General features: G+C 61.1%; 40 protein-coding genes and 1 pseudogene (1 of these 41 running past the window's edge). 21 read left to right on the plus strand and 20 right to left on the minus strand.

The genetic code is table 11. The features are described from left to right. Together AB0O97_RS11820 and AB0O97_RS11825 are read left to right on the plus strand one after the other, a co-directional pair. A protein-coding gene (locus tag AB0O97_RS11820) for an LLM class flavin-dependent oxidoreductase (protein WP_363882733.1) crosses the window boundary here: on the plus strand, positions 1-638 show its 3' portion. 397 nt of this gene lie to the left of the window's left edge; 638 of the gene's 1,035 nt are visible here — the last part of the coding sequence; its start codon lies off the left edge, out of view; it ends in the stop codon at positions 636-638. Positions 639-727: 89 nt separating this feature from the next. Continuing rightward, the gene (locus AB0O97_RS11825) at positions 728-1,315 is read left to right on the plus strand and encodes a YdeI/OmpD-associated family protein (protein WP_363882736.1); all 588 of its coding nucleotides are present in this window, start codon (positions 728-730) and stop codon (positions 1,313-1,315) included. On the opposite strand, the gene AB0O97_RS11830 is transcribed toward AB0O97_RS11825, so the two are convergent. Continuing rightward, positions 1,312-2,283: a hotdog domain-containing protein gene (locus AB0O97_RS11830; protein WP_363882739.1), complete on the minus strand. Its 972-nt coding sequence runs from the start codon at positions 2,281-2,283 to the stop codon at positions 1,312-1,314. The genes AB0O97_RS11825 and AB0O97_RS11830 overlap by 4 nt on opposite strands. Positions 2,284-2,613: 330 nt before the next feature. On the opposite strand from AB0O97_RS11830, the gene AB0O97_RS11835 reads away from it, so the two are divergent. Further along, positions 2,614-3,009 (plus strand): hypothetical protein, encoded by a 396-nt coding sequence (locus AB0O97_RS11835; protein WP_363840274.1) that lies wholly within the window; start codon positions 2,614-2,616, stop codon positions 3,007-3,009. Here the strand turns inward: AB0O97_RS11835 and AB0O97_RS11840 are convergent. The 4 genes from AB0O97_RS11840 to AB0O97_RS11855 all read right to left on the minus strand — a co-directional run bounded on the left by AB0O97_RS11840 (position 3,006) and on the right by AB0O97_RS11855 (position 6,265). Then, entirely contained in the window at positions 3,006-4,397 is a 1,392-nt protein-coding gene (locus AB0O97_RS11840; protein WP_363882742.1) for an MFS transporter, read from the minus strand. The genes AB0O97_RS11835 and AB0O97_RS11840 overlap by 4 nt on opposite strands. Beyond that, positions 4,390-4,815 (minus strand): MarR family transcriptional regulator, encoded by a 426-nt coding sequence (locus tag AB0O97_RS11845; protein ID WP_363840269.1) that lies wholly within the window; start codon positions 4,813-4,815, stop codon positions 4,390-4,392. The genes AB0O97_RS11840 and AB0O97_RS11845 overlap by 8 nt, the downstream gene beginning before the upstream one ends. 730 nt (positions 4,816-5,545) lie before the next feature. Further along, on the minus strand, positions 5,546-5,680 hold the full coding sequence (locus tag AB0O97_RS11850) for a hypothetical protein (RefSeq protein WP_363840266.1): 135 nt from the start codon (positions 5,678-5,680) through the stop codon (positions 5,546-5,548). Between the two features lie 126 nt (positions 5,681-5,806). Further along, the gene (locus AB0O97_RS11855) at positions 5,807-6,265 is read right to left on the minus strand and encodes a MarR family transcriptional regulator (RefSeq protein WP_363882745.1); all 459 of its coding nucleotides are present in this window, start codon (positions 6,263-6,265) and stop codon (positions 5,807-5,809) included. Between the two features lie 84 nt (positions 6,266-6,349). Between AB0O97_RS11855 and AB0O97_RS11860 the strand changes: the two genes are divergently transcribed. The 4 genes from AB0O97_RS11860 (at position 6,350) to AB0O97_RS11875 (ending at position 9,584) form a co-directional block, all read left to right on the plus strand. Further along, positions 6,350-7,552 (plus strand): hypothetical protein, encoded by a 1,203-nt coding sequence (locus AB0O97_RS11860; protein ID WP_363882748.1) that lies wholly within the window; start codon positions 6,350-6,352, stop codon positions 7,550-7,552. A gap of 386 nt (positions 7,553-7,938) precedes the next feature. Then, entirely contained in the window at positions 7,939-8,142 is a 204-nt protein-coding gene (locus tag AB0O97_RS11865; protein WP_363840254.1) for a hypothetical protein, read from the plus strand. Between the two features lie 783 nt (positions 8,143-8,925). Further along, positions 8,926-9,279, plus strand: coding sequence for a type II toxin-antitoxin system RelE/ParE family toxin (locus AB0O97_RS11870; protein WP_363882750.1), 354 nt, complete (start codon positions 8,926-8,928; stop codon positions 9,277-9,279). After that, complete coding sequence (locus AB0O97_RS11875) at positions 9,279-9,584, plus strand: helix-turn-helix domain-containing protein (protein WP_262453206.1); 306 nt, start codon at positions 9,279-9,281, stop codon at positions 9,582-9,584. Before AB0O97_RS11870 ends, AB0O97_RS11875 begins: the two co-directional genes overlap by 1 nt. A gap of 1,070 nt (positions 9,585-10,654) precedes the next feature. On the opposite strand, the gene AB0O97_RS11880 is transcribed toward AB0O97_RS11875, so the two are convergent. From AB0O97_RS11880 to AB0O97_RS11900, 5 genes are all read right to left on the minus strand, one after another. Next, a complete protein-coding gene (locus tag AB0O97_RS11880; RefSeq protein WP_363882753.1) occupies positions 10,655-11,458 on the minus strand; it encodes an IclR family transcriptional regulator C-terminal domain-containing protein in 804 nt (267 codons plus the stop codon). Continuing rightward, positions 11,455-12,117, minus strand: a complete 663-nt coding sequence (locus tag AB0O97_RS11885) for a 3-oxoacid CoA-transferase subunit B (protein ID WP_262453212.1) — start codon at positions 12,115-12,117, stop codon at positions 11,455-11,457. The genes AB0O97_RS11880 and AB0O97_RS11885 overlap by 4 nt, the downstream gene beginning before the upstream one ends. Then, a complete protein-coding gene (locus AB0O97_RS11890) occupies positions 12,117-12,812 on the minus strand; it encodes a 3-oxoacid CoA-transferase subunit A (protein WP_363882756.1) in 696 nt (231 codons plus the stop codon). Before AB0O97_RS11890 ends, AB0O97_RS11885 begins: the two co-directional genes overlap by 1 nt. Before the next feature lie 8 nt (positions 12,813-12,820). Then, positions 12,821-14,029 carry a thiolase family protein gene (locus AB0O97_RS11895; protein ID WP_363882759.1) on the minus strand — a complete coding sequence of 403 codons (1,209 nt, stop codon included), beginning with the start codon at positions 14,027-14,029 and terminating at the stop codon, positions 12,821-12,823. A gap of 97 nt (positions 14,030-14,126) precedes the next feature. Next, on the minus strand, positions 14,127-15,017 hold the full coding sequence (locus AB0O97_RS11900; protein ID WP_363882762.1) for an alpha/beta hydrolase: 891 nt from the start codon (positions 15,015-15,017) through the stop codon (positions 14,127-14,129). A 329-nt stretch (positions 15,018-15,346) separates the two neighbouring features. On the opposite strand from AB0O97_RS11900, the gene AB0O97_RS11905 reads away from it, so the two are divergent. The 5 genes from AB0O97_RS11905 (at position 15,347) to AB0O97_RS11925 (ending at position 19,526) form a co-directional block, all read left to right on the plus strand. Beyond that, positions 15,347-16,240, plus strand: coding sequence for a LysR substrate-binding domain-containing protein (locus tag AB0O97_RS11905; protein WP_363882764.1), 894 nt, complete (start codon positions 15,347-15,349; stop codon positions 16,238-16,240). Continuing rightward, positions 16,237-17,337, plus strand: coding sequence for an enolase C-terminal domain-like protein (locus tag AB0O97_RS11910; RefSeq protein ID WP_363882767.1), 1,101 nt, complete (start codon positions 16,237-16,239; stop codon positions 17,335-17,337). The genes AB0O97_RS11905 and AB0O97_RS11910 overlap by 4 nt, the downstream gene beginning before the upstream one ends. A gap of 33 nt (positions 17,338-17,370) precedes the next feature. Then, on the plus strand, positions 17,371-17,649 hold the full coding sequence (gene catC, locus AB0O97_RS11915) for a muconolactone Delta-isomerase (RefSeq protein WP_363882769.1): 279 nt from the start codon (positions 17,371-17,373) through the stop codon (positions 17,647-17,649). 315 nt (positions 17,650-17,964) lie between these two features. Next, a complete protein-coding gene (gene catA, locus AB0O97_RS11920) occupies positions 17,965-18,819 on the plus strand; it encodes a catechol 1,2-dioxygenase (RefSeq protein WP_363882772.1) in 855 nt (284 codons plus the stop codon). A 122-nt stretch (positions 18,820-18,941) separates the two neighbouring features. Next, positions 18,942-19,526: a flavin reductase family protein gene (locus tag AB0O97_RS11925; protein WP_363882775.1), complete on the plus strand. Its 585-nt coding sequence runs from the start codon at positions 18,942-18,944 to the stop codon at positions 19,524-19,526. Positions 19,527-19,607: 81 nt separating this feature from the next. Here AB0O97_RS11925 and AB0O97_RS11930 read toward each other — a convergent pair whose 3' ends face one another. The 3 genes from AB0O97_RS11930 to AB0O97_RS11940 form a co-directional block, all read right to left on the minus strand. Next, on the minus strand, positions 19,608-20,216 hold the full coding sequence (locus AB0O97_RS11930) for a flavin reductase family protein (protein WP_363882778.1): 609 nt from the start codon (positions 20,214-20,216) through the stop codon (positions 19,608-19,610). A gap of 216 nt (positions 20,217-20,432) precedes the next feature. Continuing rightward, positions 20,433-21,512 (minus strand): NADH:flavin oxidoreductase, encoded by a 1,080-nt coding sequence (locus AB0O97_RS11935; RefSeq protein ID WP_363882781.1) that lies wholly within the window; start codon positions 21,510-21,512, stop codon positions 20,433-20,435. Positions 21,513-21,835: 323 nt separating this feature from the next. Continuing rightward, positions 21,836-22,744, minus strand: a complete 909-nt coding sequence (locus tag AB0O97_RS11940) for a helix-turn-helix transcriptional regulator (protein ID WP_363882784.1) — start codon at positions 22,742-22,744, stop codon at positions 21,836-21,838. A 148-nt stretch (positions 22,745-22,892) separates the two neighbouring features. Here AB0O97_RS11940 and AB0O97_RS11945 point away from each other — a divergent pair, with 148 nt between their 5' ends. The 4 genes from AB0O97_RS11945 to AB0O97_RS11960 all read left to right on the plus strand — a co-directional run bounded on the left by AB0O97_RS11945 (position 22,893) and on the right by AB0O97_RS11960 (position 25,870). Further along, a complete protein-coding gene (locus tag AB0O97_RS11945; RefSeq protein WP_363882787.1) occupies positions 22,893-23,732 on the plus strand; it encodes an SDR family NAD(P)-dependent oxidoreductase in 840 nt (279 codons plus the stop codon). Positions 23,733-24,018: 286 nt separating this feature from the next. Further along, a complete protein-coding gene (locus tag AB0O97_RS11950; protein ID WP_363882789.1) occupies positions 24,019-24,786 on the plus strand; it encodes an SDR family NAD(P)-dependent oxidoreductase in 768 nt (255 codons plus the stop codon). Positions 24,787-24,869: 83 nt separating this feature from the next. Beyond that, a complete protein-coding gene (locus tag AB0O97_RS11955; RefSeq protein WP_262453216.1) occupies positions 24,870-25,250 on the plus strand; it encodes a DUF2255 family protein in 381 nt (126 codons plus the stop codon). Positions 25,251-25,591: 341 nt separating this feature from the next. Next, entirely contained in the window at positions 25,592-25,870 is a 279-nt protein-coding gene (locus tag AB0O97_RS11960) for a ribbon-helix-helix protein, CopG family (RefSeq protein WP_262453217.1), read from the plus strand. Between the two features lie 823 nt (positions 25,871-26,693). On the opposite strand, the gene AB0O97_RS11965 is transcribed toward AB0O97_RS11960, so the two are convergent. From AB0O97_RS11965 to AB0O97_RS11975, 3 genes are all read right to left on the minus strand, one after another. Continuing rightward, positions 26,694-27,845 (minus strand): glycerol dehydrogenase, encoded by a 1,152-nt coding sequence (locus AB0O97_RS11965; protein WP_363882793.1) that lies wholly within the window; start codon positions 27,843-27,845, stop codon positions 26,694-26,696. A gap of 347 nt (positions 27,846-28,192) precedes the next feature. Then, positions 28,193-28,981, minus strand: a complete 789-nt coding sequence (locus tag AB0O97_RS11970; protein ID WP_363882796.1) for an SDR family NAD(P)-dependent oxidoreductase — start codon at positions 28,979-28,981, stop codon at positions 28,193-28,195. A gap of 176 nt (positions 28,982-29,157) precedes the next feature. Next, positions 29,158-29,796 (minus strand): MBL fold metallo-hydrolase, encoded by a 639-nt coding sequence (locus AB0O97_RS11975; RefSeq protein ID WP_262453221.1) that lies wholly within the window; start codon positions 29,794-29,796, stop codon positions 29,158-29,160. 191 nt (positions 29,797-29,987) lie between these two features. On the opposite strand from AB0O97_RS11975, the gene AB0O97_RS11980 reads away from it, so the two are divergent. Next, positions 29,988-30,566, plus strand: a complete 579-nt coding sequence (locus AB0O97_RS11980) for a hypothetical protein (RefSeq protein ID WP_363840235.1) — start codon at positions 29,988-29,990, stop codon at positions 30,564-30,566. Continuing rightward, positions 30,563-32,149, plus strand: a complete 1,587-nt coding sequence (locus tag AB0O97_RS11985) for a GMC family oxidoreductase (protein WP_363840233.1) — start codon at positions 30,563-30,565, stop codon at positions 32,147-32,149. The genes AB0O97_RS11980 and AB0O97_RS11985 overlap by 4 nt, the downstream gene beginning before the upstream one ends. A 47-nt stretch (positions 32,150-32,196) precedes the next feature. On the opposite strand, the gene AB0O97_RS11990 is transcribed toward AB0O97_RS11985, so the two are convergent. Further along, positions 32,197-32,985 carry an IclR family transcriptional regulator gene (locus tag AB0O97_RS11990; RefSeq protein ID WP_262453223.1) on the minus strand — a complete coding sequence of 263 codons (789 nt, stop codon included), beginning with the start codon at positions 32,983-32,985 and terminating at the stop codon, positions 32,197-32,199. A 132-nt stretch (positions 32,986-33,117) separates the two neighbouring features. Further along, positions 33,118-33,438 carry a putative quinol monooxygenase gene (locus AB0O97_RS11995; RefSeq protein ID WP_262453224.1) on the minus strand — a complete coding sequence of 107 codons (321 nt, stop codon included), beginning with the start codon at positions 33,436-33,438 and terminating at the stop codon, positions 33,118-33,120. 203 nt (positions 33,439-33,641) lie between these two features. On the opposite strand from AB0O97_RS11995, the gene AB0O97_RS12000 reads away from it, so the two are divergent. Next, entirely contained in the window at positions 33,642-36,461 is a 2,820-nt protein-coding gene (locus AB0O97_RS12000; protein WP_262453225.1) for an FAD-binding and (Fe-S)-binding domain-containing protein, read from the plus strand. 302 nt (positions 36,462-36,763) lie between these two features. On the opposite strand, the gene AB0O97_RS12005 is transcribed toward AB0O97_RS12000, so the two are convergent. Further along, complete coding sequence (locus AB0O97_RS12005) at positions 36,764-36,940, minus strand: hypothetical protein (protein ID WP_363882800.1); 177 nt, start codon at positions 36,938-36,940, stop codon at positions 36,764-36,766. A gap of 790 nt (positions 36,941-37,730) precedes the next feature. Here AB0O97_RS12005 and AB0O97_RS12010 point away from each other — a divergent pair. Both AB0O97_RS12010 and AB0O97_RS12015 read left to right on the plus strand, forming a co-directional pair. Next, positions 37,731-37,973 carry a hypothetical protein gene (locus tag AB0O97_RS12010; protein ID WP_363882803.1) on the plus strand — a complete coding sequence of 81 codons (243 nt, stop codon included), beginning with the start codon at positions 37,731-37,733 and terminating at the stop codon, positions 37,971-37,973. After that, a pseudogene (locus tag AB0O97_RS12015) lies at positions 37,939-39,012 on the plus strand (ISL3 family transposase); the annotation flags it as partial. The gene AB0O97_RS12010 and the pseudogene AB0O97_RS12015, both read left to right, overlap by 35 nt. A gap of 203 nt (positions 39,013-39,215) precedes the next feature. Here AB0O97_RS12015 and AB0O97_RS12020 read toward each other — a convergent pair. Continuing rightward, complete coding sequence (locus tag AB0O97_RS12020) at positions 39,216-40,508, minus strand: hypothetical protein (RefSeq protein ID WP_363882806.1); 1,293 nt, start codon at positions 40,506-40,508, stop codon at positions 39,216-39,218. Between the last annotated feature and the right edge of the window lie 1,799 nt (positions 40,509-42,307).

The following is a 42,307-nucleotide window of genomic DNA, read 5'->3' on the forward strand; positions in this document are numbered from 1 at the left end:
GGTATGACGAATATTTTGAGGACCGGCTCGATCTGCTGCTGCGCATTCGCGAGGAAAACCCCATCACATGGAATGGCACCACGCGTGCGCCGCTGACGGACGCCGGCGTCTGGCCGCGGCCGGTGCAGGCTCAACTGCCCATCTGGGCTGCTGTCGGCGGTACGCCCTCTTCTGTCGAGCGAGCTGGCCGGCTGGGCATGCCGTTGTATCTGGCAATCTTGGGTGCCCCTGAACGATTTGGGGCGCTGGCGCAGTTGTATCGACGTGCGGCACAAGAGGCTGGCAGGGAGCCGGGGCAGATCGGTGTCACCTCGCACTTCTACGTTGAGGAAACGTCCCAAGGCGCCAAGGACACGTTCTTCCCGCACTATTCCTCCTACATTGAGCAAAACATGCCACGCGCTGGCAGGATGGACCGGGCCAGTTTTGACGCTTGGTCCGGATCTCGCGGCGCACTCTTCGCGGGAAGTCCGACCGAAATTGTGGACAAGATCCTGTGGGAGCATGAGGTCTTAGGTCACACACGTTTCCTCGCTCAGGTGGGATTGGGTGGTTTGTCGCAAACTGCAACCCTGCGTTCCATTGAACTCTTGGCCACCGAAGTCCTGCCCGCCGTGCGAGCCGCGCTGAAACAATAAGGTTCTGGCCCGTCATAACCGCACCATGGCGCCTACGCTGGTGAGGCAGTCAATAGCGGAAGACACAAACGGTGGTGGAGGAGTGAGCCATGGACGTGCTCGAATTCCGTGACGGCCGCGCATGGCATTCCTGGTTGCAAACCCAGCACGCGCAACACAGTGAAGCGTGGTTGCGCATAGCCAAGCGTCATGCAGCACTGGAGCTCATCTCTATTGTTGACGCGGGCGACGTGGGACTTTGCTTTGGCTGGATTGATGGCCAGCGAAAGTCCTACGACGAGCTGTCCTTTGTGCAGCGTTACTCGCCCCGGCGGGCGGGCAGTCCGTGGTCGCAGGGCAACGTGGCTCGGGTTGAATCGCTCCTGGCGGCTGGCCGCATGCCCCCGGCGGGCTTGGCGGAAATGGAGCAGGCCACAGCAGATGGCCGGTGGAGCGGGGCCTATGCCCCGCAGCGAACTGCTCAGCCGCCCGCCCAATTGCTCGCGAACCTGGCCCTGAACCCAACTGCGCTCTCCGCTTTCGAGGAGCTGCCACGCTCGGAGCGGTACCTGCTGATGCTGCCGCTGCTGCAGGCCTATACGCCCAAGAGTAAGGAGCGCGCCCTTGCCCGCATCATGTCCACTCTCTCGCCCCTGATATGTGAAGTCCGACGGCGTTCGCCTCACCTGCGCGGCTAGGTCCCCGCTGGCAAAAGGTGATTCGGGAGCCTGTTTCCGGGCACCCGGCCACGGATTTCAAGGAGGTCCTTGGCGTGGGCGTGCAGCCGTTTGTCCTCCTCAGACACGGGGACCCACGGCGGCACCGGAACCGAATTCCCCGCGTGATCACGAGTCACCATGACGGTCAGGCAGGAGGTGGTCAGGTTCATCTCACGGTCCTTAGGATCCCCGGAGCGGACGTGGACGGCGATGTGCATGCCCTTGTTTCCCGTGTAAACCAGCCGGGCCTCGACCTCCACCACGTGGCCGATCAGCAAAGGCCGGTAGAAGCGAATGCCGCCGGAAAACACGGCCACGGTGTCCGTGCCGCAATACCGGCTTGAGCACAGGTAGGCGGCCTCATCGATCCACTTCATGACGATTCCGCCGTGAACCTTGCCGCCCCAGTTCACATCCGTGGGGGCTGCGAGGAAGCGTAGGACCACGCGTTCGGCCGTTCCCGCGTCGGTGTATTCCTGGACCTTCATGGATTCCACAATTTCTTCCCGGACGCTAACGCGGTCCAGGGCGTCATCGCGGTGATGGATATCCTGGGCTGTGACCGGCTCAAACGGTGTCACGGGGATGGGCTTGCCGTCCTCGCCCACGGCCACAAAGATGACGATGCACTGGCTGCGCATGGTGGGGGTTCCGCCACGTGGATCGCCTGAGGAGACCACGGTTTTGATGTGCATTGAGGAACGTCCGGTGTACACAACGGTGGCCTCAACTTCCACCATGTCGCCGCTGTTGACGGGATCCGCAAAGTGGATATTACCCACATAAGCTGTCACACAGTAGGACTTGGCCCAGCCCACAGCGGTGGCGTAGGCAGCCTTATCAACCCACTCCAGGACGGTGCCGGCGTCCACGGATCCGCTGTGGCCAACGTCGGTGGGGGCAGCAAGGAAACGAAGGGTAACGGAATTTGCGGGGGACTCATTCATAGGACGACTCTATTGAACGGTTCAAGTGGTCTCGAGATGGCCTGTCTCATAGGCTTGTTCGCTCGTCATAATGCCGTGCTGTCGGAACCATCTCGATAGAGCCTAGGCCACCGGCCTCGGCCGAGATGAGCGTTGCTTTTTGCGAGCAAGAGGCGTCATGCCTGCCGTAGTCTTCGAAGAGTCCAAGACATTTCCGGCCCTCCGGGATGTGGAAAAACCTGTTCCAGACCCCCATCACTTCGGTGCCTGGAGCACGGTATTTTCCAGCTACCCGGCTTCGCCTCAAACTAGTGTTAACACGGGGCGGCTTGGCCTTGTTATGCTCGGCGAGTGATTATCCGAGCGATCGATCTCGTGGATGTCTTCGTGTACCTGGTGGTGCTCGGGGCTTTCACCCAGCTGTTCCCGCAGGTCATTTCCGAATCATTCCTGCTGGCGCTCCTGACAGCAATCCTGCTCAAGGTCGTCCTCGATTTAGTGTTGTGGGTCAAGAAGAACATCGTTGGGCGGATCAAGACCACTAAGAGTGCAAGTGTTCGAGTCATTAATGTTGCGGCCCTGCTGTTGGTGCTCCCGGGTAGCAAGTTTGTGGTTCTGGAACTGGTTGCCTTGGTTTTCGGTGATGCCGTTCAGCTTGGGGGCTTCTTCCAAGTGACCGCTCTGATCATCGTCCTCATGCTTGCCCGTGGCGGGATGAGACGTTTGTGCCCTAGCGCTGTTGCCTAGCCTGTGACAGGCCGGGAACGCGCTATCAAGTTGCGAGCCAAAAGGGCAACGAATACTGCTAAACAGAGGATTGCGCCGATCGCCAGCGTCGCAGTAATACCCGTGTGAGTGGGGTGTAGATCAGGGGCCATATTCGCTGCGAGTACCGCCCCGGCCACCGCGGTGCCAAAGGAACTTCCCACTGTGCGCAGTACTTGATTGAAACTTACAGAGCTGCCAAGCTCTTCAGCGGCCACGCTGCGGGCGATCAACGCCGGCATGGCGGCATAGCTGGCGCCCATGCCCAGGCCCAAGACCAACATCCCAATGAGGATCTGCCACAGTTCAGTGTGGGCAAACCAGAGCAGCATTCCGGCGACCGTCATGGCAGCTGTGCCGATGGGTAACAGCGTCGCCAGATGAATTCGATGTGAGAAGCGACGTACCAATCGGTTCGCGCTAAAGCTTCCCACCGAGAGCGGGAACATGACGAAGCCAGCCCAGAAAACCGGCATCGCAAGGCCATAACCGGTAATGGCGGGGGCTTGTGCGATGAGGCTTGAAATTGACAGGCCAATGTACATTGCCGCGCCCAGCCCCACTGCGGTGCAGTTAGCCAGCATCACCTCGCCGTTTTTTAGCACGTGGAGGTTGATCAACGGATAGTCACTGCGTAGTTCAAGTCGAGCCCACGCGGTCAGGGTGATTGCCGCGAGAATGAATGCGCCAAGGGTCCACGGAGAAACCCATCCCCAATTGGGGCCTTCACCAATACCCAGCAGAAGGGCGCCCAAACCTAAACCGAGGAGGGCTGCTCCGGTGAAATCGAAGGGAGTACTTGTGGCTTGAGTATCAGTCCCTTCTGGCATAACGCGGTGGACAACGATGATGGCCGTGACCACAAACAAAGCGGCAAACCAGAACGCGATCCTAAAGTCGAAGAGTCCAGCGATGATGCCGGTCAGGGGATAGCCGATTCCGATTCCAGTGGATACCGTCACCGACAAACTAGAGATGGCAGCCTGCGCTGACTTGGCCGGAACGTAGCGCCGGGCCAGCGCAATGGTCACCGGAACGATCCCGTAGGTCAGGCCTTGCAGTGCCCGCCCGATTAGAAAGATGGTGAAGTTTGCTGCCGTCGCCGCGATGAGGGATCCGATGAGGATGATGAGCAAGGACACCAGCAGCAGCCGCTTCTTGTGTGGACCGTCGCTGAGCCGGCCCATGACCGGCGTCGCAATGGCGCCAACCAAGAGATTGACAGTCAGCATCCACTGCGCCGTGCTGACTGAGACATCCATCTCGCGGGAGATGGTGGGCACCAGCAACATGCCCAGCGAACTCACGATCGCCGTCGAAAGTGCAGCGTAGATGAGAGCCGGAACTAGGCGGGAACGCGCGTTAGTCAACGGCCGGCTCCGCGCCAAGCTTCTTCAAGATCGGGATCACTGTTTCGAGCGTCTTCTGCTCCTCGAGCGTCAACTTTTCGGTGATGGCTTGGCCCAGCCAGCCCTCACCCGCCAACGTTTCTTTGCCCAGCCGCTGAGATCCCGCCTCCGTGATTTCGATCCAGGCTCGACGGCGGTCCTCCTCATCTGGGACCCGCACCACAAATGCCAAGCGTTCAAGCTCCCGCGCGGCAAGTGAAATCCCTTGGGGACTGACGCGTATGGCTGTGGCTAATTCCGAGGTTGTCGCTCGCCCATGCAGCGCCAGATGCCGCAGTACCCCAATCTTTCCTGCGGAGATGGTGCGTTCGCTGGTGAGGCGTCGCAGCAGTGGGTGGAGTGCTTCGAAGAAGGCTCGTGTCATGAGTGGGTCGGTCATGAGACGATCCTACAAGCTACTTGATCAAGTTGCTTGTCGAATTCCTGGAATGTGTCGAATCAGTCATGATCGACGTCGGTCGTTTCGCGTTGCGCTTCACTGGGGTGGTTGGTGAGATTTCCAGTGGCTTTATGGCCTTTAGTGCGGTGCGAATCCTTGCAGGGGTTAATGAGAAGACTTCAAGTCGTTTCAAAAGTGCCCATCCCTGCACTGGCTCAACATGCTTCATTGGGCCCGAGCCGGTTTCTCCGCCCGGCGGGAAGAATGCGGGTATGGAGAAGATTCGATAGGCTCCGCTGAGCCATCAGTACTGGGTGATCCGTGCCGAAGCCAGTCCAAAGCGTCAGGGGTGAGGAAATAGATATGTCGACGGAGAGCCCGATAGTTTTCACCGGCGATGCGGTCTGTCTCTTCCGCTACGAGAGCAAACCCCGCATCCGGGCCTTGAGCGACGCTCTGTGCGAGGCCGCAACCCAGAGCGAGCCACAGGTATGGCGCGGATGGTGAGTTGTCCGACGTCGTGTTTGGGTATATCGGGTAGATCAGCAAAGGGAATCGTCTGGCATTAGGGTGATCGGGCCACCAGTTCCTTTATGATCTCGTTGGTGCCACCGAAGGTCTGCAGGTACCGGTCCGGTGCCTTGTTTTGCCAATTGGCGCGCCACAACTTTGCGATCGAAGCTGTCCGCGACGCATTCCGCGAGCACAACCCTAGTGTTTTGAAAGGCCATCAGGTTCGGCCGAGGGCATCTCGATCGTTGGCGGACACCGTCGTCTCGGGGACCTGCGTATTCACGAAGTCACGTTCGCGGGAGTCCTGTTCGTGCGTGCCGTTGAGCATGGGCGACTTCGAGCTATTGATCACCTATGAATCGCAATCACGCTTTGTCGGGTATGGACACTTTGGGGCGCTGGCCCGTGGATGGTTTCCTCGTTAGCGCTGCCGGAGTGGTTTCATCTGGGCATGAATCGACACCGGAGGTGGCCTCGGCTACGACTTGTTGGGCTCGGGGTCTGAGAGCGCTTTGAGCTCCAGTAGGGTCTGGCGTAGTTCGCGGTAGCGGTCGGTGCCCAGGATTGTGGCCCAGTGCTCTTCAGTTTCGGCGATGAGCTGCCGCGACAGATCCGCCGCAGCAACACCGGATGCGGTCAACGTGACAATCTTTGAGCGATTATCTGCTGGATTGCGATCCAGGACCACGTATCCCTCTCGTTGTAGATGCGCTATGAACTGGCCAATTCCGGGCTTGGTGATATCAGCTCGCCGGGCAAGCTCGCTGAGCTTGAGCCCCTCCGCAGGGATCAGTGCCATCACGCGGTAGTGGGAAGGCCTCAGGCCAGGCAGCGACGCGGCGTTGAGAGCAGTTCGGAAATTCTCGAAGGCGCCAATCAACAGCGCTGGCATGGAGGGCTGCATGTCAATTTGGGACTTGCCGTTGACATTTTTCATAAATTAACTTTACCATTATTGGTACAGTTAGTTAACCATTGACTTGTCGTGGGGGAGCATCTCGATTCTTCCCAGGGGAGCGCCATGAACAACGCCGCGCTAGTGAATCTCGACATCTTGGGCCCAGCCGCTCCCACAGGGTCGGAGCTGGGCCGAATCGCCGGCGCGGCTCTGCATCTGCCTCCGGTGGAAATAGGTTTCGCCAACGCTGCGCCGATCCAAGTTCCGCTCTTCAATATGACCACTGGTGGCTTGTGGCGCGTCACCGGAACTGCCCGAATGGGTGGTTCAGAGGTACCCGGCAAATCAGTCCCGTTCAGCGTTGTCGTGAAGTCAATCCAGTCGCCGGCGTTGTGGTCTGGGATATGGCAGGTGCCTGATCACTTCAGGGAGAGTTTGGTGCGCAATTATCCGTGGCGCACCGAAGCACAGGTGTACGCCTCCGATCTAGCGAATAACATGCCCGACGGCGGACGTCTTCCCGAGGTGTTTGCCATCAACGAGCTCGATGATCAACGCGTTGCCATCTGGCTGGAGGATGTCACCCAAAGTCCTGATGATGGGTGGACGGACGATGTGTTTTGCCAGGCAGCCGCACTGCTGGGAAGGCTGGCAGGAAGCGGAGCTGTTCGTCAGAGTGGACCGGCGCTCTCGATAGAAAAGGATGCCGAACGTCTCCGGTACTTCCTCGATTCAGTGGGGTCCTTGATCTACATTCCGAGCCTTCGTGGCGATGAATTGTGGCAGGTGCCTGCTGTTGCCGAGGGTGCCAGCGCCGAACTCATTGCTGGGCTCCGCTCGCTGACGGATCGGGCCCACCAGCTGGTCGATGAGATTCTTGAGCTTCCTACATTTCCGGCGCACGGAGATGCGAGTCCACAGAACCTTCTCATCGAAACGAGGGAGGCGAGCGTAGGCGAGCCAGGAGCGTCGCCGCGATTCGTCGTCATTGACTGGGGAGCCTATGGAGCGGCATGCGCTGGTTTTGACCTCGGTCAGCTGTTGTCGGGCTTAGTTAACAATGGGCTGATGAGCGGCGAGGAACTCTACCGATTGGAGCCTCTCTGCTTTCACGCTTACTGCGACGGGCTGGCCGAGTCCGGAGCGGATGTGCGGGAATCAGCGGTGTTGCGAGGTCATGCGATGACTATGGCGCTTTTTACGGGGTTGTCTGCAGTACCTTCCCAGCGCTTGGGGGAGCCCGATTCGGAGGAACTGCGGGTATTCATGGCCGGCAGAATTGTGATGGCTCGCTTTGTCCTAGATCTGCTGGCATCAACTGACTAGCCAGAGGCCTCAAGCGTCGCTGTGGATGTCACCGGTGTGGTTTCTCTGTCGCCCTTGCTGGACTGGCTTGGAGCCTAGCGAGTCTTCTTTGGATGAAATGTAGAGCTGGGTTCGCGCTCAAGCGCCATGCGGGGAAGGTCCTCAAGGGCCAGCGCTACCTGCATTGGATGCAGCCCAAGTGGGTGGCTCATAACATTCATGCCCTCCTGTGAGCTGGAGCTGAATCGCGAACTAGTCAGCTAACAGGAGCGGCTATGTTACGCATTTGGTAGAGGATTTTTGAGTGCTCCGTCACATTGAGGGCCTTCGAGGGTGGAAGCTGACATAGCCTGAAGAGGCTGCCTCAATGACGAGGTGGCCGGAACAGTCAAAGAAAGCAATGGCGCATGAACTTTGAATTGAACACCTTAACCCTGAAAATTTGGGACCAGTCAACCATCGACCACACCTTGGAAGCGGCTATTGCCCACGTTTCCTCCAAGGCAAACGCACCGAGAGACATGGTTAGGGTCACTCGAAGTGGACCTAATGTATTCACAGTGAACGTGACCGGCGGAATGCCCGGCGACTCGCTGACAAATCTCAGTTAGGGTCTGTGCCCCTGACCCACGGAAGCGCTGACCCACGAAAGTGCCGCCTCAACACCTTGTTGGGGCGGCACTTCTGGGTGTATGCCCAGCCTGGGCATTTGCTTAGAGGTGAAAGTCCTCTGAAGGAGAAGGTGGTTTAACTAGTCGATGGTAACTGCGTCACCGTGAGGTGGGGTGGGAAGGAAACCGGAGGCAAATCCCTGCACCGAGGGACACGAACCGCATAGTAGGCATGCTGGTTGGGATAGGCCAGCGCAAGATGGTGAAGCCCGTTCCACCGAAACGGCCAGTGTGTAAATGCGGCGGCAGGGGGAAAGTAAATGTTCTTATCTGGGGAGGTCTGTCCCAGTGCGCCACCTGTTTGATGGGTGGATCGGTGCGGCTCTAAGGGTCGTCACTGATGGGGCAGAAGTCAGCCGAGGCCATAGTACCTACCGGAATTTTGTTGGTGGTGGGGAAGGGCTGAACGCTGGGAATTGATGTTCTGAAGCGGTATTTCTCGTGTTCAGACTCCATAAGGCCGTGAAGTGTGCTTTTTGGTGACTCTTTGTTGGGGGAGCGGAGCACTATCCGTCCGAATTTCGGGGCCATTCGCCTCCGACTGGCCGACCTTGTCGGCCCAAATTGGAATAAGTTTCGTGCGCCAAACTGCGAACAAGTAGAAGGTTGATGCGCGGAATGAGTTGCAACCCCTTACTTGGCTCCAGGCCTACTAATTTGTCGGCAGATCAGATTCGATATAACCCTTGAGTTGTATCACCTATGTGTTGTATTGTGGTGGTGATGTGGAACGTCGACGCGGGTTTGGTTGAGGCATGGCTGTTCGGTCTGGATGAGGACTCTTATGCGCAAGTGGTTGCTGCCCTGGAGTTGTTGGCCGAGCGCGGGCCGCAGCTTGGCCGGCCCTTGGTGGACACCGTTGTTCGGTCGCGGCACAAGAACATGAAGGAACTGCGGCCAGGGTCCAGTGGGCGGTCGGAGCTGCGGGTGTTGTTTGCCTTTGATCCGCGGCGTCAGGCGATTTTGCTGGTGGCGAGGGACAAGGCTGGAAACTGGTCTAAGTGGTACACGAAAAATATTCCGATAGCTGATGACTTGTTCGATGATCATTTGAAGACTTTGAAAGGAGAGTCGTGATGGCTATGTCCATTGAGGAGATGCTGGCGAAGCGTCCGGTCGGCCGGGCGGTCGTGGAGGGGCATAAGCAGCGGATGCTTGATGAGGTTCGTGCTTACCGTCTGCGTGAACTGCGTGAGGCGTCCGAGCTGACTCAGGTACAGCTGGCTGGTCGTCTGAACGTTACCCAGAACCGGGTTTCGCGGATCGAACACGGTGACATTGACCGCGCCCAAGTCGACACGCTACGCAAATATGTTGAAGCGATCGGAGGCACGTTGCGCATCGAGGTCGAGCTCGGGGACGAACGCATCCAAATCGCCTAAATGATTGAAAACGCAGGTGAGGAATCGCCATCACCTGCGCATACAGAGCCCCAAGCAGTCTTGCCGTGCCGAACTCCTGACTGAAACCGTGGCAAGAACCGCATCGTTTGTCGCCCACCGGACAAGTTACCGGACAGGCTAAACAGGACACAAAATATGGCGCCAATTCAAAGCTGCTGGTCAGGGCGAGTCTGACCGGTGAGAAAACGGCTTACGGGTTCGGCGTCTGGCCGACTGCAAGGTACTCGCCGCGTTGGAATGGACCTGCCGCAGCCGGCCGTTGGGATGGTGGTTTAGGGCAATTCTGCCGAATTACGAGAGCTTGAAGATCGGATCCGCCACGCCGGGCTGTTTACGGTCTTGAGGGAATTTCTTTGGTAACCGGCGGTCGCCAGTTCCGTGAGCAGGGCGATCGGAGGGCCAATTATTGGCAGTCAGGGTCGCAGGTCGTTCGTGCCTGGATGAGCCCCGGATTTCCACCACTTTTATGCGCGCGGATTGAAAGTCGTGACCTCAGGTGGATTCGAAATAGACCCCGAAAATTTCAGAAATGTGATCAACTTTTCGTTCAATAACGTGAATAGAACGTGATCTGGCGCCTCGGCGCACCCGGACAAGAAGAGTAAACCCGCAGTTCAGAGGCCTTTTTGTGTTCCGGGCGGGAATTGAGGCCATGGCCAAGAAAATCGCGGCGCAGAGCCCTCGAGCTAATTGAGGAGGCGCCTGCAAATAATGTGTAAAGAAGGTTCATCCCGCAGCATCATTGGGCAGCGAACCGACTCTCTTCCTCCGGGAATGCTTTGAGCGGTACTGTCTGGCCTGCATTGGTCTCGAAATGATGCACAGACTGTAAAAAGACGAAGCGGCCGTGTCCACAAGGGACTACGGCGGCTTTCCAAACCACCGATCGGCATCTTGCCGGGGGACTAAGCCTCCACAGTGCAGTCGGCCAGATGAATCCTGAACACGATCTTGGTCAACACGTGGCGATCACGGAATGACTGTCCAACGCCCGCCAACCTGGTGGCCGGTCAGCGCCGCGCAGGCGTGACGGCTGCACGGCGCGTCGGCTATCGTCCGGCGGCGAGATCGGCGGAGATCAGGGCGGCCGTGTGCAGCAGCTGCTCGCGCACAGTGTCCAGAAACGCCTCCGGATCGTCCTGCCCATCCACGGCTTGAGCCTGCAGGGAAACGTTGACTGCGGCTGTGACCTCACCGCCGGCGCCGCGTACCGGGGCGGCCATGGACATCAGGCCCACCTCCAGTTCCTGGTCCAGCAGGCACCACCCTTGGTCCCGTACGCCGGCCAGCACCTGCCGCAGTTCCGGCTCCGACCCCACGGCTTTAGGCGTCATGGGCGTGACCGGGTGGACGGCAAAGTACTCGTCAAGCTGGGCTGGTGGCAGTCCGGCCAGCAGCACACGCCCCATCGAGGTTGCGTGGGCCGGGAACCTGGTGCCCACGGTGATACCGACACTCATGATGCGCCGGGCCGCGACCCTCGCCACATAACTGATGTCGCCGCCGTCGAGCACGGCTGCCGACGTCGATTCCCCCAGCAAGGCGGAGAGCGCCTGCAGGTGGGGCTGCGCCAGCTGGGGGAGTGAGAGCGCGGACAGGTAGGAATACCCCAATTGCAGTACGGACGGGGTCAGGGAGAAGGCCCGGCCGTCCGTGCGGACGTAGCCCAGCTCCACCAGTGTGTGCAGGAAGCGGCGGGAGGTGGCCCGGCTCAAATCCGTGCGTTGGGCCACCTCGGTCAGGGTCATGGCCGGATGGTCCGCGTCAAAGGCCCGGATGACTGACAGTCCGCGGGCCAGCGACTGTACATACTGGTCACTGGCGACGGGCTGGGCGGACTGTTCCTCGATCATCCGAGGATGGCCGCTTCGAGGGGCACGGCAATGCGTTCCTGCAGTTCCGCCACCGTGGTGCCGAAGGTTTCGCGCACGCGCACGCCGTCGGCGGTGATGAGGAAGACGGCGTCGTTGGTGTAGATGCGGGTGACGCAGCCGACACCGGTGAGCGGGTAGGTGCATGCCTCGACGAGTTTTGAGGTGCCGTCCTTGGCGAACAGGCTCATCATGACGTAGACCTCCTTGGCGCCGGTGGCCAGGTCCATGGCACCGCCGACTGCGGGAATCGCGTCGGGTGCCCCGGTGTGCCAGTTCGCGAGGTCGCCGGTCGCCGAAACCTGGAAGGCGCCCAGAACACAGACATCAAGATGGCCCCCGCGCATCATGGCGAAGGAATCGGCGTGGTGGAAGTAGGACGCGCCGGGCAGTTCCGTGACGGGGATCTTGCCCGCGTTGATCAGGTCATCGTCGATGTCGTCCCCGTGAGCTTCCGGGCCCATGCCGAGCATGCCGTTTTCGGTGTGCAGCGTGACGGCTTGTTCCGGGCGCAGGAAGTTCGAGACCAGGGTGGGCTGGCCAATGCCAAGGTTGACGAAGGAGCCGGCCTTGATGTCGGCGGCTACCAGCGCGGCCAGTTCCTCCCGGCCAAGCCGGGTGCTGTTTTCTTGCGTGCTCATTACTTGACCCCATGTTCTGCCGGTGCCGGCGTGGTGGCGTTGATCGCTACGATCGTGTTGACATAGATGCCGGGTGTGATCACGTTTTCCGGATCGAGTTCGCCTGTCTCGACAATGTTGCCGACCTGGACGATGCTTTCCTTGGCCCCGGTGGCCATGATGGGGCCGAAGTTGCGTGCGGTCTTGCGGTACACCAGGTTCCCGGCCCGGTCCGCCGTCAGCGCCTTGATGAGCGCGTAGTCGGCGTGGATGGGGGTTTCGAACACGTGGCCGCGGCCGTCGATCATCCGGGTTTCCCGGCCCTTCGCGAGCATCGTGCCGTAGCCGGTGGGCGTAAAGAACCCGCCGATCCCGGCCCCCGCGGCCCTGATTCGCTCGGCAAGGTTGCCTTGCGGGACCAGCTCCAGTTCAATCTCGCCTGCCCGGTACGCGGCGTCGAAGTGCCAGGAGTCGGACTGCCGCGGGAAGGAGCAGATGATCTTGCGGACCCGGCGTTCCTTGATGAGCAGGGCCAGGCCCGCGTCGGCCTGCCCGGCATTGTTGTTGACAACTGTCAGGCCCGTGGCGCCGCCGTCGAGCAGGGCATTGATCAGTTCCATGGGCTGCCCGGCGTTGCCGAAGCCGCCGATCAGCACGGTGGAGTTGTCCCGGATGCCGGCGACGGCCTCGGCCGCGGAGCTTGCAATGATGGGCATTTTCTTCCTTACTTGTTCGAGGTGACGTTTTCGAGCACAACGGCCAGGCCCTGCCCCACGCCGATGCAGATTGCGGCCACGCCCCACCGTTCGCCGCTGGTCTGCAGGCTGCGGGCCAGGGTGCCCAGCAGTCGGGTGCCGGAGGCGCCCAGCGGGTGGCCCATGGCGATGGCGCCGCCGTGCTGGTTCACGATTCCCGGGTCGATGTCCCAAGCATCGATGCAGGCCAGTGACTGAGCGGCGAATGCCTCATTAAGTTCGACGGCACCCACCTGGTCCCAGCCGATTCCCGCCTTTGCCAGCGCCCGGTTCGCGGCCTCGACGGGTCCGTAGCCGAAGAACTGCGGGTCCACCCCGGCCGCACCGCGCCCGGCGATCCTGGCCAGCGGGTCCATCCCCAGGATCCCGGCCGCGGCCTCGGATCCCAGCCATGCCGCGGACGCGCCGTCGGACAGCGGTGAGGCATTCGCTGCTGTTACGGTGCCGCCTGCCACGCCGTCGGCCTCCTTTCGGAATACCGTCTTGAGCCCGGCCAGCTTCGCCGCCGTCGACCCGGCTCTGATGCCCTCATCCCGCAGCAGTTCCGTGCCGGGCACCACGGAGGTGAGGTTGTCGTAGAAGCCGCTGTTCCAGGCTGCATCGGCCAGCCGGTGCGAGTTTGCGGCAAATTCGTCCTGGCGTTCGCGGGTGATGCCGTATTTTTCGCGCAGCTGCTCGGTGGCTTCGCCCAGGTTCACTGTCCATTCTTTGGGCATGGCGGGGTTGACGAGCCGCCAGCCCAGTGTGGTCGAGGAGAGGGCCAGATCCCCTGCCGGGTACGCCCGTTCCGTCTTTGGCAGCACCCACGGTGCCCGGCTCATCGATTCCGCCCCGCCCACCAGCACCAGGTCGGCATCGCCGACGTTGATCTGGCGTGAGGCGATGATCGCTGCGTCAATGGAGGAGCCGCACAACCGGTTCACCGTGGTACCGGGAATGGAGGTGGGCAGGCCCGCGAGCAGCGTTGCCATGCGCGCCAGGTTCCGGTTTTCCTCGCCGGCACCATTGGCATTGCCGAAGACCACCTCGTCGATCCGCTCCACGTCGAGTTTCGGTGCGCGGGCTACGGATTCGCGCACCACATGGGCGGCCAGGTCGTCCGGGCGGACGCCCGCCAGGCCGGAGCCAAACTTGCCAAAGGGGGTGCGGACAGCGTCGTACAGGTACGCATGGTTCACGGGAGTTCGTCCTTCTGTTCGGTGGAGTGTGGCTCGGTGACGGCGTAGGAATCACCGCAGTGGATGGAGGTCTTGCCGTCCCGAGCGGGTGTCGGGGTCAGGGCTGGGTCTGATGGATCAGGCCCAGGAGCAGGCGGGCAACCTCGGCCGGTGCCTCCGCTGGTGTCAGGTGGGCAACGTGCGGGAGGGTGGCGAGTTTCGCCACCGAATCTGCGGAAGCGGTGTCTTTGTCGGCGCGTTGGACGGCCCCTGCGTTTACTGCATCCACCATCTCCTGCATCAGTTCCGGGCTTGCCACCGAGTCCTCTGAACCGGCCACGGCCAGCAACGGGACGCGGATTTGTCCGAGTTCGTTTCTGACGTCAAAGCCGGCCAGCGCACCGCAGCAGTGGGCGTAACTGAACTGGTCGGTGTCGCGCAGGGTGTTCAGCAGCCGGCTGGACAGCTCGGGCTCCCGGTCCAGGAAACCTTCAGCAAACCAGCGCTGGGCAGAACCCTGGATCATGACGGCGGTGCCCTGCGTCCGGACGGTTTCCGCCCTCTCGGTCCAGGCCGCCGGCGTGCCCAGCTTTGGACCCGAACACTGCACGGAGAGGCTCAGGAGACGGTCCCCATGGTCGATTCCCAATTGGAGTCCGACGGCGCCGCCCAGGGACACGCCCGCGTAGTGGAAGCTGACTCCGGGGGCCATGGAATCCACGAGCCCGACGACGGACTCCGCCAGTTCGGCCACCGTGAACGGATCTTGGGCTGCGGGGGAGACGCCATGGCCGGGCAGGTCCCAGGCCACCACGTCGATGTCTGCCCCGTCCACCGTGGCACCAAGGAGCTTCCCCACTTCTTCCCACAATACGGAGGAGGTTCCGAGGGAGCAGCCCACAACCAGTAGGGGGCGGCTGCCCAGCGGGCGCTGTGGCGAGAGCCGCACGGCCTTGATGACGGGCGCCCGCGTGGTAACGGCGGCCCCGTTTACTGTCATGTCATTCATGGCCTGCTCCTTTGGAATTTGACGTCCAGGGCTTAGAAGGGTTCCTGCCGGTGGACGTTTGGGTGACGTAAGTGACGGTACAGCAGAAGTTCACTCTTTGTACATTAGTTCGCATCGCGAACAAGTGAGTGCGCAGGCTCCTCGTTCAGCGACCACCGGAGGCCCGAGGCGTAAAGCAGCGCCATGAGCCTGATCGAGGGGCGCGTAAGTCTGGGACTTATATCTATAAGGTCTGAATCCGGCTGAAGTATGTATTTCCCATAAGTAATCTTTGCGTCCTAATCTGGCAGGGGAACATATCTGTTCCCGCTAAACGGAGGGTGGACGTCGTGGAAGTGCGCCAGATGCGGTACTTCATTGCGGTGGCTGAGGAAAAGCACTTCGGCCGTGCGGCTCAACGCCTGCACATGGCCCAGCCCCCGCTCTCCCAACAGATCAAGGGACTCGAAGAGCAACTGGGCACCCAGTTGTTGGTTCGCACCACCCGCAAGGTTGATCTCACCGCAGCCGGAGAGTTGCTGCTGGCCCGGGCCCGGCTGCTGCTGGCTGAGATTGAAAAGCTCGAACAAGACGTCAAGCTTGTGGGGCAGGGTGCCAGTGGCGTGCTGCGGATCGGAGTTTCCGGAACCGCAACGTACAGGTTGATGCCCATGATCGTTCAGGCCGCACGGGTGCACATGCCTGGATTGCGCCTGAGCGTTCAGGGGGAGATGCTCACTCCCGAAATGGAAATCGCCTTGGAAGAACAACGTGTGGATGTTGCCGTGTTGCGCCCACCCATCCGTTCAAACCAACTGAGCCTGAAATTCCTGGAAAAAGACGAACTGGTTGTCGCACTGCCCGAGGACCATGAGCTGGCCTCGCGCGGGTTGCTCGACCTCTCGGACCTCGCCGAGGAACCCTTTATTACCTACCCGGAGACGTCCGCTGTCAATACGATCTCCACAGAGGCCTGCCGCCAGGCGGGTTTCAGCCCCCACGTTGTTCAGGAAACCCAGGAAACCTCGACCCTGCTGTCATTTGTTGCGGCAGGGATGGGTGTGGCACTGGTCCCCACCGCCCGGCGCATGTTCGCCCTGCAGGGCATCGTCTTCCGCCAGCTGCGCAACGCGCCGGCGGTCGATCTTGCCGTCGCCTGGAAAACAGATACCGAAACCGCCCTGCTGAAAAAGTTCTTGGACCTCTTTGAGGGTCCAGCCCCCACGGAAGGAAACCCGGCGTGAAGATCCAACGCATCGAAGCGAGCCCCTATTCGATTCCCTATACCCACCCGCTTAAATTCGCCAGCGGCCAGGTCACGGACGCCGAACACGTTCTGGTGCGCATCCACACCGACGACGGTCTTATCGGTGAGGCCGACGCACCACCGAGGCCCTACACCTATGGCGAAACCCAGACGTCGATCATCACCATCGTCGAGAACATCTTTGCGCCGCAAATGATCGGACTCGACCCCTTTGACCGCGGCAAGATCCACCAAATCATGGCCCGTACCATTCACAATCAAGTGGCCAAGGGTGCGTTGGACATCGCGCTGTGGGATTTGATGGGCAAATCGCTTGGCACCCCGGTGCACAAGTTGCTGGGCGGCTACACCGATTCGATGCGGGTCTCACACATGCTCGGCTTCCGGCCGGCCCAGGAATTACTCGACGAAGCACTGCGTTTTGGCGAAGAATACGGGATCACCACCTTCAAACTGAAGGTGGGTCGCCGCCCGCTGGCTCTGGATATCGAGGCCTGCCACGTATTGCGCGCCGGACTGGGCGACGATGTGGAAATCTATCTGGATGCCAACCGCGGCTGGAGCGCCAACGAAGCTATGGAGGTATTGCGCCGCACCGAAGGCCTGGGGCTGACAGCGCTGGAAGAGCCCTGCGATGCGAAGGAAGCCATGAGCCGCCGTCGCCTCGTGGAGAAATCCCCGATCCCCATCGTGGGCGATGAATCGGTGCCCACCGCGGGAGATGTTTCGCGCGAACTGCTCTCCGGCGGCTCGAACGCGATCTGCATCAAGACCGCCCGCAGCGGATTCACCGAGGCCACCGAGATCCTGGGCTTGTGCACCGGACTGGGGGTGGATGTCACCATGGGAAACCAGATCGACACCCAGATCGGATCATTGGCCACCGTCACCTTTGGTGCCGCCCACGAGGCCACCACCCGCCGCGCCGGCGAGCTGTCCAACTTCTTGGACATGGCCGATGACCTTTTGGCTGAACCCATCCGCATCAAGGGTGGCCGCATTTCGGTGCGCAACGTGCCCGGCGTCGGCGCAGCCATCGATGCGGACAAGCTCGCCCGCTACCGCCAGAACTAAAATTCCTCATAAGAAGCACCCACAGGAGATGCAATGATATTCCTCGCCCGCATGGACGTAACCTTCCCGGACCACCTGACGCAGGAGCAGATCGCAGATTTCACGGCTCGCGAGAAGGAGTACTCCGGTGCCCTGCAGCGCAGTGGCAAGATGGCCGGCATCTGGCGCATCGTCGGCGAATACGCCAACCACTCGCTGTTTGACGTTGAGTCCAATGACGAACTGCACCAGATTCTCAGTGGCTTCCCGATGTACGCCTACATGAAGATCAAGGTCACCGCGTTGGCCAAGCACCCGAACTCGATCCGTTAGGCGGATCGGCGGCATGATCGCCGCCAGAACACAACGGCAGTGGGCTGCGTCAAGACGACGCGGCCCACTGCCGTTGTGTTCCCACTAAGGACCGTGAAGTTCCCGTCCGATCTTCCATTGCAGGGCGCAGTGTCCACTTCTTGCCAACTAATATGCTTTGCATATGAATCGAGTCGAAAAAAGTATTTCCCTCTTCTCAATAAGCGGCATACATTGAATGCAAGCAAAGTCGCTGTGACAGCTATCACTGCACCATGTGATCCCGAACCAGCGCATCAACACCCCCCTCCAGTAGGAGAAAAGAAGGAGTAACTCGTGAGCACCGAAACCACCGCCACCGCAGCCGCCTCAGGTAACGCAGCCACCGATCGTTTCCGCCAGTCCGGCAAAACCTCCACTGTTGTGGCCGACGTCGAGCGCGTCAACCTGCTGGCCAGCAAGTTGATCAAGGCTGCCAATGACATCGTTCTCGAAGAGCGCGTGAGCTACGACGAGTTCAACGCCCTGAAGGCATGGCTGATCAAGGTCGGCTCGGACGGTGAATGGCCGTTGTTCCTGGACGTGTGGCTCGAGCACTCCGTTGAGGAAGTCGCCACCGACCACCGCGAGGGCAACAAGGGTTCCATCGAGGGCCCGTACTACATCCCGGAGGCCCCGAAGCAGAACTCCCCGGCCAAGATCTCCATGCGCGACGACGAGAAGGGCACCCCGCTGCTCTTCCAGGGCCAGGTCCGTTCCACCGATGGCTCGGCACTGTCCAACGCCACGATCGAACTGTGGCACGCCGACGAAGAGGGCTTCTACTCGCAGTTCGCCCCGAACATCCCGGACTGGAACCTGCGCGGCACCTTCATCGCCGACGCGGAAGGGAACTTCCAGATCAGCACCATGCAGCCCGCGCCGTATCAGATCCCCACCGACGGTGCCTGCGGTCAGATGATCGCCGCCGCAGGCTGGCACGCCTGGCGTCCGGCCCACCTGCACCTGAAGGTCTCGGCACCGGGCCACGAACTACTCACCGCCCAGCTGTACTTCCCGGGCGACGAGCACAACAACGACGACATCGCCACCGCGGTGAAGCCGGAACTGCTGCTCGACATCCAGCCCGCAACCGACGGTTCCGGTGTGCAGACCACCTACGACTTCGTGCTTGACCCCGAAGCCAAGTAGGTTCCTCACACACCTCATCACGGCGGGGATCCTGGAATGCATCCGGGGCCCCGCCGTTGTCGTCCCAAACCGTGGGAGGTGCTCCCGCCCGGGCGCACCTCCCACGTGAAAGAGATTCAGTGATGACGCAAGAAACCACAGTCAACGCCGTCGACGCCGGTGAGCTGCGAAACGCCTTCGGCCAGTTCGGGACCGGGGTCACCGTGGTGACCACCCGCGGAGCGGACGGCACCCCTCACGGAGCCACGGTGAACGCCTTCACTGCCGTGTCACTGGACCCGCCATTGGCTCAGGTCACCCTCCCGCGCAGCTCCAAGGCCGCTAGGCTCCTGGAAAGCGCACCCTTCGCCATCAACATCCTCTCCGTGGACCAGCTGGACACCGCCATGCTCTTCGCGGGCCGGCGCATGAACCGCGAGCCCGACTGGATCCCGGACGGAAATGTCCCCGTGCTGTTGGGCAACGCCGCGACCCTCGAGTGCAAACCTTGGAACCTTTACGACGGCGGTGACCACATCATCGTGGTCGGCGAGGTGACTGCCCTGAAGGTCAACAAGGTGGAGCCGCTGCTGTTTCTTGGCGGCAAATTCCGCCACGTCGGGGACCACATTGAGGACAGGCCTTGGGTGCAGTCCGGAGAAGGGCTGGCAGTCGGCTGGTTCGCCGGGGTTGATTCCTTTACGAAGTTCGGTTCGACCCGGACGTGAACCAGGCCTTCGTAGATCACTCTCAGCTGCACCAGCGCGTCAAGTTTGCAGCAGTGTGGCCTGCCCTGCTCACATGATGTTCTAGCGTGGCCTCACGAGATCAAAACGGCCCTCTGCAAGGATCTCGAAGTAGGCAGTTGGCCCGCCGGCACGCAGGACAGGTTGGGCGAGAATCGTCTGATAGATCCCCTCGGGGATCATGGCTTCATCGATGTGTACGGCGACGACTTCCCCTATCGTGAGCACGCCGGTAGACGTGTGCCCGTCTGCACCCCGCAATGGAAGAATGTCACTGACCCGGCACTCGAAACTCACGGGCGAGGCTGCAACACGTGGTGCACTGATATCAACGGAATCGGCGGCTTCCAAGCCGGATGCGGCGAATTCATCGACGTCGGCCGTCGTCGAGGTCATGTTCATCTGCTCTGCAAGGGATCGTGTGACAAGGTTCCAGGTGAACTCACCGCTGAGCTCAGCGTTGCGCGCTGTGTGCTTGTTGACGGTACTCGAGAAGCCAATGAGGGGCGGCTTGTAGGAGAACGCGTTGAAGAAGCTGTAGGGCGCGAGATTGCGAACGCCAGCAGGGGAAAGAGTGCCAATCCAACCGATGGGACGCGGGCCGACAATTGCATTGAACGGATCATGCGGCAGCCGGTGGCCCTCAGCTGGGCGGTAGAAGTGCGACGTCATCTGTTTAGTCAATCATCATTTGAGGCCATGGGCAGGCGTTCCCCAACCGTCTGTACTCCGGTGGCTAAATCCTCTAGTGCTGTCCTGGAGACCACACTGAGTCCCGGGCGCGCCTTTTGAGGTGGGCTCAACCCGAAATTGATGCCTAGAGCATTCGTGCGATCAGCGCGAGATTGCTTCAGCCTTTCCCGCGGTGCAACGGAAGCGTTGGATGACTCAGCCTTCCACCAGGTGCGGCCAGTTTGTTTCGAAATAGCTCACGAACGGCTCTCCGAGCTTTTCCACGCGTAGATGCTCCCGTGTCACGGGGAAGGCTGGTGCGTGGTAGCCAGGGTCGGCAATTGCCTGATGAGCGAAGGCATGGTCAGCGATGGCTGCCTTGCCGATGTAGGCGAGGTCGGCCCCCTGATCGAGTACCCGCTGCACTGCCTCGGCGCTTGCTATGTGCCCAGCAACGCCGAGGACTGTTCTATGGCGTGGCAGGTTGAGGAAGTGTTCGAGGAGTGTTTGGCTGCCTTCGGGGGCGTTGGCGGGAAGCTTCTCTACGTCCCACAACGACAGGTCGAGGATGTCAATGTCCCCACTGGCGAAGAGCTCGCCGACAAGCTGGACCATGTCTTCCAAGACCAAGCCATAACGTTCGACGGATAGTCGGAGCCCGACGTGAAAGTCGGGGCCGGTGCGTTCCCGAATCGCGTGTACGACTTCTTTCACGAAGCGGGCTCGTCCGGTGGGGTTGCTCCCATACCCGTCCGTTCGGAGGTTGTTCGAGGCGTCGAGAAATTGGCCGACAAGGTAGCCGTGGCCGCCATGCACTTCGATGCCGTCGATGCCAGCTTTCTCGGCTCGTGCGGCGGCCTCGGCGAAGTCCTCGATTGCTCGTTGCACCTCACCGGTCGTCATGCCCCTGACCCCCGTCTGCGCATCGTCCCATGGACCCACGACGTCTTGGCTGGACAGCGCCTTCTCCGCACGCACGCCTCCATGGTGGAGCTGAACCGAGGATCGAGCACCAACAGCGGTGACAGCGGCGGCCAGGCGTTCCAGCCCCGGCAGGTGTGCGTCGGAGGAGATGCCGAGTTGGCCGTGCCAGACCTGTCCGGCAGGGTTCACATAAGCGGCTGCGGTCTGCAACAGGCCGAAGCCTCCTTCAGCACGGGCGAGCAGCCAGGCGAGCTCGTTGTCCGACAATGTCCCGTCCGGTTCACTCTGCTGATTGGTCATCGGCGCAAGGACCAGGCGATTGGGCAGAGGGCGCCCATGGCGCAGATTCAACGGATCGGAAAGTTTCTTCATGGGACTCCTATGGAATACGGAATTACTCGGTCGGCTAACGGAACTGGCATCATCGTAGTCAATACCGATGCTGTGCAAAAAGCATCCACGCTCCGCACTTCATGTCTCGCAACATGTGTGGAATCAAGACAGCTGAGCGGGACACGCTAAGAACCTGATCGTGAATTGCGGCGCCAAGTGTCTGCCTTTTCACGGCACTAGGCGTCATCTGGAAACGTTGAATCGATTCTGACCGGATTGCAGTGGCTTTTTGATATTCCGGCAAGGGTGGGAATGCACGCCAGCATTTGGTATTGGGTCCTGGCGGCTGGCGGCGTTCCAGACTATTTGTCCGGGCTGTGGTTGGCGCTTGTTGTTGATTCCGCGGAATTCGTCTCAATGCTGTGTGAAGCGGACCAGTTTGCCAGCAGTTGCAGCCCGTCGTGGGACGCGGAGCTTGGTTCGGCAGAAAACACCAGCATCTGCAGCCCTGGCTCGGTGGTGAGATCCAGTCCCAGGAACGTCAGGTCAAGGTCTCCGACGATGGGATGGTGGATTCTTTTTATACCGCTCCGGTGTTCACGCACGTCGTGCGCTCCCCACAGTTTGCGGAAGAGGTCGCTGCGGGTCGAGAGTTCTCCAACGAGGTCGCTGAGTTGGCGATCGTACGGTGAGCGGCCCGCTTCAACACGCAGGAGCGCAACGATCTCGCGTGTATTGGATTCCCATTCCCGGTAGAAGTCCTGCGCCCGTGGATCAAGAAATATGAACCGTGCGGCGTTGATCGGCGCTGCCGCATCGTCAAATATCGGGGAGAAAAGCGCCCGGCCCAGGCGATTGGTGGCCACCGCGTCAAGGCGTCCGTTTTGCACGTACACCGGGACACCGGACATGGCATCGATGGTCTGCTGCACGCCCGGGGTGAGCTGCGTCCTGCGTGGGTGACGCCGGCGTTGCGGGCGGGTTCCTGCGTTGGCCGAGCGGATCAGCTCCTGCAGATGCGAGTGTTCGGCAGCATCCAATTGCAGGGCCCGGCTGATTCCGTCGATCACGGACTCCGAGACGCCCTTGGCGTTGCCGCGTTCCAGGCGTTTGTAGTACTCCGAACTCATACCCGCCAGCAAGGCGACCTCTTCCCGTCGCAGCCCGGGCACGCGGCGGCGTCCGCCGAAATCGGGGAGTCCCGCCTGCTGCAAATTGAGCTTGGCCCGACGTGAGGTGAGGAACTGGCTGAGGTCGTCCTGGTTGTCCATATTTTCGAAGATACAGCACATCGCACGTTGTAGCAGGGCCCTGCCAGGGAACCCATAGACAGGGTCTGGCTCACCTGGTTTCCGGCCTGTTGACTTGGAACATCAGCCGCACATTCGGGCGGGTTTCAACGATAGAAGAGGCATCATCATGAGTAACGTTTGGTTCATCACCGGAGCAGCCCGCGGCATGGGCGTCGATCTGGCCAAGGCCGCATTGCAGGCGGGTCATCGCGTGGTGGGCACTGCCCGCGACGCCTTCAAGGTCACCGCGGCCCTGGGCAAACATGAAAACCTTCTGGCTCTCTCGCTGGACGTCACCGATGAAGCAGCCTCGGTCGCCGCCGCCCAGGCAGCCGTCGAACGCTTTGGAAGCATCGACGTGCTGGTGAACAACGCTGGCAACTTCTACGCTGGCTACTTCGAGGAAATCAGCGATCGCCAGATGCGCCTGCAGATGGAAACCAACTTCTTCGGTCCGCTGAATGTCACCCGCGCCATTCTGCCGGTCATGCGCGCCCAGCGCAGCGGACACATTTTCACCATCACCTCGGCAGCCGGGCTCATTGGCCAGGAATTCTGTGCCGCCTACGCCGCTTCGAAATTCGCCCTTGAAGGCTGGATGGAGTCCCTGCGCTACGATCTTGAGCCCTTCGGCATCCACACCACGACGGTGGAACCCGGCTTCTTCCGCACCGAGCTACTGGTCGAGGGTGCGTCCTCGATCTGGCCGGAACTCTCCATTGAGGACTACAAGGACCGCACCACCGCGACCATCGCCGCATGGAAGTGGATGAATGGGAAACAGGGCGGGGATCCCGCCAAGCTTGGTGCGGCTCTTGTCACCTTGGCCGCGCTTGATACCCCGCCGCTACGTTTTGTTGCCGGGGCGGATGTCGTCACGGGCGTCGAGGAAAAGGCTGCGTTGCTGCTGGCCCAGGTCGATGCCCATCGCGACCTCTCATCGGCCATGGGCATCGAAAACGCCTAGGGCGGGATGAAAAAGAGCGCAGTCCCTCATCACCCTCGCCGCCACCGCGGCCGGGATCGCCCTCACCGTTTGCTCCGCACCTGCCGCCGAGGCTGCCACTGACGGGTCGCCGATCACCCCGATCAAAAAGGGGAGAGGTCACCTCAGATCTGGAAGTATCCAACGACCTCCCGGGCAAGGTGGAAATGACCGTCGAGCACTAGTAACACCTGCCCGTTCGGTCCAGAGTGGCAAGCCGCCAGCGGCCGAACCTGCACCATACCAAGAACCAAAGGACATCCCACACGTGAATTCTCCACTTTCCGGAACCATTGCCGTCATCACCGGCGCCAGTAGTGGTATCGGTGCTGCCACCGCCCGCAGCCTCGCCCAACAAGGCGCAATCGTTGTCGTGATAGCCCGCAGAAAGGGCCGGCTCGACTCCCTGGTTTTGGACATTGAAACCTCCGGTGGCAAGGCCTTCGCCATCGAAGCTGACATTACCGACCGCGCACAGGCCGAGCAATCGATAGCGACCGTTGTTAACCGCTTTGGAAGGATCGACATCCTGATCAACAATGCGGGCCTGATGCTGATAAGCCCGATCTTGGACGCGGACATTGACGCGTGGGAGCGGATGATCGCCATCAACCAGAAAGCCCTGCTCTACATGACACACGCGGCGCTGCCGCACCTCTTAGCCGCCGCACAGGACGGACCGCGCGAGGTCGCCGACATCGTCAACATCTCCTCCCAAGCCGGCAGGATTGCCACCAAGAACTTCGGCGTCTACAACATGACCAAGTTCGGGGTCAACGGCTTCAGCGAGTCACTGCGCCAGGAAGTCACCAAGAAGAACGTGCGCATTGGTGTGCTCGAACCAGGTGCAGTCGCCACGGAACTCATCTCCCACAACACGGAGGAGATCCGCGAGAGTCTCAACGCCACGAACGTGGACGCAATCCATGAACCCCTGCAACCGGAAGACATTGCCGACAGCGTTGTCTTCATGGTGACCCGCCACCGCCGTGCATCCATCGCCGAACTCTGGGCTATGCCCACGTCCCAGGCATAGTCTCCACGGCAGGTACCGAATCCCCGAAATGGGATGCCACCACGGCACCCCTTCGCACCCCACAAAGAAGGAACGACATCATCATGACTGCATGGTCCACCGAACAGCTCAACACCATCGAGGCACACGAAGGCCTGTATGTTTCCCCGTACCGTGAAGACGGCACTACCTACGGAACCCCCACCGAAACCTGGGCGCTCGTTGTCGACGGCAAGGTCTATGTACGAGCCGCCAACGGAACAGAATCGCGCTGGTACCAGGCCGCCATCAGCCAGAAGGCCGGGCGCGTCCGCGTCGACGGCGTCTACTATGACGTCCTCTTCGAGGATGCCGGCACCGACGACGAAACCCTGATCGATGCCGCCTACGAGGAGAAATACAGCAACGCCGCGGACGCCTTCGCGATTCCCATCATGCAGGGAGAGGCCCCCAAGGCCGCTTCGGTCCGCATCTCCCTGCGCTAACCGCCGCCGACGAGCCACACCCGTGTCCGTTTGATGTCCTCTTTATCTAACCGTCAACGGTCACGAACTGGCTAGTCGTTGTATGCCGTGTGATGCTGAGAGCAGTCTTGGTGTTGGGACTGTCGCGTCAGCGGCCAACTGCCAGTGGTTCGCGCTTGCGTCGAAGTTCTTTTACGCGTGCAAACGAAGTCAGGGAAGGTGTCTCAGGATCAAACCTGCTTTGGTGAATAGACAAGTCTTACAGTGACGGATCCCGGATACATCGAGACTGGGCATACTCTGGACCGCTGACTGGCTGGGTACTCTGGCTACCACAGGAGATTCGTATTACGATAGTAGTCATGGAACGAAAAATACATGGGCAACCAGTCGCAGAGGCCGAGATCGACCAGTGGGTCAATGAAGCCGAGGTAGGCTACGACGTCGAAGACCTCAAGACCCGCATGGGACGCCCCGCCAGAGGTGCTACAGCTTCGCAGGTCGTGCCCGTGCGCTTGACAACCGAGGAGCTTGCTGCGGTCATGGAGCGGGCTGAGCGCGAGCACATGAACCGCTCCGAGGCGTTCCGTGCTGCGCTGTCGAGCTGGGCACACACGGATAACACGGTTGCCAGTTCATGATTGTTCGCGGCTCCGCGTACAAGCACGAAATCAGTGATGAGGACGGGATAGAAGCGGCCTCGTGGCCGCTCGTGGAGGTCCCGCTGGACCATGAAGATCCTCTCGGCGCTTCCTCCGTCTGGGGTTTGATACCCGAAGTAGGCTGTTGGAACTCGTGGTGCTGGTCTGGGACGACGAGACCGAAGAACTCATCCACGCGATGAAGTGCAGACAAAAGTACCTCTCGCTGCTCGACTGACCGAGACAGCTCCGAGTGTGCCAGCTCGCGGTCCAGCTTCTTATCAGGAACCCCTCATAGGGGAACCTCTGGCGAGATCCCGCCGCAATATACCTTGTCAATTTGAGAGTCGATCAGGCCTGGACAGCCCATATCAAGGTGCGTAGGATCCGCCTTATGCCAGAGAATAAACCTGTTGGGCGTGGACGATGCTTCAGTGAAATACGTTGGTTAACCGAAGCAGGCAAGCCAATTCCAAGACCTCGTCCTGGATTTATGTTGGTCGTCGGCTTGCTGTGGCTAGTCTTGGGCTTGTCTTGGTTGATTTTTCCCATCATCGGATTCTCGGCAGGAAATCCGGACTGTTGGCGCCTCATTGTTGGGCTCGGGCAGCTTGCCTTGGCGTCGGCTTCATTATCGGTTGGGCTCGCGGTAGAAACCGAAAGCCTGACCCCAACCCATATTCATGACGGAGTGAGTCCGGGCGTATTTCCTCAAATAAGGGTTTGTTGAAAACCTGCGGTTGGTAGTGAACGGGGTCAACCAACCCGCCGTTGCACGTCACCAATTACGCAGAGCTATTTAGCTGGAGAAGCCATCCGCCCGTCAGTGGGCGGCCACGTATGGCTTCGGCGCAGGGAGGCCGGCTTCGTCGCGGACCCGGCGAGAGAAGCGCTCGATTGATTTAAGTGCGGAGACAACATCTGATGAACGGACCTCGAAGGGCATGGCATGAATGGTCTCACCCGGCACTGTCGCAGCATTGGCGACTAATTCGAGCTCGCGGGTGTCTTCCGCCGTCAAGCCAATTTCCGTGAGGGTTGTGGGCAGCCCCACCCTCGTTGTGAACTCGATGAAATCCCGGATGTCGCTGGTCGGTGCACCCTCAAGGACGAGCTGGGTGAGCGATCCGATATTGACTTTCTGCCCGTGGGCCAGTCCATGTGTTTGCGGTGCCGCCGTCAGCCCATTGTGGATGGCGTGCGCCGCGGCCAGGCCCCCGGATTCGAATCCCAAGCCGGAGAGTAGAGTGTTGGCCTCGATAACCTTTTCGACTGCCGGGGTGACAAGGTTGTCGCGTACTGCATCGAGAGCCGGCAGCGCGTTATCCCAGAGGACATCCCAACTGAGTCGGGCCAAGGTCGTGCCTGTGAGGGTGGGCAGGCCCCCTGCCATTGTCAGTGAGTTGGACGCCGCGGTTGCACGCGCCTCAAGCCACGTGGCCAGTGCGTCGCCCACTCCCGCCGCGAGAAATGCAGCCGGAGCGTTGGCAATGATCTGTGAATCGACGAGGACAAGGTCCGGGTTGCGGGGAAAGAAGCGGTACTCCTCGAACGCCCCATCATCCGTGTAGATGACAGACAGCGCCGATGTCGGCGCATCTGTGGAAGCGACAGTGGGTACCGTTACCCACCGAATGCCCGCAAGAAACCCCGATGCTTTGACCGCATCAATCGTGCTTCCGCCGCCGACGGCGACCACGACGTCCGCTTTCGCGCCCGTGATAACTTCGACGAGGCGGTTGATTTCTTTCGCTGATGGGAGTCCACCGAAGGGTTCCCTTGTGACGGACAACCCCGCCGCTTTCAGCGACGATGTCACCTCATGTCCCACGAAACCCCAGACAATGTCATCGGCAACGATCAAAGGTGTGTTTCCGATGGGCGCAAGGAATTCGCCAATCCGGGCAATGGCTCCCGGGCCTTGAACGTAGCGACCTGGGCTGATGACCGAGCGGATGGGACTTTTTGTAGACATGAGAAACTCCTTGACGTCATTGTCGATGTGGCTGAACATCCGCCCAGATCAACATATTTATGAGGCTATGGGTGTCCAAGCATTTTCACTATGTGACTGGCCTTGGCGCTAATTGTTGCCCGGCATTCGGATGCGTAGGCATGTTGAACAAATGACGAGCAGAGGTGCCGATTCCCTATCCAAAACCATCCCGATGCCATAAGTGGCTCAAGAACTTCGATGCCCTGCACAATCTGCGGCATGAAGTCGGAAGCCAGATACTGCCCGGCTTGAGTGTTTTGGGCGGTAGAGCATGCGTCCGCGGCGCCTGACCGTACCATGGCACCACGGACGCGCCCCTTGCAAGATCAAGAGAAGTTGATGCCCCCGTCGATAAGGACTGTCTGGCCAGTCATGTGGTCCGAATCCGGGCCGGAGAGGAATGAAACCAGCTTGGCCACATCCTCCGGTTCCGAGACCCGGCCGGCCAGGATGTTGTCCACCTGTGCCTGCAGTGCGCTGCCTCGCGGGGCACCGTCCCGTTCTGTGAGCTTTTCGTCGATAAGGTCCCACATGGCCGTGCCCACGACGCCCGGCGCGTAGGCGTTGACCGTGATCTTGTGCTTGGCGAACTCCATGGCGGCAGCCTGAGTCAGTCCTCTGACCGCCCACTTGGTCGCGGAGTAAGATGCCAACACCGGGAACGGCCTGAAAGCGACAATGGATGCTGCGGCAATGATCTTGCCGCCAGTGCCCTGCGCGATGAAGCGCCGGGCTGCCGACTGGTAAGAGTAGTAGACGCCCTTGATGTTCACATCGATCATTCGGTCCAACGCTTCAGGCTCTACGTCGAGGATCTCGTCGACCTGGGCGATGCCTGCGTTGGCGATAAACACGCTCAAGTCACCCAGGGCGTCAGTCCCCTCCTGGATCATGCGTTCGATGTCCGCGGGGTTGGCGACGTCGCCGGTGACGCCGACAGCGCGGCGGCCGCGCTGTTCGACGGCGGCAACTACCGCATCGATGTTCTCCTGGGCACTCGGGACGTCGGCGACGATGATGTCCTGGCCGTCTTCGGCCAGCCGTTCGGCGATGGCCCGACCGATACCCCGTCCGGCTCCGGTGATCAAGGCGAGGCGTGAAGTGGATGCTGCCATGGTACTTCCTCCTGAATGTGGCCGCTCGCTCAAGGACGGCTGGGAGTCATGTAGCTCGATACGGCCAGCCTGTGCCTTGGGTCACACCTTTGTGAAGTCCCTTTATCGCGGAGTGATAAAGGAGGTGAAGTCTTCGCGCCCTGTCATCCGCCTCACTGAGGTTGGAGGGCGGGAACCTACCAGCCGCGTTCCAGCCACTGCCTCAGCTGCGGCCGCTCGGCACCCAGGGTGGTGCCTGTGCCATGGCCCGGATGCACCACGGTGTCATCCGGCAGCCGGTCGAAGACCCGGCCAGTGACATCGGCGATCAGCGTGGCGAAGCGTTCGGGGTCCCCGAAGGTGTTGCCGACGCCGCCGGGGAACAGAGAGTCGCCGGTGAATATATGGTCGGGTCCCGACCGGTCCCGGTAGAGTAGGGCCACGGAGCCGGGAGTGTGGCCGCGGAGCTTGATGACCTCTAGCTCCAGACCGTCCCCGATTTCCAGTCGACCGGCCTCCAGCGGCAGATCTGTAGGGACTTCAATATCTGGCACGTCCGCCGTCCCGGCTGCTGTACGGGCCCCGGTGTTCTTCACCAGCTGAGCCAGCGCCCTGACATGGTCCCAATGCGAGTGGGTGGTCACGATCCACTCCAGCCGGGTCGGCGCGGGAGAGTCGGCCTCCGAAGCGGCGATCATCTCCCGGATTGCCTCCGGGTCATCGGCGGCATCGATGAGCACCTGCGTCCCGGTGCGCTTGGACGTCAGCAGGTAGACGTTGTTGTTCATGTCACTGACGGAGCAGTTGCGGATAGTAATCTCTTCTAAATCAATCATGCGATCAGGCTATGTGGACCCGCGTGGGCCATGGCACGGGCATTCTCACCAGTCGATAACAGCCGTTGGCCCGTGTGTGATGCGTGGCACACACTGTAGGTATGGCTTCCCGACCGTCAGGTGGCAGCACCACCCAGTGCCGGCCCGGGAGCCTTGACCCAGCCTGACCCTAAACAACCGAGGTGACAACGATGGTGTTTCCCGCAAAATACTCGGAACTCAACGCCCTGGAGCTCTCCGGCGAGGCGCGGCGAATCCTGACCCGGATCATCCGGGTCTCATTCCCGCACCCGCAGTTCCCGAACGGCCCCTACGAACGGATGACCGAGAAGATCATCGAGGCTTCCGAGGAATCACGCTGGTTCCGGATGGCCCTCATCCAGGGCTTGGCGACCCTGGACACGCTCACGGACGAGCACTTCCTGGATCTGCCCGAAGACCGGGCCATCACGGTGCTCAAGCGCATCGCCGACCTGGAGTTCTTTGCCTTCATTCGGCGGACGGTGGTGCTCAACCTCTATGACGACCCGGAGGTCCACACTGCGCTGGGTTACGAGGGCGAGTCGTACTCGAAGGGCGGCTACGTCAACCGCGGGTTCAACGACCTCGCCTGGCTGCCTGATCCGCGGATCGAGGAGTGTACCGAGCCCGTACCCGAGATCGGCCCGCTGCCGTACCAGGTGGCAACCTGCACCCCCACAGAAGGCTTTGAACCCGTAGGGAATCTGTTCAAGGACACCGGAATGATCGAGGAAGGCCGCACACGATGAGCACCGAAGAAATCTCAGCACGTTTTGAGTACGACGACGACTCCGTGGTGGTGATCGTCGGCTCCGGTGCCGGCGGAGGCACCCTGGCCCACGAGCTGGTCAGCAAGGGAATCAAGGTGGTCCTGCTCGAGGCAGGGCCGGACCTGAAGAACGAGGACTACCACCAGGACGAGTGGGCGGCCTTCAACCAGATGGCGTGGCTGGATCCGCGCACCACGTCAGGATCATGGCGCATCGCCCGTGATTTCCCGAATCTGCCGGCGTGGATCGTCAAGGCCGTCGGCGGCACCACCACCCACTGGTCCGGGGCCACCCCGCGGTTCAAGGCCCACGAATTCAAGGCGCGCACCACCTACGGGCGCATCGATGGAGCCAACCTGCTGGACTGGCCCATCACCTTGGCCGACCTCGAACCGTACTACGACCGCGCCGAGCAGAAGATGGGTAGCACCCACCGGCACGGCCGCCCGCCGCTGCCGGCCAACAACAACTACAAGGTCCTGGCCAATGGTGCCAAACGCCTGGGCTACCGGCACTTCTCCACCGGCCCTTACGCCACGAACGCCGAACCCTATGACGGCAGACCCGGCTCGATCCAGGACGGGTTCAACTTCCAGGGCGACAAGAACAAGTCCAAGTGGTCCACTTTGGTCTCGGAGATCCCCAAATCGCTGCGCACAGGGCTGCTGGACCTGCGTCCGGACTCCCACGCCGTGCAGGTCACGCACACCCCCGGTGGGCGTGCCGATGGCGTCATCTACATCGACGCCGACGGTAATGTCCAACGCCAGAAGGCACGCATCGTGGCGGTTGCGGGCAACTCCATCGAGACGCCGCGCCTGCTGATGCTCTCATCCTCTCCGCTGTTCCCTGACGGGCTGGCCAACTCCTCGGGGCAATTGGGGCGGAACTACATGCGCCACACAACCGGCTCGGTGTACGCCAAGTTCGACCAGCCGGTGAACATGTACCGGGGCGAGACGATGGCTGGCTTGATCGCCGACGAAGCACGCCACGACGTCGAGCGCGGATTCTCCGGGGGCTACTACCTCGAGATGATCTCGCTCGGGCCGGCGTTTCTGGCCAGTTTCGTGGAACCCGGAGCCTGGGGCCCGGATTTCACCGCATTGTTGGACAATTACGTCAATACCGCCGGGCTGTGGATCACCGGCGAGGACATGCCGCAGGAGTCGAACCGGATCACGTTGAACACCACCGTGACCGACCGGCTGGGGCTGCCGGTGCCCAACGTGCACTTCGATGACCACCCCAACGACGTCAACATGCGCAACCACGGCTACCAGCAGGCGTCCCTGCTCTACGAGGCAGTCGGGGCGACGTCGATCCACCGCACCCCGCCGTACCCTTCCACCCATAACTTGGGCACTGCACGGATGAGCGAGCGGCCCGAGGATGGGGTCGTCAACGCGTTCGGGCAGACACACGACGTGCCCAACCTGTTCATCTCCGATGGCTCGCAGTTCACCACCAGTGCGGCGGCGAACCCGACGCTGACGATCGTGGCCCTGGCGATCCGCCAGGCCGAATACATCGTCGACCAGATGGCAGCTTCGGCCCTCTAAAACGAAGCTGCCACCAAGCAACTGGCTGGCACCCCTCTGCCCGGCGCCTATCGCCCAAGCAGTGGGGTGCCGCGCAGTGCGCGGCTGACGCGGGACGCCACGTCGCGCAGCAGCACGGAGACTTCCCCGGAGCGCACGAGGAAGTCAGACGGATCCATGGACACCGCCACCGATCCGACCGTCTGCCCGGCGGCCGTCGTCACAGGGGCCGCCATGCACGAGGCTCCACGGATGAATTCCTCGCGTTCGACGGCGATGCCTGAGGTACGCACCCCGTCCAGCTCCGCGTCGAATATTGCCGGATCTGTGATCGTGGCTGCCGTCATACTGGGCATCCCATGGCGCTGCAGGTAGGTCCGGCAGCGCTCGGCGTCCATTCCCGCCAGCAGCACCTTGCCGAACGCAGTGGCATGCGCGGCATCATTGAACCCGAAGCCCATGGGGGTGATTCTTGGCCGGGTCGGGGATTCCACCACATGCGCCACGACGATGTCCTCACCGCGGTGGACCGCATAATAGGCGGCAGCATCGGCGCGCACATGCAGTTCACGCACCAGCCGCGCCACCGACGGTGGCGTGCCAACCTGCCGACGCAGTGATTGGTCCAGGGCGTGGAGCTTATAGCCCAGCCCAAACCGGCTCTCGTCCTTGAGATGGATCAAATGCTCGGAGGCAACCAGAGTTTTCAGCAGCCGGTAAACGGTGGGCAGCGGCATCGCCAGCTCGGCTGCAATCTCCTTGGCCGACATTCCCCGGTGGTGGGAGGCAACCACATCCAACAGTGCGAAGGCCTTCTGGACCGAAGCCAGACCGGTCAGTGAATCGTTTTGTCCCATGCACCCAATCTTGTCCCCAGCGCAGGGGATTACCAAGTTAAGACGGCCGGCGTCCACCCCAAGGGGCAGCGCCGGCCGTCACCGCCGGCGGTCCATGCACGGGACCGGAATTCCCAGCCTCGTGGCGGTTCGTTAGTTGATTTCCAGTTCCCCCATGCGGTCCCAGGCATCGCCGTCGATCTGGCGGCTGACGATCCGTGGGGTGTCGACCAACGCTGGGGCCATGTCCAGCATGGCCTGCTTGAAGTGGCCGCTGTTCACATGGTCACCCGCGGCGTCGTCCTGGAAGGCCTCGACGAGGACGTACTCGTGAGGATTGTCCAAGCTGCGTGACCAGTCAAACCACAGGTTCCCGGGCTCGGCACGGGTGGCTTCGGTGTACGAGTGGGTAAGGTCGGGCCAACGGTCCGACCAGTCGGGCTTGACATTGAACTTGACGACGATGAATATCACGGTGCGTTCCTTCCGGTGGTGGTACGCCTCACCGTCCTGGACTAGGCCTGGACAAGGCGTGCTGTCCGCCAAGTCTTGCCGGTACCCGGACCGCCAGCCAATGGGTGTTCTCGGTGGGCGAGAATGACGACAGACGCCGTCCGGCAGGCGGATCTAGAGTGGGAAAGACTTCACCCACCTCCGCAGCGAAAGACGGTTGCACCATGCTGAGCACCCTCCGGGCGGCCGTAGCCGACCCCGCCCAAGTCAAGACCCGAGCCATCGACCTGCACGCCAACGCCCACGACGCCTCCCATTTCCTGCTTGTCCCGCAGGCGGTCGTCGTCGCCAGGGACGCAGCCGAGGTTGGTGGGCTTATGCGGGCCAGCACCGCCCAAGGCATCCCGCTGACGTTCCGCTCAGGCGGGACCAGCCTCAGCGGGCAGGCCGTCACGGACGGCGTCCTGGTCGACGTGCGCAGGAATTTTCGCGGCATGGAGGTGCTCGATGACGGGGTACGCGTCCGGGTAAAGCCGGGCGCCACCGTGCGCTCCGTGAACTCCCGACTGGCCCGTTACGGCCGCCGTCTCGGCCCCGACCCTGCCTCCGAGGCAGCCTGCACCATCGGCGGCGTGGTGGCCAACAATTCCTCCGGAATGAACTGCGGGATCACAGAGAACACGTACCGGACGCTGGAATCCATCACTTTGGTACTGCCCTCCGGGACCGTGATCGACACCGCAGACCACGACGCCGATGCGCGGCTTCGCGCGCTGGAGCCGGGACTGCACGCCGGCCTGGACCGGTTGGCCCGCCAGGTCCTCGACAACCCGGCCTCCGCGGCCAGGGTGCGCCACCAGTTCTCGATGAAGAACACCATGGGCTACGGCCTGAACTCGCTGCTGGACTTTGACACACCTGTGGAGATGCTTGCCCACCTAGCAATCGGCAGCGAGGGGACGCTCGGGTTCATCGCTGAGGCCGTCTTCCGCACCGTCCCGAAGCTCACCCACACAGCCACCGGTCTGTTGGTCTTCCCCGATTTGGACGCAGCCAACGACGCCCTGCCCGGCCTCGTCGAGACCGGTGCGGCGACTGTGGAACTGCTCGATGCCACCTCGCTGCGCGTCGGCCAGTCACTCATGGGAACGCCGCAGGCCGTCGCAGGACTGGACGTGCGCGAGCATGCGGCACTGCTGGTCGAATACGCCGCAGGGCAGGCCGACGAACTGGCCGAACTCCAACATCGGGGCGCTGCCGCCGTGGCCGGATTTCCACTCGAATCTCCCGCCGGGTTTTCTACTGACGCCGCCACCCGGGCCTCACTGTGGCACCTTCGCAAGGGCCTCTACGCCTCGGTTGCCGGGGCAAGGCCGCAGGGGACGACGGCGCTATTGGAGGACATCGTCGTCCCTGTTCCGGCGCTGGGGCGCACCTGCCGCGAACTGATAGGCCTGTTCAATCGCCATGGCTACCAGGACAGCGTCATCTTCGGCCACGCCAAGGACGGCAACATCCACTTCATGCTCACCGACGGATTCACCAGCAACACCGAACTTGAACGCTACAGCGCGTTTACCGAGGACATGGTCGACTTGGTGCTCGGCGAGAACGGCTCCCTCAAGGCCGAACACGGGACAGGCCGCGTCATGGCCCCCTATGTCCGTCGGCAATACGGCGACGAACTCTACGACGTGATGCGCCAGATCAAGCTCCTGTGCGACCCCGCAGGTGTTCTGAACCCAGGAGTCCTGCTTAACAACGACCCCCAGGCTCACCTTCGCCACATCAAGACGGATCCGCCGGTCGCCGAAGAGGTCGACAGGTGCGTCTCCTGCGGGTATTGCGAACCTGTCTGCCCCAGCAAGGACATCACACTGACCCCGCGCCAGCGCATCGTCACCCTGCGCGCCATCGAAACGGCGCGCTTTGCGGGAGACTCGGAGCTCGTCGCTGAGTTGGAACGTGACTATGACTACGAATCCGTCCAGACCTGCGCCGTCGATGGCATGTGCCAGACGGCCTGCCCCGTCGGCATCAACACCGGCAATCTGGTGAAGCAGCTACGCCAGGACAAGGCCGGCCCCGTTGCAGGCGCCGGGTGGAAGCTGGCCAGCCAGCATTGGGGGACGATCACACGGGGCGCTGGCCTGGCGCTGACCGCCGCCGCCAAGGTCCCCGCCGGCGCCATCCGACCTGCCAACCAGATCGCCCGGGCCGTTCTCGGCGAAGACACCGTGCCACTGTACTCGGGCGAATTGCCCGGCGGCGGATCTGCCCGGCGACGCCCCGCCCCGACCGGACCACCGGCGGCAGTATACTTCCCCGCCTGCGTCGGGGCCATGTTCGGACCGGCCACGACCGCAAACGATAGCGGGGCTGGTCCGGGCGTGCAGGCCAGTTTCGAACGGTTGGCCCAACGGGCCGGCATCGACCTGCTGGTCCCGCCCTCCATCGACGGCTTGTGCTGCGGGACCCCGTGGTCTTCCAAGGGCATGGCCAAAGGGCAGAGATCCATGCAGACCCGCACCCAAGCTGTACTCTGGGAGGCCACACGCGGCGGTGAGTTGCCGATCATCTGCGATGCGTCCTCGTGCACCGAAGGCCTGCAACACGCTGTGGAGACTCACGAGCCAGGTCCGGGGAAGCGGAAACTACGAATTATCGACGCCGTCGAATTCACCGCTGAAACGATCCTGCCCTTGCTGCCGGAGCGGACCAAACTGGCATCGCTGGCCCTGCACCCCACGTGCTCCTCGACGCGCATGGGGCTGAACGCGTCTCTCACTGCGGTGGCCGCAGCCGTCGCCAATCGCGTCGAGGTCCCAGACAGTTGGGGGTGCTGTGCTTTCGCCGGGGACCGCGGCATGCTCCACCCCGAGCTCACTGCCTCCGCCACCGAACAACAGGCGGCCGAGGTCAACACCCTAGGTGCCGCCGCCCACGCCTCCTGCAACCGCACATGCGAACTGGGCATGACTCGCGCCACCGGGCATGACTACCGGCACATACTCGAACTACTCGACGAGCAGACCACCCCCTGAATCCGTGTTGATATGGCTCCACGCCTGACAGCGAAGCCTTATTTTCCGGTGTCCTCGCTGTTTGTCTGGCTGATTGCTCAGTATCATTTCCGGCTGAGGCAGTTGGCCACAACCGCTGCGGCCAGAGGCCAAGCACGCTGTGTAGCTGTGCGCAGCGATTTGTAGGAAATCTGACCATCGACAAGGGAGGGATCATGGGAGACCTGCACGGAATGGCGCACGAGTGCTTCGTAACTCTTGGCGACGTGTGCTAGATCGGCGCGTGTGGCCTTGGGATCGACTTGGGTGATGGCGGCTACTGCTTAGCGTGCAGGCTGGCTGAATGCTCGTTGCGGTCCGCCAGTGTTTCCGTCAACAGGGGAGCTGGCTTCGGCGCGGTCGTTGCGTGTCGTGGTGTCCACGACGATTTGATTGGCGCGGTCGATCATGCGCAGCCACATGGGATCCGGTTCGTCGTTGCCCGCGTCGATGAAGATCAATCGTTAGTATTTGGGGTGGCTTGTGAATTCGCTAAAAGTCCGACGCCGAGGATGGCGGTGTCCAGCGACGATCGTTCGGAAGACACTGCCCGAGGTGCGGATGTAGCCTTGGAATGGGACGATCGAAGGCCCTAGTGTTGCCCCCAACTGCCCGGCCGCGTACGGTAGAGTGAGAACCGCGGAATCTAGGCCTTTTTGTGACTGAATGTTGAAAAAGATGAGCGTCACGGACTGAAAAAGATGACCAGACACTCAGGAAAAGTTCGCTGAATTAGATGAGTAAAACGTGACTTGGGCGTTTTTTGGCCTTAAGCGACCCTGACCCGCGGAATGAAACCGCAGGTCAGAGCCACAGTTGGGTGCCCCGGGCGGGAATTGAACCCACGACCAAGAGAAACTAGCCGCCTGGATTCTGATAGGTTCGGTTGCTTGCCAAAATTCGCGTGTTTCCGATATTTTTGCTGTTTTCGCAGGTCGTGGCATGTCGTGCTTTGCCATGGTTCTTAGCTGAAAAGGGGGAGTAAAAGGGGAGTGCGCGCTGTGCGCTCCGTGTGCTTTTTTGGTTTGAGCGTCCAAGACCGCAAAAACAGGCTTGTCAGCGATTGGCCACGAATCGGTGTCTTTCGTCAAATATTCTCACAATTTTACGCCTCGTCCGTGGGCCTCCGGTGCGCAGGCAAGAACCTGCCTCAATCCGCGGCGGACTCAACTAGTACTACAATCGCGGTTATTTTTGGTCGCGTCGGCGGTATAAACGGACTTCGGCCCGGAATCCTGTTAATCATGTTGGGTGAGCGATGATATTTGGGTGGCAGAGATACAGGAATGGGTTCAGGGCCTCGAGGAAATCCGGGGATTGATCGGGGGCGAGTTCGCCCGTACCGAGCCGAGGAATAATGCCGTCAGTTACATTCGTGGGTTGATCTTGGATGAGGAGCGGAAGAACTCTTGGACCTTGAGGATCCTGCATGATGTGCCCGGATCCGTGGAGGTGCGGGGTGCTGTGGCGGCAACGGACCTGGCGATGCCCTGATCCGGCGTGTCCCAAGGGCATGTTCGAGGAGCAGGTTCCCGACCTCGTTGCCGGTCGGGGCTCGATCACCATCCGCGCCGTGACGTAGGCGATCGGGCAGTTGCGCCGCGAGCACGCCACGATTGCCGGTCTGGCCCGCCGTCTCGGGACCTCGTGGAAGACGCTGTGGCGGGCCATCAAGCCGGAGTTGCAGCGTCTCGCAGCGGACGAGAGACGCTTCGAGGGCGTTCACTCGCTCGGGGTCGACGAGAACATTTGGCACCACGTCGACCCGCGACGGCGCAGCCCGAAGGAGCTGACCGGGATGGTCGATCTGAGTCGGGACGGGCGTGGCAGGGTCCGGGCCAGGTTGCTGGACCTGGTTCCGGGACGCTCGAAGAAGGCCTACCAGGACTGGCTCTCCGCCCGAGGTGACGCGTTCCGGCAGAATGTCCAGGTCGCCGCCCTGGATCCGTTCGCCGGCTACAAGAGCGCGATCGATGACCAGCTCGAGGACGCCGTAGCGGTCCTGGACGCCTTCCACGTGGTCAAACTCAGAACCCAGATTGTCGATGAGGTCCGCCGCCGCGTCCAACAACAGACTCTGGGACGGCGCGGCCGCAAAGGCGATCCGCTCTACGGGATCCAGACCATCCTTCGGGCCGGAGCGGAGGACCTCACCGACAAGCAGCTGGAACGTCTCGCCACCGCCATCGAGAAGGACGAAGCCCACCAAGAGGTCTACATCGCTTGGCGCTGCGCCCAGGATCTGAGGGCAGCCTACCGCACCGCCGATCTGGCCCACGGAAAGCAGCGAGCCGAGAAAGTCCTGGCCTCGTTCCACACCTGCCCGATCCCCGAAGTAGCCCGCCTGGTCCGAATCCTGCGCCGCTGGCGCAACGCGTTCCTGGCCTACTTCAGCACGCAACGCTCATCCAATGGCGGTACCGAAGCCATCAACGGGATCATCGAGTTCCACCGCCGCCTGGCCCGGGGCTACCGCAACCGAGACAACTACCGACTCCGAATGCTCCTGGCCGCCGGAGGACTCATACCCTGATCCCCACCAGATGTCCGAAGGGCCCCTTTACTTGCTCCTGCGGTGCTTCGACCCCTCCGCCCCGGCTCCGGTGATTGATGCAGCCAAGCGACTTCAATCACGCACATAGCAACGAGGGAGCCCGGGCTGAACCGAACCTGTTCGTGGTCAGTGCATTCGTCGTCGGCCGGCAGAATCATCTGCCGGCTTTCCCGCGTCAGTTCCTAGCTCGGTGTTCTATTGAGTCGCCGTTGCGCCGACTTAGCCGCGCGACGTACGCTCCATTTCGCGTCACGAAGGAGACGCTGAACCACTGCTGGGGGGACATCGGTGCGTTTTGCGGCGAGTGCCCGTATGCGAGGAACGGAATCTTCGGAGAGCTTTTCGACCGTTTTTGGTGTAGCACTCGGGTTCGCCACGACCGCTAGCCGAACGGCCATTTCTGTGTCTTGAGCCAAGGCATGCAGTGTGGTTGGAGATGTTTCGGCAGTGCTCGCGAGCTTGTGTTGCACTTGGGTGGGCGGAGTCAGAAGGCTGCGTGCCAGGAGCCGGACTTTTGCGTCCTTGTCCCCTGCCAACAATGCCCAGACAAGTTCTGAGGACCGACGATTGCACGCTACGAGCTGTCGCACTTCAGAGCTACCATCTGATGCCAGGTGTTCCAACGTCTCGACCGGGGTGTTGCGGTTCATAGCTACGATGGAGCGCACCAGATCGTCCTTGTCACGCGCGAGACGGGCCAGCACCCCATGTGAAGTCGGTCTGCGAGATGAGGCAGCAGCAACATATTGACGGACTTCGTCATCCGGGTGCTTTGCCAGACGCGCCAGAGTTTGTGTCGAGCAGTTTGGGTGCTGCGCAACCAGTGCTGCCGCTCTCGGACTCGACACCGGTGCCGAGGACAACCAGTCCAGAAGCGTTTCACTTGCGTTCGGATGCTGGGCGAGCAGTTCACCGTGTCCTGTGGAGGGATCCAGCGCAATTGATTCAAGGACGGACGGTGGAGAAGCCACGTTGCAGATGAGGCCGAGCCTTGCGCTTCGGAGGTGAACCATGTTTTCAGTCAGTTCTGGATCAGTCGTATGGAACGCCAGTGTGTAGATGACGTCATCATTCTCTTCGGTCTCGAGGATTAGGCGGCGAATACTGTCGCTGCCCCACAAGGCGATAGCACTCCTGACATCTGGATGCGGATCGTTCGCCAGCGTGCGGTGGATGAAGTCGGTTTCAAGGGGCGGCCGGACACATATCTTGCTGCGTGATTCCGGGTCCATGGAATACAGGAAGACCGCAGCTGCTTCAGAGGGCGACTCCGGCCTGGGCAATGGTTCGGTTTCGCGCATACTTTCAGCATGCTCAATCAAGTTTTTACTGCGGGATCTTTGCATGTCCCCCCACGTGTACAGACTTTGCACGGCCTCATCATCAAACAGTTCGAGAACTGCACTATCAGGAGTCAAGGGATTGCACCCGGCGGCGTTGCGAACGATCGGGTCGCTGTCGCTGGTCAGTTGCACGAGTATATCCGTCGGACTGTGAATTGAGGAGGCTATCCTGGTGCGCATACTTGTATGGGTGAGCAGCATCTCGACAGCTTCACGGGGCAAGGATGGATTACGCAAGAGTTCAGCACCGATGCCATACTGGATGTCCTTCTCCGAGGCTCGCGCAAGTTCAACGAGGACTGAAGCGGGCGTGCTCGGGTTCCGTGCCACTCGGCACCGTACGTCGATGTCACTTCCCGAGGCGAGTTTGGCAAGAACAAATCCTGGAGTTGCCGTGTTTTTCGCTACTCCACGACTTTCCGCGGCACCTCCAGGCAACGACAGGATTAGAGACTCGGGGATAGCTGGATTTGACCAAAGAGCCTCCAGCTGAAAAGTGCCCAACCAATTCCGGCGGTATCCAGTGGCGAAACTTTGAATCGCACGTGTACCGAGACCAGGGTTGCTCAGTGCAACTTCCGCCGTCCGACCAGAGTGGTCTGATGCCCACCTTTCAAGTATCTCCGAGGGAGTATTTGGGTTTGCCGCGACCGCCTGCCGCAGAGACTCATGGTAGCGAGACTCTGCAGCAAGGTACCCAAGTGTGCTCGCTGGCACCCAGTGTTGCTTAGCAAGCCGCGAAGTCGGGAGGGACACCGAGGCTCGCGCAACCTGGTCCAAGAGCGAGTCCTGGGTCGTAGGACTCGACCGAAGCAGGTCATGTATCACCAGAGTCCACCGATATTTGTCACCTAGGGGGCCAGAACAAGTGGCAAGATCGCGAATGTTCTGAACGTGCGTGTTGTACGAATCGAGTGCGGCCTGCGCCACCGCAGGTGAGCGATCAGCCATAAGCTTGCGAAGCGGCGGCTCAACTGGCCTTTCGTTGTGTGCCAGAACGAGTCTTACGTCCTGCGACGCATCATGGGAAAGTGCCTCCCACACAGGTCGTTCGAAGGTAGGATAATAATTTGCTGCGGCGGCACGCTTTCGGAACTCTTCATCTGACCATAAGGGTGACTGGCGCAGTTTCGAGTATGGAATGCAATCTGGGTTTTCGTGAAATTTTCCGTGTGTTTCGAGGCGGGGATCCGCTGCCAACCGCCAGTATTGCCGGTCTCTTCGCTCGGAGTCCCTCATGTAACCGCTTGGCTTGCTCCCGGATGTTGGGCTCGAAGCGTTCTCGATCGCATCTGCTGCTTTGAAGCAAACGTCAGGGTCTTCGTCCGACTCCAGGAGGCAAAGCACCGGGCCCGGAAGGGAAAGACTAAGAGCTGCTGATCGTGCGTTCGGATATGGCAGTCCGGCCTGGACAACCGGTGAAAAAATTGCTGTCTCCATCTGACCTTCTGAGATCATTTCCGGTGCTTTCCTCCCGTATTTACCTTTCGCAGTGTCAGTTTATGCAATGCGAAAACGATCTAAAGTGCGACCATCCGAACTGCCACTGCCACTGTCACTCAGACTCGCATCGCGGATCGCACGGCGATAGTAGGCGGGGAAGGTACGCCGGATACTCCATGCCGAAAAAGGACGCCCCTACGACATAAACGGCAGTAATCGCCGTCCCTGTGGCCAGGACGGCGCCAAAAATGCCTTCTCCTGCTCCGAAGCTTCGGTTGTTTCGGTCTTGTTTGTGAACATATTTAGGACAATGGCGAAGACAACGCCGCCATCAACAAGCGGCAGGGTGTTCAACATATTTACCCTCTCAGCACCGGTTCCGGACCTAGCCTATGAACCGCCCCGGGTTTAATGGAGGGTGTTGAATCCTTGAAAGGATGAGCACCATGGCACCACCGAAGAAATATCCAGATGAGCTTCGCCAGCGA

Source organism: Specibacter sp. NPDC078692 (assembly GCF_040686835.1).
Taxonomy (GTDB): Bacteria; Actinomycetota; Actinomycetes; order Actinomycetales; family Micrococcaceae; genus Specibacter.

Excerpts from the sequence above, each read along its gene's own strand:
- AB0O97_RS11830 (WP_363882739.1), bottom strand. The coding sequence starts at position 2,283 with ATGAATGAGTCCCCCGCAAATTCCGTTACCCTTCGTTTCCTTGCTGCC.
- AB0O97_RS11885 (WP_262453212.1), bottom strand. The coding sequence starts at position 12,117 with ATGAGCACGCAAGAAAACAGCACCCGGCTTGGCCGGGAGGAACTGGCC.
- AB0O97_RS11990 (WP_262453223.1), bottom strand. The coding sequence starts at position 32,985 with ATGGGACAAAACGATTCACTGACCGGTCTGGCTTCGGTCCAGAAGGCC.
- AB0O97_RS11940 (WP_363882784.1), bottom strand. The coding sequence starts at position 22,744 with ATGGACAACCAGGACGACCTCAGCCAGTTCCTCACCTCACGTCGGGCC.
- AB0O97_RS12000 (WP_262453225.1), top strand. The coding sequence starts at position 33,642 with ATGCTGAGCACCCTCCGGGCGGCCGTAGCCGACCCCGCCCAAGTCAAG.
- AB0O97_RS11855 (WP_363882745.1), bottom strand. The coding sequence starts at position 6,265 with ATGAAAAATGTCAACGGCAAGTCCCAAATTGACATGCAGCCCTCCATG.
- AB0O97_RS11890 (WP_363882756.1), bottom strand. The coding sequence starts at position 12,812 with ATGCCCATCATTGCAAGCTCCGCGGCCGAGGCCGTCGCCGGCATCCGG.
- AB0O97_RS11870 (WP_363882750.1), top strand. The coding sequence starts at position 8,926 with ATGTGGAACGTCGACGCGGGTTTGGTTGAGGCATGGCTGTTCGGTCTG.
- AB0O97_RS11845 (WP_363840269.1), bottom strand. The coding sequence starts at position 4,815 with ATGACCGACCCACTCATGACACGAGCCTTCTTCGAAGCACTCCACCCA.
- AB0O97_RS11985 (WP_363840233.1), top strand. The coding sequence starts at position 30,563 with ATGAGCACCGAAGAAATCTCAGCACGTTTTGAGTACGACGACGACTCC.
- AB0O97_RS11975 (WP_262453221.1), bottom strand. The coding sequence starts at position 29,796 with ATGATTGATTTAGAAGAGATTACTATCCGCAACTGCTCCGTCAGTGAC.
- AB0O97_RS11980 (WP_363840235.1), top strand. The coding sequence starts at position 29,988 with ATGGTGTTTCCCGCAAAATACTCGGAACTCAACGCCCTGGAGCTCTCC.
- AB0O97_RS11960 (WP_262453217.1), top strand. The coding sequence starts at position 25,592 with ATGGAACGAAAAATACATGGGCAACCAGTCGCAGAGGCCGAGATCGAC.
- AB0O97_RS11880 (WP_363882753.1), bottom strand. The coding sequence starts at position 11,458 with ATGATCGAGGAACAGTCCGCCCAGCCCGTCGCCAGTGACCAGTATGTA.
- AB0O97_RS11925 (WP_363882775.1), top strand. The coding sequence starts at position 18,942 with ATGACGCAAGAAACCACAGTCAACGCCGTCGACGCCGGTGAGCTGCGA.
- AB0O97_RS11930 (WP_363882778.1), bottom strand. The coding sequence starts at position 20,216 with ATGACGTCGCACTTCTACCGCCCAGCTGAGGGCCACCGGCTGCCGCAT.
- AB0O97_RS11900 (WP_363882762.1), bottom strand. The coding sequence starts at position 15,017 with ATGAATGACATGACAGTAAACGGGGCCGCCGTTACCACGCGGGCGCCC.
- AB0O97_RS11945 (WP_363882787.1), top strand. The coding sequence starts at position 22,893 with ATGAGTAACGTTTGGTTCATCACCGGAGCAGCCCGCGGCATGGGCGTC.
- AB0O97_RS11970 (WP_363882796.1), bottom strand. The coding sequence starts at position 28,981 with ATGGCAGCATCCACTTCACGCCTCGCCTTGATCACCGGAGCCGGACGG.
- AB0O97_RS11825 (WP_363882736.1), top strand. The coding sequence starts at position 728 with ATGGACGTGCTCGAATTCCGTGACGGCCGCGCATGGCATTCCTGGTTG.
- catC (WP_363882769.1), top strand. The coding sequence starts at position 17,371 with ATGATATTCCTCGCCCGCATGGACGTAACCTTCCCGGACCACCTGACG.
- AB0O97_RS11965 (WP_363882793.1), bottom strand. The coding sequence starts at position 27,845 with ATGTCTACAAAAAGTCCCATCCGCTCGGTCATCAGCCCAGGTCGCTAC.
- AB0O97_RS11935 (WP_363882781.1), bottom strand. The coding sequence starts at position 21,512 with ATGAAGAAACTTTCCGATCCGTTGAATCTGCGCCATGGGCGCCCTCTG.
- AB0O97_RS11955 (WP_262453216.1), top strand. The coding sequence starts at position 24,870 with ATGACTGCATGGTCCACCGAACAGCTCAACACCATCGAGGCACACGAA.
- AB0O97_RS11875 (WP_262453206.1), top strand. The coding sequence starts at position 9,279 with ATGGCTATGTCCATTGAGGAGATGCTGGCGAAGCGTCCGGTCGGCCGG.
- AB0O97_RS11860 (WP_363882748.1), top strand. The coding sequence starts at position 6,350 with ATGAACAACGCCGCGCTAGTGAATCTCGACATCTTGGGCCCAGCCGCT.
- AB0O97_RS11865 (WP_363840254.1), top strand. The coding sequence starts at position 7,939 with ATGAACTTTGAATTGAACACCTTAACCCTGAAAATTTGGGACCAGTCA.